We start from the raw sequence: 54,232 nt of genomic DNA, 5'->3' as shown, positions 1-54,232 counted from the left end.
TCGTGCTCCACGCGGCCCCGCTGCCGGGCGCCTTGGCGTAGACGCACGGGAGGGGTGCCGGAGAGGTGCCGGAGCGGAATCCGGCACCCCCGCGCGGTCATCGGCAGGGCGCGGGGCCGCGCCGGTTCACAAGATCACGGTGAAGCAAAATCCTCGCTCGCGGATGCCTTCATATGCCGACAACTTCCCCCATCGTCGGCTTACTGGATCACCAAGTCCCCTTAATGATCAGCCTGTTCGCGGCCGGGGGGCTGCCCTGATCCGCAATGTCACCGGACGAAATATCACTGGACACCAGGGAAGGCGATTCACATGCGCACTCTTCGCAAGGCGGGCGTTTTAGCCGCAGCCGCCACAGCCTGTGCCACCTCACTCGTGGCCGCACCGCACGCCTTCGCGGGCGATGAGCCGGCCACGCCGCGGGTGACCACCGTGAAGCTGTCCCCGAACGCCGACGCCGAAACGCGCGCCATCGCCAAGAGCCAGAGCGCGGCCGTGGTGGCCGCGGCCAATATCTGCGGCGCCACGTACGAGCTCGACGACGCGAAGCCGCTGCCCAACACGACGACGCGCCACGGGACTCTGTTCTTCTACAGCAACGCCGGCGCGACGAGTGCCTGCGCCATCCTGGACAACAACACGCCCGGCAGCGCCAATTACATGGACCTGCGAATCTGGGCGGGCAACAACACGGCGGGCGCCGATGTCGACAAGGGCTCCTTCTCCCAGTACGCGGGCCCGGTCTACAGCAGCACCTCCGCCGCCGGAGGCCGGTGCGTCGGCCTGTCCGCGCTGATGAAGAACGAGGCCGGGACGTCGAATCTGATCAACTGGAAGGGCGGCTACATCTTCAGCGCCTCCGCCGGTTCGGAGTGCGTCGCCTGAACAGCCCGAACAGCCCGACCGGGCACTGAGCGACGAAGCCCCTGGTGGGCGGTTCTCGGCGGAGAACCTTCTTCACCAGGGGCTTCTGCCCGTCTCAAGGCCCTTCTCAGCGCCCGCCTCACGGCCCGCCCGGGGGAAGTGAAGGGATGGCCGCGACCGTCACCGCCCCCTCCGGCAGACACTCGATCAGCACGTCGCCACCGAGCGGGTGGAGCCAGAAGTGCGGCTGGGCGTCCTCGATCTCCCGCGCGTGACGCACGAGCAGCCAGGCGGGGAGGACCACGGTCGGTACGGCCAGGTTCCCCCAGAACACGACGACGAGAGCGTCCTGTGCCACCCAGGGAGCGCACAGCTCCGCGGCCAGCGCGGCCCAGGCGTCACTGTCGGGGCACCAGCGCCGCTCCACGTCGGGAACACCGCTCCAGTCGATCTCACAACTGCTGCGCGCCGGGAACCTGTTCAGGCTCCCGGCCGCGAGCTGTCGGTCGTCCGCGTAGTCGAGCAGCAGGATGTGCCGCGCCGCCTCGCCCCGGCGATCGGTCATGAAGGGCGGAAGGTACTCCGGGTGGCTTCCGTAGCCATGGGCGCTCATCACGGACCCCGTTCGCCCGGCCCTCACCCGTCCAGGGCCACGCGCCATTCCCGTACCGCCGCCGCGTCCACCGGTGACGACCAGCCGCCGGGGCGGGCCGCTCCGCCGATGTGGACGGCGTCGATGCCGCCGGCGCGGAGCCGGGGCAGGTGGTCGAGGGTGAGGCCGCCGCCGACCAGGATCTGGGGCTCGTAGCCGGGCGTGCCCGAGCGGGACGCCTCGGCCAGGAGGGTCGGGATGCCGTCGTCGACGCCGCTCGCCGCGCCCGCCGTGAGGTAGGTGTCCAGGCCGGGGAGGTCGGCGAGTGCCTTGCGCAGGGCGTCGCGGTCGGCGGCGCGGTCGATCGCCCGGTGGAAGGTCCACCGGCAGCCGTCCAGCTCGGCGACGAGCCGTTCGACGGCGACCAGATCGGGGTGGCCCTCCTCGTCGAGGAAACCGAGGACGAATTCCTCCGCCCCCTCGGCCCGCATCTCGCGGGCCTTCTCCACCAGTACGTCGACGTCGCCGGCGGCGAATCCGTCCGCGACCCTGAGCATGACGCGCAGGGGAATGTCCACGGCGGACCGGATCTCCGCGAAGGTCTCGCGGGACGGTGTCAGGCCGTCCGCGGCCATGTCGGCGACCAGTTCGAGGCGGTCCGCACCACCCGCCCGGGCAGCGACCGCGTCCTCTGCGTCGAGAGCGATCACCTCCAGGACTGCACGGTTGCTCATGGGTCCCCATTCCTCCAGATAACAGCTATAGGTCTAGTCCAATGCCAGCCTACGGGTCGCACGACGGAAGGTGCGGCTCCCCATGTAAACGTGCGGCGAAGGAGATACGCGAGGCCGCACCGCCGCCGAGTGGATCACTCCTTGCGTTTCATAGGGGTGGGGGGTATACATATGAAGAGCGGATACCCTAGGGGGGTATCTAGCCCGGGTATCAAATACAGGTACCAGACGCCAGGGAGGAACCCCGTGTCCGCGCACACCGCCACACCCGACGCCACCGCAGCCGGCACAGCCGCCGAGGTGGAGCTCGCCATCGGCGGCATGACCTGCGCCTCGTGCGCGGCCCGGATCGAGAAGAAGCTGAACCGGATGGACGGGGTCGAGGCCACCGTCAACTACGCCACCGAGAAGGCCAAGGTCAGCTACCGGGGCGCGGACGTCTCCGTACAGGACCTGATCGCCACCGTCGAAGCCACCGGCTACACCGCGCAGGAGCCCGCTCCCCCGGTACGCCCCGGGGACGGGACCCCGCAGGAGCCGGAGGCCGACGAACTGCGCCCGCTGCGGCAGCGGCTGCTGACCGCCGTCACGCTCGCCGTGCCCGTCATCGCGATGGCGATGATCCCGGCGCTCCAGTTCGACTACTGGCAGTGGCTCTCCCTCACCCTCACCGCCCCCGTCGTCACCTACGCGGCCTGGCCCTTCCACCGCACCGCCTGGACCAACGCCAAGCACGGCGCGGCGACGATGGACACGCTGATCTCGGTCGGCACCTCGGCCGCGTTCCTCTGGTCGGTGTGGGCCCTCTTCTTCGGCACCGCGGGCATGGCCGGGATGACCCACCCCTTCGAGCTGACCATCGGCCGCAGCGACGGCGCGGGGAACATCTACCTCGAAGCCGCTGCCGGAGTCACCGCGTTCATCCTGGCCGGGCGCTACTTCGAGGCCCGCTCCAAGCGCAAGGCGGGCGCCGCGCTCAAGGCACTCCTGGAGCTCGGCGCGAAGGAGGTCACCGTCCTGCGCGACGGTGGCGAAGTGACCGTCGCGACCGCCGACCTCCAGGTCGGGGACCGCTTCCTGGTCCGCCCCGGCGAGAAGATCGCCACCGACGGCACGGTCGTCGAGGGCTCGTCGGCGGTCGACGCCTCGATGCTCACCGGCGAGTCCGTCCCCGTCGAGGCCGGCGCGGGTGACTCCGTCACCGGGGCCACCCTCAACGCGGGCGGCCGGCTCGTCGTCGAAGCCACCCGGGTCGGCGCCGACACCCAGCTCGCCCGGATGGCCAAGCTCGTCGAGGACGCCCAGAACGGCAAGGCCGCGGCCCAGCGCCTCGCCGACCGCATCTCGGCGGTCTTCGTGCCCATCGTGATCGCCCTCGCGCTCGGCACGCTCGGCTTCTGGCTCGGCAACGGCGCCGGTCTCACGGCCGCGTTCACCGCCGCCGTCGCCGTACTGATCATCGCCTGCCCCTGCGCCCTCGGCCTCGCCACACCGACCGCCCTCATGGTCGGCACGGGACGCGGCGCCCAGCTCGGCATCCTCATCAAGGGACCCGAGGTCCTGGAGACCACCCGACGCGTCGACACGATCGTCCTCGACAAGACCGGCACCGTCACCACCGGCCGCATGACCCTCCTCAACGTCCACACCGCCGAGGGCACCACCGAAACCGACGTCCTGCGCATCGCCGGAGCCCTGGAACACTCCTCCGAACACCCCATCGCCCAGGCCGTCGCCGCAGGCGCCGCCGAACACACCGGCACCGCACTCCCCACCCCCGAGGACTTCGCCAACATCGCGGGTCTCGGTGTCCAGGGCATCGTCGAGGGCCACGCCGTCCTCGTCGGCCGTGAGCAGCTGCTCGCCGAGTGGGAGATCCACCTGCCGGTGGAGCTGGCCCGCAGCAAGGCCGCGGCGGAGGCCGCCGGACGGACCGCGATCGCCGTCGCCTGGGACGGGGAGGCGCGGGCGGTCCTCGAAGTCGCCGACGCGGTGAAGGACACCAGCGCCGAGGCGATCCGCCGGCTGCGGGACCTGGGGCTGGCCCCGATCCTGCTCACCGGCGACAACAGGGCCGTCGCGGAAGCGGTCGCGGCCGAGGTCGGGATCGACGAGGTGTACGCGCAGGTCATGCCGGAGGACAAGGTCGACGTCGTCAAGCGCCTCCAGGCGCAGGGCCGTTCGGTCGCCATGGTCGGGGACGGCGTCAACGACGCCGCCGCGCTCGCCCAGGCCGACCTGGGTCTGGCGATGGGCACGGGAACGGACGCCGCGATCGAGGCCGGTGACCTGACCCTGGTACGCGGAGACCTGCGGGCCGCCGCGGACGCCATCCGGCTGTCGCGCCGGACGCTCGGCACGATCCGTACGAACCTGTTCTGGGCCTTCGCCTACAACGTCGGCGCCCTGCCGCTCGCCGCCGCCGGCCTGCTCAACCCGATGATCGCGGGGGCCGCGATGGCCTTCTCCTCCGTCTTCGTGGTCGGCAACTCGCTGCGACTGCGGGGCTTCAAGGCCGCGGCGTAGGGGACTCCGCCCCCGGCCCCGCAAAACGGCTGCCCGTAAGCGATCCGAACGAGGTTCAGGCAGTGCTGTCCGAGGGTGCCTCGGGTTTCGTGTGCAGGATCTCGCGTGCCTGGTTCGCGGCGCGGGCGATGCTCTCGCTGACGAAGTCGAGGAAGCGGGCGGCGTTTTCGAGCCGAACGGCTGCCGGGGTGCCGGGGCCGAGGATGCTGACGCCCTGCCGCGCGGTCTCGCCGAGCTGGATGGTGGAACGGGCGCTGGCCATCATCGACTGGTACCAGACGTCGTCGTCGACGACATAGCGCTCGCGGCGGCGTTCGTCGCGTTCCCGGCGGACGAGACCCTGGCTCTCCGCGAACGTGATCGCTTTGGAGACGGACGCCGGGCTGACCTGAAGACGCTGGACGAGTTCGGACGCGGTGAGGCTGCCCGCGTCGCTGGTGAAGAGGCAGGCCAGCACCCGGGACATCATCTTGGGCGCGCCCGAAGCCATGAAGACGGTGGTGAGCATCTCCTCGTACTCGCGTACCGCCTCGGCGTCGGGTCCGTCGGCCTGCGGGGGCGCCTTCGGGTCCCGGGGTGCGGCCTGCCTGCGGCGGTGGGACCGGTGCTCGGTGGCGCGGTGCGCGAGGTCGGCGCGGTAGGCGGTGGGGCCGCCGTTGCGCATCACCTCGCGCGTGATCGTCGAGGTCGGACGGTCGAGGCCCCTGGCGATCTCCGCGTAGGCGAGGCCGTCGGCCAGTCCCAGCGCGATCTGCTGGCGTTCCTGCTGAGTGAGCCTGCCTCCCGGCATCGCGGTCTCCTTCGTGTCCTGTGGAGTCTCCAGCATAGCGTTCACCTCCACTTCATTGCAACGCATGAGGAAGTGTCGTTGCGTTAGATTCGAAACCATTGCAACGAAATCCTGCATGCGACCTGCAATGCTGGGGTCGTTGCGCAACGAAGTCGTTGCTAGATCTGTAAACGCAACGTAGCTTTTCCCTCATCGGAAACAGCGGGCGGAAAGAGTCCGCGCCGCGGAAGAGGAGAGCACGATGCAGAAGTTCGACACCCCCACCCCGGTCTCCGCCGTCCTCGACATCCCCGCAGGACGCATCAGGTTCATCGCCGCCGACCGGGCGGACACCACGGTCGAGATCCTGCCCGCGGACGCCTCGAATGGCAGCGACGTGAAGGCGGCGGAGCGGACCACGGTCGAATACGGCGACGGCGTCCTGCGGATCGCGGCCTCACCGGCGAAGAACCGGATCCTCGGCACGTCCGGATCCGTCGAGGTGACCATCCAGCTGCCCGCCGGTTCCCGCGTCGAGGCGAAGGCGGCCAGCGCCGAGTTCCGGGGCGTCGGACGGCTCGGCGACGTCGCCTTCGAGGGTGCGCAGGGCACGGTGAAGCTCGACGAGACCGCGAGCGCCCGCCTCACCCTCCTCGCCGGTGACGTCTCGGTCGGCCGCCTGGGCGGCCCCGCGGAGATCAGCACCCAGAAGGGCGACATCCGCATCGCCGAGGCCGTGCGCGGCACGGTCGTGTTGCGCACCGAGTCCGGCGAGGTGTCGGTCGGTGCCGCCCGCGGAGTCTCCGCCTCCCTGGACGCCGGCACCGCCTACGGCCGCATCCACAACGCGCTCAAGAACACCGACGGCGCCGACGCCGGCCTGACCATCCACGCGAGCACCTCCTACGGCGACATCACCGCCCGCAGCCTCTGATTCCCCCTCAGCCTCTAGAAGGAGCACCTCTCATGACCAGCTTGGCCATCGCGGCGAACGGGCTGCGCAAGTCCTACGGTGACAAGGTCGTGCTCGACGGCGTCGACCTGGCCGTCCCCGAAGGAACGGTCTTCGCACTGCTCGGTCCGAACGGCGCCGGCAAGACCACCGCCGTCAAGATCCTCTCCACACTCATCACCGCCGACGCCGGGGACCTGCACGTCGGCGGCCACGACCTGGCCACCGACCCGCAGGCGGTTCGCGCGGCGATCGGTGTCACGGGTCAGTTCTCCGCCGTGGACGGTCTGATCACCGGCGAGGAGAACATGCTCCTCATGGCGGACCTGCACCACCTCTCCAAGAGCGAGGGACGGCGGGTCGCCGCCGAACTCCTGGAGCGCTTCGACCTGGTGGACGCGGCGAAGAAGCCCGCCTCCACCTACTCCGGCGGCATGAAACGCCGCCTCGACCTGGCCATGACCCTGGTCGGCAACCCGCGGATCATCTTCCTCGACGAACCCACCACCGGCCTCGACCCCCGCTCCCGTCACAGCATGTGGCAGATCATCCGCGAACTCGTCAGGGGCGGCGTCACCGTCTTCCTCACCACCCAGTACCTGGAAGAGGCCGACGAACTCGCCGACCGCATCGCGGTACTCAACGACGGCACAATCGCCGCACAGGGCACCGCGGAAGAACTCAAGCGCCTCATCCCCGGCGGCCACGTGCGACTCCGCTTCGCCGACCCGGCCGCGTACCAGTCCGCCACCGCCGCGCTGCGCGACGTCACCCGCGACGACGAAGCGCTGGCCCTGTCCATCCCCAGCGACGGCACCCAGCGCGAGCTGCGCACCATCCTCGACCGGCTGGACTCCGCCGGGATCGAGGCCGACGAACTGACCGTGCACACCCCCGACCTCGACGACGTGTTCTTCGCCCTCACCAGCCAGACCCAGGTCCCCAACCAGCCCAAGGAGAACGTCCGATGAGCTCTCTCTCCCTCGCCGTGCGCGACTCCAGCACGATGCTGCGCCGCAACCTGCTGCACGCCCGCCGCTACCCCTCCCTCACCCTGAACCTGCTGCTCACACCGATCATGCTGCTGCTGCTCTTCGTCTACATCTTCGGCGACGCGATGAGCTCCGTCGTCGGCGGCGGCGGCCCGGACCGCTCCGCCTACATCGCCTACGTCGTCCCCGGCCTGCTCCTCATGACCATCGGCAGCACCACCATCGGCACCGCCGTCTCCGTCTCCAACGACATGACAGAGGGCATCATCGCCCGCTTCCGCACCATGGCCATCCACCGCCCCTCCGTCCTCATCGGCCACGTCGTCGGCAGCGTCATGCAATCCGTCATCAGCGTCATCCTCGTCGCCGCCGTCGGCCTCGCCATCGGCTTCCGCTCCACCGACGCCACCGCCCTGGAATGGCTCGCCGCCTTCGGACTCCTGGTCCTCTTCGCCACCGCGCTCACCTGGATCGCCGTCGGCATGGGCCTCATCAGCCCGACCGCCGAAGCCGCCAGCAACAACGCCCTGCCCCTGATCCTGCTGCCGCTCCTCTCCAGCGCCTTCACCCCGCTCGACTCGATGCCCGGCTGGTTCCAGCCCATCGCCGAATACCAGCCCTTCACCCCCGCCATCGAAACCCTCCGCGGCCTGCTCCTCGGCACCGAGATCGGCCACAACGGATGGCTCGCCATCGCCTGGTGCGTCGGCCTCACCCTGCTCGGCTACTACTGGTCCACCTCCAAGTTCAACAGCGACCCCAAGTAACCGCCATGACGCCGCGGGCCACCACCCGCACCACCTACCGCCCAGGGCGGCGTACCCGACACCACGTCGACGTACGCCGCCCATCCGCGTTCTCCACCCGGCACGAGCTTCCCCCCCCTCACGCCAGAACGAACCGCACCCCCACCCCCGGCCCCACCCGCGCCGCCCCCGCGAGCGCCCGCTCCGGGACGACGCCGATCACCGGGTAACCGCCCGTCGTCGGATGGTCGTTGAGGAACACCACCGGCCGCCCGTCCGGCGGCACCTGGATCGCGCCGAGCACCATGCCCTCGCTGGGCAGTTCACCGTCCCGGGCGCGTTGCAGGGCAGGACCCTCCGTGCGCAGCCCGATGCGGTTGCTGCGCACCGACACCCGGTACGCGGCCGTGGTGAGCGTGCGCAGCGCGGTGTCCGTGAACCAGGTGTGGCGGGGACCGAGATGCACGGGGAGTACGAGTTCGGCGGGCGCCCCCGGCCAGGGCACCGCGTCGGGGGCCGGCGGACAGGGCCCCGGCCGCCCCAGCGGCACCACGTCCCCGTCCCGCAGAGGCGCAGGTCCCAGCCCCGAGAGCAGATCCGCGGAACGGCTGCCGAGCACCGCGTCCGGCTCCAGTCCGCCCGCGAACGCCAGGTAACTGCGCAGCCCGCTCACCGCGGGCCCCGCCTCCAGGACCGCCCCTTCCGGTACGCGGACCGGCGCGCCCCACGCCACCGGCCGGCCGTCCACCGTCACCCGGCACACCGCACCGCCGACGACGGCGACCACGGACCGGCCCGTCCGGACCGCGCGGACCGCGCAGCCGGTGACCGTGGTCTCCAGCACCGCGGCGGACACCGGATTGCCGACGAGCCGGTTGGCGAGACGATGGGAGGGGGCGTCCAGAGCCCCGGCCCGCCCCACGCCCAGGTGCGCCCACCCGGTGCGGCCCTGGTCCTGCACGGTGGTCAGCGCCCCGGCCCGCACCACTTCCAGCCCTCCGGTCACCCCCGCACCCCCTCAGCCGACCACGACAACGCTGACGACGCCGCCACGAAACGCACACGCGTGCCCGGGGCCAGCAGCGCGGCCGGTTCGCGCGCCGGGTTCCACAGCTCGCCCGGCTCCGGCATCCGCCCGATCAGCTGCCAGCCACCGGGCGAGTCACGCGGATACACACCGGTGTACGGCCCCGCGAGGGCGACCGCGCCCGCCCCGACGCTGGTACGAGGCGTCGCGCGCCGGGGCACGTGCAGGTGTCCGGGCAGCCCGGTGAGGTAGCCGAAACCGGGGGCGAAGCCGCAGAAGGCCACCCGGAACTCGGTCTCCGCGTGCATGCGCGGCACCTCGGCGACGCCCACGCCCCACGCCTCGGCGACGTCCGCGAGATCCGGGCCGTCGTAGACGACGGGGATCTCGACCGCCTCACCGGTCGCGCGGCGCAGCCCCGGTATGCGCCAGGAGGCGAGTTCCGCCGCGAACTGTTCCCGGCCCCGCACTCCGCCGTCCCTCCCGGTGTACGTGATGCCGTCGAGCAGGACGGTCCGCGCCCCGGGTACGAGGTCGCGCACGGCGGGCAGCTCCCCGCGTGCGCGCCGCCGCAGCAGCTCGGCGTGCAGGGCTTCCGCCTCGTCCCCGGACGCGCACTCGATCAGCAGGGCATCGGGCCCGACGGACAGCACCCGCACCCCGGAGGCAGCCGGCGTACTCATGCGAAGGGCCGCACGCCGACGCCCGCGTCCTCCAGCGCCGTTCTGACCCGGCGGGCGAGCGCCGCGGCGCCCGGGGTGTCGCCGTGGACGCACAGGGAGCGGGCGGCGACCGGTACGCGCGTGCCGTCGGAGGCCGTGACGCTCCGCGCGACGGCCATCCCGAGGCTGCGGGCCACCACCTCGTCCGGGTCGTGCACGACCGCCCCGGGCTCGCCGCGCGGGACGAGCGTGCCCTGCGGGGTGTACGCCCGGTCGGCGAAGGCTTCCTCGACCGGGGTGAGCCCGGCGGCCCCGGCGTGGGCGAGCAGCCGGGAGCCGGGCAGGCCGAGGACCGCGAGGCGGCCGCCCGCCAGCACGACGCCCGCGACGACGGCGGCCGCCTGCTCGTCGTCCCGGACGGTCCGGTTGTAGAGGGCGCCGTGCGGCTTCACGTACGAGACCGTCGATCCGGCGGCTTCCGCGAAGACCCGCAGGGCCCCGATCTGGTAGGCGACCTCGGCGGTCAGTTCGGCGGCCGGCACGTCCATCGAGCGGCGCCCGAACCCGGCCAGGTCGCGGTACGAGACCTGCGCCCCGATCCGTACGCCCCGGGCCGCGGCGGAATCGCAGACGCGCCGCATGACGGACGCGTCGCCCGCGTGGAAGCCGCAGGCCACGTTGGCGCTGGTGACGGTCGCGAGCAACGCGTCGTCATCGGTGAGCGTCCACTGCCCGAAGCCCTCGCCGAGATCCGCGTTGAGATCGATGACGGAGGCCGCGCCGACGGCACCCGTGCCGAGTCGCGCGCCCGTGTCCGTGGCTGTGTCCGTGGCTGTATCCGTGTCCGTGCCGAGGTCTGTCACAGCCGCAAGCTAGCGAGTGTTCAACCGCCCGACAAGGACGGCCCCCCAGCCCCCGCCCACACCCCGCCCTAGAGTCGCCCCATGACCGACAGCGCCCAGAGCCCCCTCCGTATCCGCTGGCAGGAATCCCTCGTCGCCGTCCGGGGCGGCGCCGGGGGCCCCGACCCGCTGCCGTACGCCGACAACCTCCTGGCACGCTGGGCCGAACCCCAGCGGCGCTACCACACCACCGCCCACCTGGCCGCGGTCCTGGACCGGATCGACACGCTCGCCGGCCACGCGTCGGACCCGGACGTGGTGCGGCTCGCCGCCTGGTTCCACGACGCGGTCTACCGTCCCGACCGCTCCGAGAACGAGGAGCGCAGCGCCGTACTCGCCGAGCGCGCCCTGGCCGAGGCCGGTGTTCCCGAGGACGCCACCGCGGAGGTGGTCCGGCTGGTGCGCCTCACCGTCACCCACGATCCGGCGGACGGCGACACCAACGGCGAGGTGCTGTGCGACGCGGATCTGGCGGTCCTGGCGTCGGGCCCGAAGGAGTACGCGGAGTACGCGGCGCAGGTGCGCGAGGAGTACGCGTTCGTCCCGGACGAGGCGTTCCGGGAGGGCCGGGCGGCGGTGCTGCGGCAGCTCCTGGGGCTGCCCAGACTGTTTCGTACCCCGCTCGGCATCGCGGAGTGGGAGCCGAGGGCGCGGCAGAACCTGATGACCGAACTGGAGCTGCTGTCGGGAATGTGAGCGTCGGAATGGGTGTTGCCGAGTGTCATGCCCGATTCTGTCTCCAGCCGCTCCCGTCGCGCCCGTATGCCCCTGGCCGTATACATCCTGGGTCTCTCGGTCTTCGCCCTCGGTACCAGCGAGTTCATGCTGTCCGGGCTGCTGCCACCGATCGCCGAGGACATGGACGTGTCCATTCCGCAGGCCGGACTCCTCATATCGGCCTTCGCGATCGGCATGGTGATCGGCGCCCCGCTCCTGGCCGTGGCCACGCTGAGACTGCCGCGCCGCACCACCCTGATCGCGCTGATCTCGGTCTTCGGGCTCGGCCAGATCGCGGGTGCGCTGGCTCCGACGTACGAGGTGCTCTTCGTCTCGCGCGTGGTCAGCGCCTTCGCCTGTGCGGGTTTCTGGGCCGTCGGTGCGGCCGTCGCCATCGCGATGGTGCCGGTGAACGCGCGGGCTCGGGCCATGGCCGTGATGATCGGCGGGCTCTCGATCGCCAACGTGCTGGGTGTGCCGCTGGGTGCCTTCCTCGGTGAGCACCTGGGCTGGCGTTCGGCGTTCTGGGCGGTGGGCGCGGCGTCCGCCGTGGCGCTGGTCGGGGTGGCGACGCTCATCCCCCGTATCCCGCTCCCGGACAGGAAGCCGCAGCTCAAGCAGGAGATGTCGATCTACCGGGACCGGCAGGTCTGGCTCTCCGTCGTGATCACGGCGCTCGCGGCCGGTGGTGTCTTCTGTGCGTTCAGCTATCTCTCGCCACTGCTCACGGACGTGGCGGGGCTGGGCTCGGGCTGGGTGCCGTGGGTACTCGGGCTGTTCGGCGTCGGTGCGCTGATCGGTACGACGATCGGCGGCCGGGTCGCGGACGCGCACCTGTTCGGGGTGCTCCTGAGCGGGATCACGGCGTCCACGGTCTTCCTGGTGGCGCTGGCCGTGTTCGCCTCAAGCCAGGTCGCCGTGGTCGCGCTCGCCTTCCTGCTGGGCCTCTCGGCGTTCTTCACGGCCCCCGCGCTCAACGCCCGCATGTTCAACGTGGCGGGCGCTGCCCCGACCCTGGCCGGTGCGACGACGACGGCCGCGTTCAACCTGGGCAACACGAGTGGCCCGTGGCTCGGCGGCACGGTGATCGACGCGGACTTCGGTTTCGCGGCGACGGCGTGGGCGGGGGCCGCGATGACGGTGCTGGCGCTGGTGGCGGTGTTCTTCTCGCTCCGGCTGCACCGGGGGTCGGGCGCCCCCTCCCGCCTGGTCGCCTCGGCGAAGTCCACGAGGGACGCGACGGACGCAGCAGGTGCGGCCCCCCTCGGCCCCGCCGCCCTGGCCTCCCCCGACAGGATCTGACCCCTCCCCCAACGCGCGCACCCCCGCGGCCCGCCCCCGCTAACCCGGCGCGGGCCGCCCCTTCGGCCTGCGCAGGCCCGCCGCCGTGAGGCGCCGCACCAGTTCCTTCGACCCGATCTCCCGCGCCCCGGCACGCACGGCCTGCGCGTACCGCGACGCGGGTACGTCGTAGTGGTCGCGCTCGAAGGCGCGCGGCGGGCAGCCGATCGAGGCCGCGAAGGTGTGCAGTTCGTCGAACGACACATCGCTGACCAGGTGCGACCAGAGCAGCCCGTGCCCCGGCCAGTCCGGCGGGTCGATGTAGAGCGTCAACGTCGCAGCACCCCGCCCAGCCCGCCCACCGGGGCCACCTGCACGGTCACCTTCGTGCAGACCCAGTGCGGGTCGGAGCCGAGCTCGGGCTCGACGTCGAGCGCGTGCGGGCCGTCCTCGACGCAGACCGGGCACAGGGGCCAGCGGCCGTACTTCTCCAGCAGGGCGTCCTGTACGTCCTGGGCGATCAGACCGACGACGAAGTCCGCGCCCTCTGGCCACTGCTCGACCCACCAGCGCCGGTGCGTCACAGCGTCCTCGACCAGCGAGACGATCTCGGCCTCGGCGACGTCGCCCGCGACAAGATCGGCCATGACGAGTGCCCTGGCCGTGTGCAGCGCCTGTTCCAAGGGGTTCATCTCCATGCAGCCATTGTCCCTCGAAGGAATGGGACCAAAGAGGGGTTGACGACCCATCCCTTTGAAAATATCTTTCAAATGTGACCAATGAAGTGAAGGAAAGTTTCAAGGGTGATTCGCCGCCCGCCCCTGCCGCTCTGGCGGCCAAGGTCCGGACCCTCGCACCGTCCATGACCCGCTCCATGCAGCGGGTCGCCGAAGCCGTCGCGGGGGACCCTGCCGGGTGCGCCGCCCTCACCGTCACCGGTCTCGCCGAGCTCACCGGCACCAGCGAGGCCACCGTGGTCCGCACCGCCCGTCTCCTCGGCTACCCCGGCTACCGCGACCTGCGCCTCGCGCTCGCCGGTCTCGCCGCCCACCAGCTGTCCGGCCGCGCACCGGCCGTCACCGCCGACATCACGGTCGACGACCCGATCGCCGACGTGGTCGCCAAGCTCGCCTACGACGAGCAGCAGACCCTCGCCGACACCGCGTCCGGCCTCGACACCGTGCAGCTCGGCGCAGCCGTCGCCGCCGCGTCGACCGCCCGCCGCATCGACATCTACGGCGCCGGTGCCTCCTCCCTCGTCGGCCAGGACCTGGCGCAGAAGCTGCTCCGCATCGGCCTGATCGCCCACGCCCACGCCGACCCGCACCTCGCCGTCACCAACGCCGTGCAGCTCCGCTCCGGTGACCTGGCCATCGCGATCACCCACTCCGGCTCCACCAGCGATGTCATCGAACCGCTGCGGGTCGCCTTCGACCACGGCGCGACGACCGTCGCCATCACCGGCCGCCCCGACGGCCCGGTCTCGCAGTACGCCGACCACGTACTGACCACGTCCACGGCCCGCGAGAGCGAGCTGCGGCCCGCCGCGATGTCGAGCCGCACGAGTCAGCTCCTCGTTGTTGACTGCCTGTTCATAGGCATCGCGCAGCGCACGTACGAGACGGCCGCCCCGGCACTCGCCGCGTCGTACGAAGCGCTCGCCCACCGCCACAACCCGCGCACCCGCTGACCACCGGACCGCGCACCCCCGCCCGGCCGCTGAGCCGCCCGGCCGCTGAACCGCCGAACCGCTGAACGTACGAGATCGAGAAAGCAGAGCCGCTCTCCATGACCTCACCCACTGACACCGACACCAACTCCGGCGCCGGAGCCACCACCCCCGCCGGATACGGGGAACTGCGCGCCGAGCTCGCCACGCTCACCACCGAGGCGTTCCGCCCGGAGCTCGCCGACATCGACCGGCTGCCCACGCGGGAGATCGCGCAGATCATGAACGGCGAGGACAGCACCGTCCCCGCCGCTGTCGCCGACAAGCTGCCGCAGATCTCCGCCGCGATCGACGCCACCGCCGAGCGCATGGCGCGCGGCGGCCGGCTGATCTACGCGGGCGCGGGCACGGCGGGCCGCCTCGGCGTCCTCGATGCCAGCGAGTGCCCGCCCACCTTCAACACCGACCCGTCCGAGGTCGTCGGCCTCATCGCGGGCGGCCCGACCGCCATGGTCAAGGCGGTGGAGGGCGCCGAGGACAGCAAGGAGCTGGCCGCCGCCGACCTCGACGCACTCGCCCTCACGGAGAACGACACCGTCGTCGGCATCTCCGCTTCCGGCCGCACGCCCTACGCGATCGGCGCCGTCGAGCACGCCCGCGCCCGGGGGGCGCTGACCATCGGCCTGTCCTGCAACGCGGACTCGGCGCTCGGCGCCGCCGCCGAGCACGGCCTCGAAGTCGTCGTGGGCCCGGAGCTGCTCACCGGCTCCACCCGCCTCAAGGCCGGTACGGCGCAGAAGCTCGTGCTCAACATGATCTCGACGATCACGATGATCCGGCTCGGCAAGACGTACGGGAACCTGATGGTCGACGTCCGCGCCTCCAACGAGAAGCTGCGGGCCCGCTCCCGCCGCATCGTCTCGCTGGCCACCGGCGCGTCCGACCAGGAGATCGAGACGGCGCTCACCGCCACCGACGGCGAGGTGAAGAACGCGATCCTGACCATCCTCGGCCAGGTCGACGGTCCCACCGCCGCCACGCTCCTCACTGAGTCGGACGGCCACCTCCGCACCGCCCTCGCGGCCGTACGCACCACCTGACCCACCCGCTCCACGCCCGTACCCCCCCGCACAGCAAGGCACCACGCCCATGGCTACTGAAGACAAGAACCGCGCCACCGCCGCCGCGATCCTTCCGCTCGTCGGTGGCGCCGCGAACGTCAGCTCCATCGCCCACTGCATGACCCGGCTCCGCCTCGGCCTGGTCGACCGTTCGCTGGTCGACGACGAAGCGCTCAAGGCGATCCCCGCCGTCATGGGCGTGGTCGAGGACGACACGTACCAGATCGTCCTCGGCCCCGGCACGGTCGCCCGGGTCACCCCGGAGTTCGAGCGCCTGGTCGACGAGGAACGGACAGCCGCCCCCGTCGTCCACACCTCCGAGGAGCTGGCCGCCCATGGCGCGGCGATCAGGGCACAGCAGAAGGCGAAGAACGCCACCCCGTTCAAGCTGTTCCTGCGCAAGATCGCCAATATCTTCGTCCCACTGATCCCGGCCCTCATCGGCTGCGGCATCATCGCCGGTCTCAACGGCCTGCTGGTCAACCTGGAGTGGCTGCCCGCCGTCACCCCCGCCCTCGCCGCGATGGCCTCCGGCTTCATGGCGCTGATCGCGGTCTTCGTCGGCTACAACACGGCGAAGGAGTTCGGCGGTACGCCGATCCTGGGCGGTGCGGTCGCCGCGATCATCGTCTTCCCGGGCGTCGCCAACATCGAGGCGTTCGGCCAGCAGCTCTCCCCCGGCCAGGGCGGTGTGCTCGGCGCGCTGGGCGCCGCCGTGCTCGCGGTGTACGTGGAGAAGTGGTGCCGCCGCTGGGTGCCCGAGGCCCTGGACGTGCTGGTCACCCCGACGCTCACGGTCCTGGTCTCCGGCCTGGTGACGATCTTCGGGCTGATGTACGTGGCGGGGGAGATCTCCTCCGCGATCGGTACGTTCGCCGACTGGCTGCTGTCCAACGGCGGCGCGGGCGCGGGCTTCGTCCTGGGCGGCTTCTTCCTCCCGCTGGTGATGCTGGGCCTGCACCAGGCGCTCATCCCCATCCACACGACGCTCATCGAGCAGCAGGGCTACACCGTCCTGCTCCCGATCCTCGCCATGGCCGGCGCGGGCCAGGTCGGTGCCGCCGTGGCCGTCTACCTGCGCCTCCCCCGCAACGAGTCGATCCGCCGCACCATCAAGTCCGCCCTCCCGGCAGGTCTGCTGGGGGTCGGCGAGCCCCTGATCTACGGCGTCTCGCTGCCCCTGGGCCGCCCGTTCATCACGGCGTGCGTCGGTGGCGCTTTCGGCGGCGGCTTCGTCGGACTCTTCAACCAGCTCGGCGACACGGTCGGCTCCACGGCCATCGGCCCGTCCGGCTGGGCGCTGTTCCCCCTCCTGGACGGCAACCACGGGCTGGGCTCGACGATCGCGATCTACGCGGGCGGCCTGGTGGCCGGCTACGTCGCGGGCTTCGTCGCCACGTACTTCTTCGGCTTCAGCAAGGATCTCCTGACGGAGTTCAACGTCTCCCAGGAACCGGCACCGTCGAAGATCGCGGCCTCCGGCCCGACGGACCCGACCGACCCCACCCCGGACTCCCCCACGAAGGAACCGGCAGCGGTCTGACCCGGGTAACTCGATCCTTTCGCGACGGAGTTGCCGCATAAAATGATGATCGCCGGGGCAGTCGGCGCGCCATCATCCATGCCTGCGCTTCCCCCCGATGTACGTACACACCGGGGGGAAGCGCATGGCCGGAGACACGAGGCAGACGCCGGACACGGCTCACGCCCCACCACCACCGCAGCCCCCGGCCCCTGAGCCGGCACCAGCCCCCGCGCCCACGCCGGCTCCCACTCCGGCTCCCACTCCGGCGCCACCCGGCCGTCTGCGCCGCGCCCTCCGGCGCGTGGCCGCGCTCGGTGTCGAGCGGAAGATGACGCTCGTCGGCCTGGTCATCGCCGCCGTCGGCATAGCTCCCGTCCTCGCCGGGCCGGTGTCCGCGGCCTGGAAGGCGGCCTTTCCGGATGACGCGGTCGTCCTGGACACGGCCCAGGAGAACGATCCCTGTTTCAGCGACTGGATCCTGCGCCGGGGCAACGCCGCTCTGGAAAGCAAGCTGGAGAGCGGCGACGAGCGCCAGTTCACCCGCTGGGAACGGGAAGGCCGCATCGTGCACTGGCAGAGCGTCGCCGCCCAGGTCACGGTCCACGGCAATACGAGCAAGGCCGTGCAGATCCGCGACGTGACCATCACCGTGACCGACCGCAAGGGCCCGGCGGCCGGGAAAAAGGCCGTACGGCAACGCGGCTGCGGAGGCGGGAACTTCATGGTTCCCGAAGCCATCGCCGTCAACCTCGACGCCATCGCCGTGGGCCGTTCGGTCTCCGTACTCCGTCTCCAGAACAGCCCCCGGCAGGAGGAGGCCGCCAGGACGGGCCCGCTGTACGGAGTGCCCATCCGGCTCCCCAAGACCGTCACCGAGGACGACTTCTACTCCTTCTTCCTCATCGGCACGACCGAGCGTGCCGACTGCTCCTGGAGGGCCGAGATCACCTGGTGGGACGGCAAGGAGACCCGGACCGCACGCGTCGACAACAACGGCACCCCGTTCCGCGTCTCGTCCGGACCCGCATGAGACTTCGCCGATCCCCCCTCGTCCCGGTCTGCGCAGCCGTCGCGCTGGTGCAGGTCTGCGGCATCCTGCCCGCCCAGATCGACTGGGCCGACAACCTGCCGCTGCCGCCCGCCTACCCGGGCGAGGGACCACCGGGCGCCGAGCTCGGCGCACTCGACGCCCTGCGGCTGCTGACCGTCTCCCCCACCTGGCTGTACGGGGAGTACACGGCAACACAGGGCGTGTTGCACGAAGCCGGCTGGCTCGCGCTCTTCCTCCTCGTCCTGTGCGTGGCGGCCTCCGCCGCGGCCCGTCGTATGAGCTCCGTTCCACGCGACCGCCTGCACCTGCCGGTGGCCCTGTTCGTCCTCGCGGCACCGGCCTCGCTCGCCACGCTCCTGATCCTCCGGCTTCCGCGGCTGACCGGCTCCGGCAGCGGCGAGCTGCTGGCCCAGACCCTCCAGGACACGCGCGTCGGCGCCCCGCACACACTCCTCCTCGCACTGGTCGCGGCGCAGACGGCCGCCGTGCACCGCATCGCCACGGCTCCCGGCCCCGGTTCCGTCCATCCGCGCCGGGTCGCCCTCTTCCACCTGGCGTCCTGGCGCGGCCCCAAGGGCTCGCTCCCGCGCCGTATCGGTATCTCCGCCGCCACGGGGCTGGCCTGCTGCGTCGTCTTCACCGTCCTCGACTCGCAGGCGGCCCTCGGTGCCGCGCAGAACATCGCCGGACTCTGGTGCCTGGACACACCCGACCGCTCGTACTGCACCTACAGGCTCGGCCGGGCGGCACAGCACACCCTCCCCCAGCACGACGACGCGATGTACGCGACGGGCCGCGCCGTCTTCCCGTACGCGCGCCTCTACGGCTACCAGGCGTGCTTCCTGCTGTCCTCGGCCGCCTGTTACGCCCTCCTGACGAAGCGCGGTCTGCGCGAGCGCGCGGCGACTCCGGTCGCCCTGCTGATCCGCACGACGGCCTGCTACACCGCCGGAACGGTGATGTACGGAGCGATCCTGACGTACGGACTCCTGCTGACCGAAGAAGGTGGCGGCGATCTCGCGACACGGATGAACATGGCTCTCCCCCTCCTGCTCCACCCGGCCGGTCTGCACCACGCGCTGCTCGGCGCCCCCGTAACAGCGGTCCTGCTCACCACCACGGTGATCCTGACCCGCCGCCTGAGAACCCGTCGGGCCGCGCCGGCCCCGGCCCCGGTGCCCGCACCGGAAAGAAATTCGACCCAATAGCGAGCAGGTGGTGTAGGGAATTCGTTCGGGGGCAACAGAAGCCCTGGAGGTTGATATCAATGGTTCCCCTGCTTCTCGTTCTTCTGCTCGCCCTGCTCCTTTTCGGTGCAGGATTCGCACTCAAGGCACTCTGGTGGATCGCGGTAATCGTGCTGGTGGTGTGGCTGATAGGTTTCGTCGTTCGCCCGGCCGCGAGCGGCGGCAAGCGTGGCCGCTGGTACCGCTGGTAGACGCCATCCACCAGAACTGATGCGGGCGGTCCCGGACATCACTGTCCGGGCCCGCCCGCATTTTCTGCGCCAGCCGGCGGAAACACATCAGAACGAACAGGTGTGAGGCCCCGACATCCGGGCACGCGATAGATGTGAGCGGCTCTCACCACCCTTTCGGTGGGGGTCCACACGCCGAATTACGTCTTCTGGAAAGGAGCCAAGAAATGAGCGACAACCTGTGGGGTTACCAGCCTACGAGCGGTCACACCGAGGGAGCCGATCTGACCGGATATGCGGTCGAGGCAACTGACGGAAGCATCGGCAAGGTCGACAAGCACTCCGACGAGGTCGGCTCGGCCTACCTCGTCGTCGACACCGGAGTCTGGATCTTCGGCAAGGACGTCTTGCTGCCTGCGGGCACGGTCCGGGGCATCGACACGGAGACCCGGAAGGTCTTCGTCGACCTGACGAAGGACCAGATCAAGGACTCCCCGGAGTTCGACAAGCACAAGCACACGGATGACCCGGCCTATCACGAGCAGATCGCCGGCCATTACGGCAGCTACCGCCTGATGTGACCTGGCGCGCGCCCCGAGATGCGGCGGGCCCGACCCTGAAGAGGGGTCGGCCCCGCCGTCCGGCTGTGCGCGCCCGGCCGCCCGAGCCGGATCGCGCCCTCGGTGAACTGCGGCTGCCGCACCCTCCGTCTCACTCTCTGCCCGGCCACGGGAAGCCGAGCTCCTTCGCCTGCCCGGGGCTGCCGGCGCACACCCTCGCGTACGCCTTGGGGTCCTCCTCGGTCAGCCGTCGCAGCGCGGCGGCGGCCTGTACCTCGGCCGGTCTGCCGTCGTCCGGCAGGACCCAGCGGAACTGGAGGGCATCCCTGAGCGTGTCCGCTGCGGCGAGCCCCGGTGCGTACCAGAAGGTCACCACGGTGGTGTCCGGCTCCTCGTAGCCGCTGCTGATCCAGCCCCGGCGGGCGTCCCACCGATGCAGGATCTCCGGCCGTTCCGTCAGCCCCGCACCGATCAGCCGCGCGATGGTGCGGGCCGGCCAGGACCACGAATCGTCGGCCTCCGCGCGAGCAACCTCGGCGTCGTAGGCGACGGCGTCGAAGCGGTACGCGGGCAGCGCGGGCGCTTCCCGCGTCGCACCCGGCACGTACGGTGGCCGCCGCCAGCCCTCCCACACCACCTCGTCACCCTCGCGCCTGACGGTGACGCGGAGCGCGCCGCAGCACCCTTCGGCGCAGTACGCCTCCGCGAGCATCACCTCGCGCGACCCGGAGCCCGCCCGCAACTCACCTCCGTCCAGCAGGACTTCAGGGTTACGGACGCCACCCCGGGAGAAGACCGCCGGAACCAGTGGCCGCCCGTCGACGAGAATGCGGGTCTCGACAGGCTCCCGGTCGACCGGGTCGCCGGCCACCACCTCGATGCGCAACCGCCCCGCGACGGCCGGAAGCCCGAAGGGCTTTCGCCCGGTGCGCCGTATCCATCCGGCCCGCAGCCGCTGATCCGCATCACCCCCGGCGGCATCCACCACCGCGACCCAGCGGGGTTCGGCCAACAGCCGCCCCAGCGAGGCCAGCAAAGCCTCCCTGCGCCCCGGAGACCAGTCGAGCAACACGGCGACCCCGCTGCTCAGCCCGATGGCGAGCGCGAGCAGGGTGGCATGGTGGTCGAGCGTCGGCGGCAGCGCACCGGCCCGCCCGACGACACGCTCGTACACGCCGACCGCGTCCTTGTACGCGAGGAGTTCGGTCGGCGCGTCGTTCGCGCAACCCATCCGGACGAGCAGCCTGGCGGCCCGCGCCGTGAGCGCCGTATCGCCGGGATACCGGTCCAGGAGATCAGCCAGCTGGGCGGCCTCCGCGATCCGGCGGGCCGGCGCGTTGGAAAGGAAGCGGGGCCCGGTGGGGAAGCCGACGAGCTGCGTACGAATGACCTCACGCTCCCCCGACCACAAGGCCCCGACGAGCGGCAGCAGTTCCTCGTACGCGGTGCCGTGAACGAGCCACGTGGCCGCTGCGGACCGGCGATCGAGCCGGTACAGCGCCTGGACCGCCGGACCCGTCAGCTCCCGGAACAGCCCGAGGACGGAGAGATACGGGATGTCCTCGGGTTCACCGAGGCGGACGAGCAGATAGAGGCCGACGGTGACAGCGGGCGCGGTCGTTCCGCTCCGGGTCAGCTCCCGCGCCAGCGCACGGGCCGCCTCACGCTCCCCGTCCGGCAGCGGCAGCGTGGCAACAGCCAACCTGATCACGTTCGCGCTCCGGAGCCGCACACCGAGCTGGTCGAGACGGCGGTGCACGGTGGCGGAGTCGCAGGGCAGGGGATTCAGCGCCTCCCGAACGGCGGCGGCCAGCTCCTTCCTCGGAAGCTGGTCCTTGTCCGGCCGGGACGGCTGCGACAGTACGAACCCCCGCCGCGCCGGAACCCCGTGCGGGGCCTCGCGCAACAGCAGCAGGGCACGGTCATGAAGAGCGAGCGGGAGGGCGAGCGCGTCGCGCTCCTCCTGGGCGCTCAACGGGCGGGGTGGGACTCGATTCCATAGGTCATACCCGCAGCCTGCCAGGCCGGCCGGTGTCCGTCGAGCGAGTTCGAGCGCGTCGAGCAGCGGCCGGTCGAGCAGTGGTCAGAAGCTGAAGCGGGGGGTACGCCGCCGGCGGCGGCTCGTATCCGGCACAATCCCGGCTCATGGTGACCCACCCTGATCCCACCGTTCTCTATCCCGACGTCGCAGCCCGAGGCAGCCTGGGCGCGGCGCTCCGAGCCGAGGCGGAAGAGGGAGGCTTCGTCCTGCCCCTCACGGCTCTGGAGTCCGGTTCCCTGACCCACGCCATCGTCAGGAGCACGCTGCCGCACCGCCGCCCCCTGCACGTCAACGGAGGATCGTTCGAGCGACAGTGGTCGATCTGGGGTACGGATTCCCACCAGGACGTGGCACTCGTCAAAGGCGACACCGACGATCTCGCGCAGGTCGCCGGGGCGGCGCTGGCCTGGCACGAAGGGGAGCCGTTGAGCGACATCCCCCTGGCCGCCCCGTTCGCACAGCTGACGGGCCGCTTCGAGGTTCCTGACAGCGACCCCGTGCGCATGGTCGCTTCCGAGTGGCAGCTCATGCGCACAGAGGCGACCGAACCGGAACGGCCCTGGCATGCCAGTCCGGCACTGGTCGAGGCGGCACATGCCGAACCGGCGCTGCGGGGCCTCTACCCCTACACCAGCCACCGGGTGCTGCGCTTCTCGACGGCCACCCGCCCAGGTCTGTCCGACGTCGGGCTGTGCCTGATCGAGCATGACGTCGATCAGTTCGTGGTCAGCACCGACTTCCTGGGCAGGAACGTCCTCGCCCGAGCAGCCACCGCACAGGAGGCGGTGGCGGCTGCCGTGCGTCACCTGCCGCCCGGCCTCGGTCCCGTCACGCTCGGTTCCTGAGCGCTTCTCAGCCGTCGGCCCACGCCCTCACCGCGGCAACTGTCCCTCCCGGTTGATCTCCGTCACCCGGGCCCGCAGCACCACCCCCGGTGGCGCCGGCCGGACGAGGTCCGGCGGACAGTCCCACTCGGCGCCACCACCCGGGGGACGCAGTTGTACGTACGGTCCGACGCGCCCCATCACACGTCCCACCCGCCCGTCGCGCGCGTCCACGGCGAACGACCCGGGCTCCGGCGTACACGGCTCAAGCGCCTCACCTGTCACGGGCGGCAGCCTTCTCCTCCAGGACCTCGCTCAGCCGCTGCGCCGTATCGAGGTTGCAGCAGCCGAGGTCGACCAGCGGCGACGGCTCGTTCCCGGCACACGACACGGGGTCGATCCGGAGCGACGGCAGTTTCACGCCCACCGCCGCGAGACCTTCCCTCAGCCGGTCCACGGCATCCTCCGCCATCCGCACCCTGCCCGCCGCCGCCCGGCGCCGCTCCGTCGCTGTCATGCCGTTCCACCTTCCACGCTGAGTAATGGGAATACCTACCCAGAGTGTCCAACGCATGGCTAGCCTGGAAGAGGCGCTGTTCCAACAACCGCACGTGTGTCACAGGGAGTTGCCATGCCAGGTCCCCGGAAGCTCGACCCCTCCTCCTCGCCCCGCGCACTCCTCGGTGCGGAACTCCGTCACCGACGGGAGCGAGCGGGCCTCTCGCAGGACGAGCTCGGTGCCCCGCTCTTCGTCAGCGGCTCGTTCATCGGGCAGTTGGAGATAGGGGTACGGCGGATGCAGTTGGACCAGGCGGAGAAGCTGGATGAAGTCCTGGGCGCGGACGGCTTCTTCGTCCGGAACTGTGCGGCGCTGAGGAAGTCCAAGTACCCGGACCACTTCGCCGAGGCGGCGGAGGCGGAAGCACGAGCCGAGGCCATCAAGGAGTACGCGCCGCTGCTGATCCCGGGGCTCTTGCAGACAGAGGCATACGCGCGGGCGGTGTTCCGGGCGTATCAGCCAACTGCCGTCGAGGACGTGATCGACGAACTGGTGGCAGCGCGGCTGGAGCGTGCTCAGCTGCTGCGCGATCCAACAAAGCCCATGTTGTGGGTGGTTCTGGATGAGGCGGTGTTGCGCCGCATGACCGGTGGACCAGCCGTGATGACGGAGGCTCTCCGCCACCTAGCCGCACTGATCCTGCAACATCGCATCATCGTGCAGATCTTGCCGTTCTCGGAAGGCGGACATGCGGCCATGGGCGGTGGCCTCAAACTGATGACCTTCCCAGACGCGCCTTCCCTCTCCTATCTGGACGGACTCGGGTCGGGCCAACTTCTGGACGATCCACTCGCGGTCAAGAAATACGAGTTGACCTACGATCTCCTCGTGTCCAGCGCCATCTCACGGGTGGCGTCCCTGGCCTTGATCGAGTCCGTGGCGGAGGATTACGCCCATGAAGCTCAGCAGCTCTGACTACAACCTGTCCACAGCGATTTGGCGCAAGTCCTCGTACAGCGACGGGAGCGGCGGCAACTGCCTCGAAGTCCTCGACGGCGTCCCCGACGCCGTCCCCGTCCGGGACTCCAAGGTGACCGACGGCCCGGCGCTCGTGTTCCGGACCGACGCCTGGACCACGTTCGTGAGCGGCCTCAAGCGCGGCTGACCCTCGCGGAGGACTGGGGATACAGGGCGGCGTCCCCCGCCCTGTATCCCTCGTCGGCCTCGGGTGCCTGCATACACTGCCGGACATGGCATGCCGCATCAGTGAGTTGGTCATCGACGCCGCAGACGCCGACCTGCTCGCCGCGTTCTGGAGCGAGGTTCTCGGATACGTCGAGCTCGGCCGGGAAGACGACGGAAGCATCGAGATCGGGCCGCCCGACACCGGCTTCGGCGGCCCGCAGCCCACCCTCGTCCTCAGTCCCAGCAGCGACCCGCGGCCCGAGAAGCTCCGACTGCACATCGACGTCAGCCCCACCGACCGCGATCAGGGCGCAGAGCTGGAGCGGCTGCTCGCTCTCGGCGCCAGACCCGCCGACGTCGGCCAGACCGGCACCGAGAACTGGCACGTCCTGGCCGACCCGGAAGGCAACGAATTCTGCCTCCTGCACGCCCCGGTCCAGCCCCTCTGACCTCTGCGTCCTGGCCGCCCCCACGGGCCTGTCCGGCGGAACATGCCGGACAGGCCCGAGGTCCCGAGGAGGAGCTCAGCGCTTGAGCGTGAAGGTGAAATCACCGGAGAGCTTGCCGCTCAGCCGGACGGCCGAAACGAGTTTCCCCTCCGTGATCAGCCTTTCGGCCTCGGCCCGCGAAAGACCGCAACCTTCGGCGATCAGCCGCACCGGCCGGACAGGTATCCGCGCCGCGAAGCGGACCGAGACGTCGATCACCTCGAGGTCCAGGTGATCCGATCCGCCGGTGTCGAGGCGCCAGGCGTTGTCCCAGTCGAGAGCGATGCGATTACGCCGCTGCACGACCGGGTCCTGGAGCAACTCGGCTGTCAGACCGAGATCGTTGTCGTGCAGCCGGTCCAACAGCTCAGGTCGTACGGAGCGCACGTTGATCCGCTCCAGGACCGTGATCTTTGCCGTTTCCCCGCAAGCGGTACAGAGCGCGAGGAGCCAGGCGTCGATGAGTTTGTGGTTGGCGTTGACGCGAAATTTACCGCTTGCCCGGAAGCGCTCGGACGCGCACGCGTGGCAACGGCGGAGAACGAGAGGTAGGCAGGTGGGAGCACAGAAGATGCCACAGCTCCGCCCGCGCGCTGTCCGACCGGTGATCAGCATGCCCGGCGCCGCTTCAGGTTCCGCTCCAGAATCGCCCGGAGCCGGTCCACGACCGCAGGGTCCTGGGCCCCGCGCTTGGAGGGTCAGGGGCTTGTGAGGATGACGAGTTGCTGGGTCGCACGGGTCATCGCGACATAGCGGTCGACCGCGCCCTCGATGCCCTCGCCGAACGACTCCGGGTCGATGAGGACGACCAGATCGAATTCCAGCCCCTTCGACAACGACGGGGTGAGCGACCGGACGCGGGACGTCGGCCGGAAGGCGGGGTCGCCGATGACGCAGGCGATCCCGTCGGCATGGCCGTCGAGCCACGTGTCGAGGATCGAGTGCAGATCCGCGGCGGACCCGTGGATGACGGGGAGGTCGCCGTTGCGGATGGAGGCCGGCACGTTGGCGTCCGGGAGCACGGCACGGATGACGGGCTCCGCCTCCGCCATGATCTCCGCGGGAGTCCGGTAGTTGATGCTCAGGGAGGCCAGGTTGATCCGGTCGAGCCCGACTCGCTCAAGCCGCTCCTGCCACGACTCCGTGAAGCCGTGGCGGGCCTGGGCGCGGTCCCCGACGATGGTGAAGCTGCGGGACGGGCAGCGGACCAGCAGCATCTGCCATTCCGCGTCGGTCAGTTCCTGGGCCTCGTCAACGACGACGTGCGCGAACGGACCGGCGAGCAGGTCCCGTTCGGTGTCGGGCGATGCGCTTCCGTCGACCAGGGTGTCCTTGAGGTCCTGGCCGCGCAGCATCGTCAGCGCGCCTTCGCCGTCCGTGTCGGTTTCGATCAGGACGTCGATGACCTTGGCCATCTGCTCGCGTTCGGCGGCGACCGCGGCGTTGTGCCGACGTCTGCGGCGCGAGGTGTCCGGGTCGCCGAGCCGCTGCCGTGCCGCGTCCAGGAGTGGCAGGTCGGACACCGTCCACGCCTGGGCGTCCGCCCGCTGGAGCCGCGACACGTCGTCCCGGTCGAGCCAGGGGGCGCACTTCCTCAGGTAGGCGGGGACCGTCCACAGGTCCCCGACGAGGTCGGCCGCTTCGAGCAGCGGCCACGCGCTGTCGAAGACCGCGAGCAGCTCCCTGTTCTGGTGGAGCGACTTGCGGAGCTGCTCGGCGGTGTCCTCGTCGTCGTGCTTGTCCACCAGGATCGTGAGCAGTTCCTCCCAGATCTGGTCGCGTGCCTCGTTGTGCGGGACCCCTGGTGCCGCGTCGAACGCCACGGCCCAGTCGGCGGCGCTCAGTCGGATGTCATTCCAGTGGGTCGTGACCGTCATGCCCTTGGTGGGCGGCTCCTCGTAGAACCTGACGGCCGTCTCGACCGCCTTCACCAGGTCTGCGGACGACTTCAGGCGGGCCACCTCCGGGTCGGGCTCCACCCTCGCCGCCGCTCCCTCGGTGACGAGGTCCCGCAGGGTGCAGGTCTGCACGCCCTCCTCTCCGAGGCTCGGGAGGACGTCGGCGACGTAACCCAGGTAGGGCTGGTGCGGGCCGACGAACAGCACACCGCCGCGGCGGTGACCGAGGCGCGGGTCGGAGTAGAGGAGGTAGGCGGAGCGGTGCAGGGCGACGACGGTCTTCCCCGTACCCGGACCGCCGTCGACGACGAGCGCGCCGCGCGACCCCGCGCGGATGATGGCGTCCTGGTCGGCCTGGATGGTGCCGAGCACGTCCCGCATCCGCGCCGACCGGTTGCTGCCCAGGCTGGCGATGAAGGCGGACTGGTCGTCCAGCGCGGCGCGCCCGACGATGCCGTCCGAGGCGAACACCTCGTCCCAGTAGTCGCTGATCCGGCCGCGGGTCCAGCGGTACCTGCGGCGGCTCGCCAGGCCCATGGGGTTGGCGTGGGTGGCTCCGAAGAACGGCTCGGCGGCCGGAGAGCGCCAGTCGAGCAGCAGCCGCCGGCCCGTGCTGTCCGTCAGGCCGAGCCGTCCGACGTACACGGGCTCGGAGTCCTCCGCGCCGACCATGTGCCCGAGGCACAGGTCGAGACCGAAGCGGCGCAGTGCGCGCAGGCGAGCGGTCAGCCGGTGGATCTCCACGTCCCGGTCCATCGCCTGCTGGCCCACGCCGCCCGGCGCCTTGCGCGCGGCGGCGAGGCGGTCGGACAGCTCGGCGATCGACTGGTCCAGGCACTCCGCGATGGCCGCGAAGTGCTGCTCGTCGCCGGAGATGAGCGTCGGGTCGGCCTTGGGGACAAGGCGGTCGGGAAGGTCGAACGCGCTGATGGTCGAAGAACGCACTGAGTGAATCTCCCGTTTCCGCAGGTTCTGGGCTCAGCGAGCGATTCTGGGGCATGACCGGGGCCTTGCCGCAAGCCCCCCTGTGCGCTATAAGTTGAAAGTGGAAAGAGGTGGGTACTCCCTCTTCCTCCTCGCCCTACTCGGAATCCAGGGCCTCTCGTACCGCCTTCGCGGTGACCCTCGCGTCGTACCCCTCGGGCACACCCTCGACGAGGATGATGTCACCCTTGATGTGCCGCGAGCGCAGCGGTGCGATCTCCTGGTAGGCGGGAGAGTCCCACCAGGCCCGCGCCTCCGCGATGCCGGGGAAGCCGATCATCACGACATGTCCGGGCCAGCTGCCCTCCATCACCTCGTGCGGCGTCATGTGCACGAGGAAGCGCCCGCCGTACGGCTCGAAGGTGGCGGGGATGCGCTCCATGTACTCGGCGATCTCCGGGTGCGGAGCGGCTTCCTGCAGGTGGGCGATGGCGTAGGCGGTCATGGTGTCCTCCGGGCGGTCGGGCGGTCGGTCTCGGTACGACGAGCCTGGCATTCGAGGACACCGGGGTCGATTACCTGTCGGGTAATGACCGGCTCCCCGACCGCCCCGACGTCATCCCCAGTCGGGTGGCGGCAGACGCCGGAAGGGCTCGCCGAGCTCAGGCGCGCCGGCCGCGATCCGGCGTGCGCGGGGCCAGTGAGGTGGCGCTGGGTGTACGGGCGGCTACGGTGCGGAACGCTGCCGGGTACGGGGCGGTGCGCCGCCCCGCGTACGTCCCCGACGGAACAGGAAGTACCCGTGCCCGTACCCAAGTTCAGCACCGCTCTCGCCTCCGCCGCACTGCTGGTGACCGCGGCCCACGCCCCGGCCTTGGCCTCGCCCGCCCAGGAGGACCCCCGCTTCGCGCTCCGGAGCAACCAGAGCCACCTCTGTCTCGGCACCGACGGTTCGGCACTCGCCATGCGCGCATGCGACGGATCAGCCCACCAGCTGTGGATGGCGAACGACGACGGCCAGTTCGAGAACGTCGGTACGGGGGCCTGCCTGCACAGCGACGAGGCCGGGAGGATCTCCGTCGGGGAGTGCCTGGACCTCCCGCTCCTGACGTGGAAGCCGCACACGCACGACCGGGTCGCCAACGCCGGTACGGGCTTCTGCCTCGCCGCCCAGGATCAGGACATCTCCTCCTCGGCGTGCGGCTCCGACCCGTCCCAGACCTGGACGCTCGTCCACCGCACGGTCTGACGAATCAGCCAAGGTGCGTGTCCCCCAGTGACACCAGCAGCCGCCGCAGCGCTCCGTCCAGCGCTCGGCGGTCCTCGGCCGTCAGCCCCTCCAGCATCCGTTCCTCGTTCGCCACGTGGTCGACCACGGCGCGGTCGACCAGGTCCAGGCCCGCCTCGGTCAGGCGGACGCGGATGGCCCTGCGGTCGGCAGGGTCGGGGTGGCGCTCGATCAGGCCCTTGCGTTCCAGCTTGTCGAGTCGGTTGGTGATCGCGCCGGAGGTCACCATCGCGGACTTCAGTAGGCCGCCGGCGGTGAGTTCGTGCGGGGCGCCGACGCGGCGCAGCGTGGCGAGGACGTCGAACTCCGCGAACTCCAGGCCGTGTTCGGCGAAGATCGGCTTCATGCCTCTGCTCAACAGGTGATCGGCCCGCTTGATGCGGCCCACCAGGGCCATCGCGTCCAGCCCCGTGAGGCTCATGTCCGGCCGCTCGCGGCGCCACTGGGCGCGCAGTTCGTCGATGGCGTCGGTCTCCGTGCCCGGCTGCCGTTCCGCTTCACGCTCGCTCATTCCCGCGCCCCTCCCTCACCCGAGCCAGATCTCTCAACGTTCAGATACTTGACGTTCGCAGACCTTGGGCTCACACTTATCTCAACGTTGAGAATAACAGCGTTGAGGAGAAGTTGAGGGGGAGCGCCATGTCCATCACCAGCACCACACCCAGCACCGGCGGCGACACCGGCACCGGCACCACGTCAGTCGTCTCCACCCCATCCATCGCCGGCCGCGTCCGGCGCCCGGCCGCCCCCCGAGGCCCCCGCACCTCCACCAAGGCGGCCGTGGGGATCGCCGCGCTCGCCGCCATCGGGCCCGCCACCTGGGGCACCACCTACGTCACGACCACCGAGCTCCTGCCCCCCGACCGCCCCCTGCTCGCCGCGGCCCTGCGCGCGCTGCCCGCCGGACTCATCCTGCTCGCCCTCACCCGGCGCCTGCCGCGCGGCGACTGGTGGTGGAAGGCGACGGTGCTCGGGATGCTCAACTTCGGGGCGTTCTTCCCGCTGCTGTTCTTCGGCGCCTACCACCTGCCCGGCGGCGTCGCCTCGACGGTCAGCGCGGTCACGCCGCTGCTGGTGGCCGGCTTCGGGGCCGGAGTACTCAAGATCCGGCCCACCCGCCGTACGTTGATCGCCGGGCTCGTCGGGGTCGCGGGCGTCGGGCTGCTCGTCCTGCGCGGGAACGCCGAGGTCGACCCCGCGGGGATCGTGGCGATGCTGGCGGCCACCGTGCTCATGGCTCTCGCGGTCGTCCTGAGCAAGCGGTGGGGTCGCCCCGAAGGCGTCTCGCTGCTCGCCCTCACCGGATGGCAACTGACCGTCGGTGGCCTGGTGCTGGCACCCCTGGCCCTCACCACGGAGGGCCTGCCCGACCACCTGACCGGCACGAACATCGCCGGGTACGCCTACCTCGGCGTGATCGGCACCGCGGTCGCGTACGCCCTGTGGTTCCGCGGTATCGAACGCCTCCCGGCCTCCTCCGTGTCCTTCCTCGGCCTGACCAACCCGGTCGTCGCCACCCTCGCCGGACTGCTGTTCCTGGGACAGACCCTGACCGCCTGGCAGGTCGGCGGCCTGGCCCTGGTGATCGGCAGCGTCGCGCTCGGCCAGAACCTCCGCCCGGCCGGCCGACGGCGCGCGACACCGACGGCCTGACCCGAGAAGCCACCGCCCCACCCACCGAACCACGCACACACCCAGGGAGCAGATCCCATGCGCATCACCGTCTTCGGAGCAGCCGGAAACGTAGGCAGCCGCGTCGTCACCGAGGCCCTCACCCGTGGCCACGAGGTCACCGCCGTCGTCCGCGACGCCGCCCGCTTCGCCACCCTGCACCCCGCCGCCACCCACCGCACCGGCGACGCCGGAGTCCCGGACCAGGTGGCGGAGCTGAGCGCCGGACAGGACCTCGTGGTCAACGCCACCAGACCGGCACCCGGCCACGAGGCCGAACACGCCGCGATCAGCCGGGCGTTACTGTCCGGCCTCGCCGGCACCGGCGTCCGGCTGGTCGTCGTCGGCGGCGCCGGCAGCCTGTCGGTGCCCGGCACCCGGGGCGTCCTCGCGAGCGACGACCCGGCCTACGTCCCCGCCGCCTGGCGGCACATCGCCCTGGCCTCCAACGCCCAGTACGACGCCGTCCGCACCGCGGCGACCGACGTCGACTGGACGTACCTGAGCCCGTCCGCCCTCCTTGAGCCGGGCCGCCGCACCGGCACCTTCAGGCTCGGCACCGACGAGCTCCTGGTCGACGCCGACGGCAACTCGGCCATCTCCATGGAGGACTTGGCGGTGGCGCTCCTGGACGAGGCCGAAGACCCCAGGCACCACCGCACCCGCTTCACCGCCGGATACTGACGGGCGGCGTCAGTGGGCCGCCGAGTTCCTGATCACCTCGAACAGGCTGGTGAAGCTGTCGTCGCCCCGACCGGCCGCCATGCCGCGCTCGAAGTGCTTCAGGACCGCGGCGGGCAGCGCCGTGTCGACGCCCGAGTCCTTCGCCGTGTGCACGATGTGGTCCACGCTCGCCACCCCCATGGCCAGTCGGTCCACTTCGCCCCGGTGGTCCCCCGTGTCGATCCTCGGTGTGTAGTACGCCAGGAAGTCCGGCATCGTGGCCATCGTCGACGACGCGTACGGCAGGATCTCCGCGGCGGTGATGCCGTTGGCCTCCGCCAGCGCCAGGGCGTGCAGCCAGCTCAGCGCGGACGTCCAGAACATGTCCATCTGGATCTGGTAGAACAGCGCCGCGAGCCCCGGGTCCTCACCGCGGTAGTCGGTGCCGGTGAGGACCTCCAGCGTTTCCCGGTGCGCCTCGAACACCTCTTTCGGGCCGCTGTAGAAGGTGGAGGAGTCGCTCTGCCCGATACCCGCGGGTGACGCCTGCACCCCACCGGTCAGGTACTGCGCACCGTGCCCCGCGGCCCACTTCGCCGCCTCCCGGGCCTTCTCCGGCGTGTCCGAGCTGAGGTTGACCAGGACGCGGCCGGACAGCGCGTCGGTGGCCGGTTCGAGAATCGCGTACATCGCGTCGTAGTCCGTCAGACTCAGGATCACCAGCTCACTGGCGGCCACCGCCTCACCGGCCGTGCCGGCCAGGATCACGCCCTTCACCACCAGGTCGTCGGCCTTGCTCGCGGTCCTGTTCCACACCGTCACCCGATGCCCGCGCTCCAGGAACGCCTCCCCCATCGCCCTGCCCATCGGGCCGAGTCCGATCACGGTCACTGCTGCGTGCTTGCCCACGAGAACCTCCTAGAACGAACGCTCTATCTAGTCAGGAACGTAGCACAGCTAAAACGAACGCTCCATCCGGTAGATTTGTGGAGTGAAGACCAAGCCGACAGACGCAGCGACCCCCCTCGGCACCCGGGAGCGGATCGTCCGGACGACCTCGACGCTGATGCAGCGCCAGGGGTTCGACGGCACCGGGATCAAGCAGATCTCCCTGGAGGCCGGGGCCACCCTCGGCTCCGTCTACCACTTCTTCCCGGGCGGGAAGCAGGAGCTGGCTGTCGCGGCCGTGCACCACGGGGACCACGAATTCGCCGGCCTCCTGCGCGAGATCCTCGACAGCGAGGAAGACCCGGCCCGGGCGGTCATCGCCTGCACCCGGAGTCTCGCCGAAGGGCTGCGCGCCTCGGACTGGATCGACGGCTGCCCGGTCACCGCCACCGCACTCGGGACGGCGGGCCGCTTTCCCGACATCCAGCGGGCCGCCGCCGAGGCGTTCGCCCGCTGGCAGTCCATCGTCTCCGAGAAGCTGCGCGGCGCGGGCATTCCCGACGACGACGCGAACGACCTCGCCGCGACGGTGATCAGCACGCTGGAAGGAGCCGAACTCGCCGCGCAGGTCTCGCGGGACGCCCGGCCACTGGAGGTCGCGGGCCGTCACCTGGCCCAGCTGATCACACTTCACCGGAATCCGCCCGGGGCTCAAGGGGCGAGCTCCGAGCGCTCTTAACAAGGATGGGGTGGACGGGTCAGTTGTCCCACCCACCCACCCTGCCCGGCGAGTTGACTTTTCGTGACCGACTTGCCACGGATGGTCATCACGCTCTAGCGTGCGTCCGAGACGACAAAAAATCGACCCCCGCCGGGTGCTGGCACACCTGACAGGGGTCTGACCACAAGGATCGGAATCAGCGACCCCATGGCTGACGCCCAGCTTAGTGCCGCCCCCTGCGCCCCGCACGTATCCCCGCCCGCAGCCCCGCACCCGATGGCCAATCCGGGCTACGGCAAGCGCTCGGCGCCGTACGAACGCCCCCGCACGGAACGCGACTTCGCGCACCTGCTCCCCCGCGACGCCGCCATCGCCGCCTACGTCGACCGCCTTCCGGACGGCTCGGACATCTCCGTGAAGGCGCTGGCCAAGGTGCTTCCGTACGGGCAGTGCGCCGTACGGACCACGCTCAACCGCCTCCAGGAGGCCGGACATCTGCGCCGGGGCAGCGAGTGCGTCGCCACCGAGAGCGCCCTGCTCTGGGTGACCCGGACGTTCTTCTCGCGGACCGCACGCGACGATGCCTGGTGGGCCGCGTTCGCCCAGGGCGACGTACCGAAGGAGCAGCAACGGCCCACCCGCTCCAGGGCGTTCATCCTGCTGGCCTCGCTGGGCCGGGCCGCACCCACCCTGACACTCTCCTCGGCCGACTGCGCGGACCTGGAACCGCAGGTCAGCGAGTGGTTCGAGCGCGGCGCCACGGAAGCGGAACTCCTCCACGCCCTGACCGCCGGCCTGCCCACCCCGGTCCACCACGCCGCGTCACTCCTCCGCAGGCGCCTGCGGGACAAGATGCCACCCGAACGAGTCACTCCGGCGCACCGGACGGTCCTGCGCACCCTGGAATGCAGCGAATGCCGCGCCCCCGGCACCCCGGAAGCCCTCATCGGCGGCCGCTGCGCCCCCTGCCGAGGCACCGAACCTGACGCACACTTCGGACCACCCGGCGCCGTGCAGGCCCCCCAGGTGCGAGAGCGCATGAGCAGCGTCCGGGCAGCAGTGGTCCCCAGGTCGGAGCGGACATACCGATGACCGTGCAGCTCATCCGGAGCGAAATCCGGGCACGATGGAAGGGAGGAGGCGAAGCCATGACCCCCAGCACCGCCGACCGCCCTGACATGTCCGTCGAGGACTTCGAGGAGCTCGCCCGCCGCGCCCCGGAAACGGTGACGCTCGAATTCATCAACGGAAAGCTAAGGGTCAAGCCCGTGCCGGACGGCGACCACGGAGCAATCTTCATGTTGCTCCTGCGGCAGTGCATGCGGCACCGCCCCGATCTCGATCTTCACCCTGAGCAGGGCCTGCTGATGGACGCCTACCGCAAGGGTCGCGTGCGCCCGGACGGGACCCTGGCACCGATCGGGCACTTCGCGGGCCAGCCCGAGTGGGCCGACAGCACAGGCGTCCTCATGCTCGTCGAGGTCACGTCCTACGACTCCGGCACCCACCGCCGCGACCGCGTCGACAAGGGCCGCGCCTACGCCTGCGGCGACATCCCGGTCTATCTCCTCGTCGACCGCGACGACGACACCCTCACCGTCTTCAGCGAGCCGAAGGACGGCGTGTACCAGCGACACCCTTCGTACCCCTTCGGCGCCACCGTCCCGCTCCCGGCCCCGGTCGGCATCACCCTGGACACCGACAGGCTCAAGGACTTCGCCCACTGATCAGGACCTGCCGCTCCCGGCACCGCCTCGCACGTGGCGCACGAGCAACGGCCCCGGGCGCACTTCAGAGGACGCCCATGCGCCGACGCATCACCAGGTCCCGCGCCGGAATCCTCTGCGCGGTGCTCGTCATGGCCACCTTCGTCGGGTTCCAGCTGACGTCACTGACCGGACGGGATTCCCCCGATTCCAAGAACTACCTCTCCTACGCCCTCCGGCTGAGCGGGGAGAGCCGCGCCTCGGCCACCGCCCAGGCGATCGACTACACGTGCATCGACGAGGGCGACAGGCCCTTGGTACGGGAATGTGTGCGGAAGCTGACGGCCTCGACCGCGTACTGGACGCGGCACGGCAACACCTCCGGCATGACCGGGCCGTTCCTCAACTCCCGCTTCATGGCGATCTACGAGGCGCGCCCCGGATACCCCCTGCTGCTCGTGCCGTTCATCGCCGTGTTCGGGCTCGTCCTGGGCGTCTGGCTGGCCGGTGTGACCGTCGCTCTGGCGGGCAGCCTCTTCGTCCTGGCCACCCTGCGCGCCGCCGGTGCCAACTGGGCGGCCGCGCTGTGCGGACAGATCCTCTACCTGACGCTGCCAACCGGCGCGATCGCGATGCTCCCCATGGCCGACGGGCTCACCCTGGCCTGCACGGCGGCGGTGGCACTCGGCTGCACGCTGACCTTGAACGGGGAGCGCCGGACAGCCGGGACCGCCCTCGTCACCGGCGGCCTCCTCGTGGCCTTCCTGGCGCGCTACTCCCAGGCGCTCCTGCTGGCCGGCGCCCTCGCGGCGGCCTTTGCCGGGCTCGCCCGGTATCGCAAGCGCCGCAACCGCCCGCCCCGGCCCGCGCTGGACCTCTTCGTCCTGTGCGGCGGCCTGGCGGTCGCCATGCAGCTGACCACGTACGTACTGGGCTGGCCGTCGGGATACGACAGCGCCCAGGACCTCCTGACCCACCATTACCAGCGCCCGGACGTGCCCGACCCCTGGCCCCGGTTCCTCACGGCGGAAGGGACCTTCTGGTCGGCCTGGACGGACCACCAGCTGAAGGAACCGTTACTCCTGATCACCCTGGCCCTGGCCGCCTGTTCCACGCTCCGGCGCCCCACGTACCTCGGCCTGCTCGCCGCCGCGACGGCCGCGGGCGGCGTGCTCAACCAGGCCGGACACCCCAACCTCGACATGCTGGCCGGTCAGCGCCTCATCGTGCTGGTCTGGTTCCTGCCGGTCCTCACGATCCCCCTGCTCCTCACGGCACGCCCCGGAAGGAACTGAGACGGCCCCGGCCCCCGGGACGAATCCCAGGGGCCGGGGCCGGCACCGTACGACTACGGCTGCGACTGCACTACTGATCCGGGAAGGATCAGAAGTCCATGTCACCGCCCGGCATGCCGCCCGGGGCGGCCGCGCCGGCCTTCTCGGGCTTGTCGGCGATGACGGCCTCGGTGGTGAGGAAGAGCGCGGCGATGGACGCGGCGTTCTGCAGAGCGGAGCGCGTGACCTTCGCCGGGTCGATGATGCCCTCGGCGATCATGTCGACGTACTCACCGGTCGCGGCGTTGAGGCCGTGACCGATCGGCAGGTTGCGCACCTTCTCGACGACGACGCCACCCTCAAGACCACCGTTGACGGCGATCTGCTTGAGCGGGGCCTCCAGCGCGAGCTTCACGGCGTTGGCGCCCGTGGCCTCGTCACCGGTCAGGTCGAGCTTCTCGAAGACGGCCGTGGCCTGGAGCAGAGCCACGCCACCACCGGCGACGATGCCCTCCTCGACAGCGGCCTTGGCGTTGCGCACCGCGTCCTCGATGCGGTGCTTGCGCTCCTTGAGCTCGACCTCGGTCGCGGCGCCGGCCTTGATGACGGCCACGCCGCCGGCCAGCTTCGCGAGGCGCTCCTGGAGCTTCTCGCGGTCGTAGTCCGAGTCGGAGTTCTCGATCTCGGCACGGATCTGCTTGACGCGACCCTGAACCTGGTCGCTCTCGCCCGCACCGTCGACGATCGTGGTCTCGTCCTTGGTGATGACGACCTTGCGGGCGCTGCCGAGCAGGTCCAGGCCGGCGTTCTCCAGCTTGAGACCGACCTCCTCGGAGATGACGGTGCCACCGGTGAGGATGGCGATGTCGCCGAGCATGGCCTTGCGGCGGTCACCGAAGCCCGGAGCCTTGACGGCGACGGACTTGAAGGTGCCACGGATCTTGTTGACGACCAGGGTCGACAGGGCCTCGCCCTCGACGTCCTCCGCGATGATCAGCAGCGGCTTACCCGACTGCATGACCTTCTCGAGCAGCGGAAGGAGGTCCTTCACGTTGCTGATCTTGGAGTTGACGATCAGGATGTACGGGTCGTCGAAGGACGTCTCCATACGCTCCATGTCGGTGGCGAAGTACGCCGAGATGTAGCCCTTGTCGAAGCGCATACCCTCGGTGAGCTCCAGCTCCAGACCGAAGGTCTGGGACTCCTCGACGGTGATGACGCCTTCCTTGCCGACCTTGTCCATAGCCTCGGCGATCTTGGCGCCGATCTCGGTGTCAGCAGCGGAGATGGAGGCGGTCGAAGCGATCTGCTCCTTGGTCTCCACGTCCTTCGCCTGCTCCAGCAGAGCGGCGGAGACGGCCTCGACGGCCTTCTCGATGCCACGCTTCAGAGCCATCGGGTTGGCACCCGCGGCGACATTGCGCAGACCCTCGCGGACGAGAGCCTGAGCGAGAACGGTGGCGGTGGTCGTACCGTCGCCGGCGACGTCGTCCGTCTTCTTGGCGACCTCCTTGACCAGCTCCGCACCGATCTTCTCGTACGGGTCCTCGAGCTCGATCTCCTTGGCGATGGAAACACCATCGTTGGTGATCGTGGGCGCGCCCCACTTCTTCTCGAGGACGACGTTACGGCCCTTGGGGCCGAGGGTGACCTTGACGGCGTCGGCGAGCTGGTTCATCCCGCGCTCGAGACCGCGCCGTGCCTCCTCGTCGAACGCGATGATCTTGGCCATGTGAAGTGGTCCTCCCGGACAGGGGTGGATTCTCCGGACCGAGAGGCGCCCGCGACGGACGGCCAGCGTGCTGTGTGGTTCCTTGCCCCACGCAGCCTGCGGGCCTCACCGGCCCGGTCCAAGTTTCTGTCACTCTCACCTGGAGAGTGCTAACGCCAATGATTAGCACTCGACCCCTGCGAGTGCAAGCGTCCCCCTCGGGATGTGGACAACCGGGCGTGCCCGGACGGGGTGCCGGCCGGAGGATGCGCACAGGCGCACGGAGGGCACACGGACGCACGGGGGACGCCCGGACGCATGGACACCCGGACGCGTGGACACCCGGACGCACGTAGGGCCCGTACCCCTGGGGGTACGGGCCCTACGTGCGTGAGTAGTGTCGTTGGCCGACCGCGCCGAGCTCAGCCGACGGCGAGCTTGACCATGTCCGCCTGCGGCCCCTTCTGGCCCTGCGAGATTTCGAATTCAACTCGCTGACCCTCTTCGAGGGTGCGGTACCCGTCCATCTGGATCGCGCTGTAGTGGACGAAAACATCCGCACCACCGTCGACCGCGATGAAGCCGTACCCCTTCTCCGCGTTGAACCACTTGACGGTGCCCTGAGCCATGCCTAACTCCCCTATTACTGGCCCTTGCACAGGACCGCACTTCGCGGGCCCGGGTCAGAACTCACCCTCCGACCGGAGAGGGTGCGTGCGCCGGAACGCGTCGACCGCGGCCGAATGTATCTGCCCAACTGCCCTCTGCAACAGGTCAATCGGACGAGAATTCTGGGCACAACCGATCGCCCCTATATGGGGAATTCATGAGATTCCTGGGCAAGTCGGGCCTGACAAAGGCCACTTATGGCTCAAGGGGGTCGCACACTTTGGCTGCTTCTTATCGCGACCGGGCGCATTCTCATATGCGGGCGGCACAGGCAGCGGAGGGGACTTCCCAACTCTACCGCGCTTAACCATGCAGAATTACCCCCTCCGCTTCTCTCGCGGAGGGGGTAACAGGGATAACGCTGTGAAGCCGGCGGCCGTGCGCGCGCCGGCCCGGCGGTCAGCCTCCGGCGACGGCCGGGATGATCGAGACGCCGGCACCGTCCGGCGTGGCCGCGTCCAGGCCGCCCTCGAAGCGCACGTCGTCGTCGTTGACGTACACGTTCACGAAGCGGCGGAGCTTGCCCTGGTCGTCCAGGACGCGGGCGGCGATGCCCGGGTGGTTCTTCTCCAGGGACGCGATGACCTCGGAGAGGATCGCGCCCTCCGCCGGAACCTCGGCCTGGCCGCCCGTGTAGGTGCGGAGGATGGTGGGGATGCGGACCTTGACGCTCATGGTGGGTGCCTTCCTTCGGTCTCGGGTGATCAGCTGGTGGCGAGGCCGGCGGCGCGGAACGCGTCCAGGCTCGGCCGGATCGTCGCGGTCGCCTGCGAGGTCGCGGCCACCGCGTCGAGCGTCTTGAGACCGTCACCGGTGTTCAGGACGACGGTGGTCAGCGTCGGGTCGAGGAGACCCGCCTCGATCAGCTTCTTCGTCACGCCGACCGTCACCCCGCCCGCGGTCTCCGCGAAGATGCCCTCGGTACGGGCCAGCAGCTTGATCGCGTCGACGATCTGCTCGTCGTTCACGTCCTCCACGGCCCCACCGGTACGGCGGGCGATGTCCAGGACGTACGGACCGTCGGCCGGGTTCCCGATCGCCAGGGACTTGGCGATCGTGTTCGGCTTCTGGGGACGCACGACGTCGTGACCGGCCTTGAAGGCCACCGACACCGGGGAGCAGCCCTCGGCCTGGGCGCCGAAGATCTTGTACGGCTTGTCCTCGACCAGACCCAGCTTGATGAGCTCCTGGAGCCCCTTGTCGATCTTCGTGAGCTGCGAACCCGAGGCGATCGGGATCACGAGCTGGTCGGGCAGCTGCCAGCCGAGCTGCTCGCAGATCTCGTACGCGAGGGTCTTGGAGCCCTCGCCGTAGTACGGACGCAGGTTGACGTTGACGAAGCCCCAGCCCTCGCCGAGCGGGTCGCCGATGAGCTCGGAACAGAAGCGGTTGACGTCGTCGTAGTTGCCCTCGATGCCGACCAGCTCACCGCCGTACACCGCGGCCATGACGACCTTGCCCTGTTCCAGGTCGTGCGGGATGAACACGCAGGAGCGGAAGCCGGCGCGGGCGGCGGCGGCGCCCACCGCACCGGCGAGGTTGCCGGTGGAGGAGCAGGAGAGGGTGGTGAAGCCGAAGGCGCGGGCGGCCTCGACGGCGATCGCGACGACACGGTCCTTGAAGGAGTGCGTCGGGTTCCCGGAGTCGTCCTTGACGAACAGGCCACCGGTGACGCCCAGTTCACGGGCGAGGTTGTCGGCCTTGACCAGCTTGGTGAAGCCGGGGTTGATGTTGGGCTTGTCCGCGACATCGGAGGGGACCGGCAGCAGCGGCGCGTAGCGCCAGATGTTGTTGGGTCCGGCCTCGATGCGCTTCTTCAGCTCGTCGGGAGAGCCGCTCGGCAGGTCGTACGCCACTTCGAGCGGCCCGAAACAGGACGCACAGGCGAAGAGGGGACCGAGCTCGAAGCGCTCGCCGCACTCACGGCAGGAAAGCGCCGCGGCGGGACCGAGGTCCACAGTGGAAGGGGTGTTCGTCAGTTCAGTCTGCACAGCCATGCTGGCGGAGGCCCTTTCTCCTCATCTTCCTCATGGCGAATTTCGCCACAAGACGGATTTGGCACCTTCCCCACCGTGACCTCGCGGTCGATGGGGGGGTTGCCGGGACTTCAACGGGCCGTTCCCTCAGTCCCTCTGGATGAGCGCTGTGGCGCTGGATCACCGATCCAGGCGTTTGTCGGCGGGCGACCCCGAGATGCGAGGGCCGTCCGCGTTGTTCAAGACTGTAACCGAAGCCTCGGACGGTTGAGAGAGTCGTCCGAACCGCGAGATGGATCACACGCAGGGAGATTCGACCGTGATCGAAGAGGTGGAACGTTGGCTGACCAGGCGTTCCTGGTCGGCCGCCGATCGTCCGCTGGATCGTCTCGCGGCCGCCAGGACCCGGGACCCACGCCGCGGCAGCATCAGCGTCGTCCTGCCCGCCCTCAACGAGGAGGCGACGGTCGGCGACATCGTGACGACGATCCGGCGCGAGCTGATGGAGCGCGTGCCGCTGATCGACGAGCTGGTGGTCATCGATTCCGGATCGACGGACGCGACCGCGCGGGTCGCCACGGAGGCGGGCGCCCGGGTGGTGCACCGGGACGCGATCCTCCCCCGAATACCCGCCATCCCCGGCAAGGGCGAGGTCCTGTGGCGGTCACTGCTGGTCACGAGCGGTGAGATCGTCTGCTTCGTCGACGCGGACCTGAAGGACTTCTCCGCGGACTTCGTCTCCGGGACCGTCGGGCCGCTGCTCACCGATCCCTCGGTGCAGTTCGTGAAGGCGATGTACGACCGGCCGCTGGGCAACACCGCCGGTCAGGGCGGTCGTGTCACTGAACTGGTCGCACGGCCCCTGCTCAATCTGCACTGGCCGCAGCTGGCCGGTTTCGTCCAGCCGCTCGGCGGCGAGTACGCGGTGCGGCGCTCCCTGCTCGAACAGCTGCCCTTCCCCGTCGGTTACGGAGTGGAGCTGGGACTGCTCATCGACTCGCTGCACCTGGTGGGCCTGGACGCACTGGCCCAGGTCGACGTCGGCGTACGCAAACACCGTCACCAGGACGGCCAGGCGCTGGGCAGGATGGCCGCGACGATCTACCGCACCGCACAGACGCGGCTCTCCCGGGGGCACCTGGTGCGACCGGTGCTGACCCAGTTCGAGCGGGGCGAGAACGGCTTCGTGCCGTGCACCCATGCGGTCGATACGGAGGAGCGGCCTCCGATGCGGGACATCGAGGAGTATCTGTCCCATCGCGCGGCGTAACCGGTTCAGTCATAAAAGTTCCCTACATTTCCCTTCTATGGCTTCTTCTCGACCGAGGGCCGCTCTGCGCCGGTGGCGCCGACTGCCCGCATACGCCGCTCCCCTGGCCGTGCTCGGCTCCCTCGTGGCCGGGCCGGCCACCCCGGCACCGGCCGCCGCCGCCCCGGCCACGGAGGTGCCGCGCCCCGCGCACGGCTCCCTGGCCGAGACCGGCGGCAACAGCGAGCGGCTGTGGCTGCTCGGCGGCCTCGGGTTCGCCCTGACCGGGGCCGGGGCGGTCGCCCGCGCGGCGGCGCGCGGCCGGGGACGCGAACGCGACCACGGCTGACCGGCGGGGCGCCAGCCCGCCCAGCCGGGGGCCGTACTCACGTTTGGGGGGTTACGGAAGCGGCTAGGTTCCGGTACATGGTTTCCGAGCACGCTGCCCAGGTTCTCGTCGCGTCCAACCGCGGCCCGGTGTCGTACACCCGGGGCGAGGACGGCTCGCTCACATCGAAACGGGGCGGAGGCGGCCTGGTCTCCGGCCTCAGCGCGGTCGACGACAAGCTGTGGGTGTGCGCGGCCCTGAGCGACGGCGACCGCGAGGCGGTCAGGCAGGGGGTCGCCGAACCGGGCGTACGGATGCTCGACATCGACGCCGCTCTGCACGCCGACGCGTACAACGGCATCGCGAACTCGGTGCTCTGGTTCGTCCACCACATGCTGTACCAGACCCCGTTGGAGCCCGCGTTCGACGCGGAGTTCAGGCGGCAGTGGGCCTCGTACGAGGCGTACAACCGGGCCTTCGCCGAAGCGCTCGCCGAGGAGGCGGGCGAGGGGGCGGCGGTCCTCGTGCAGGACTACCACCTCGCACTGGTGCCGGGCATGCTCCGCGAGCTCCGTGCCGATCTGCGGATCGGGCACTTCTCGCACACCCCGTGGGCACCCGTCGACTACTTCCGCCTGCTGCCCGACGACATCGGGGAGCAGTTGCTGCGGGGCATTCTCGGCGCCGACCGGGCGGCGTTCCTCACCCGGCGGTGGGCCGACGCCTTCATCGGCTGCTGCACGGAGATCCTGGGCGGCACCGGCCGCACCCGGATCGGGGTGCACGGGCTGGGGGCGGACGCGGAGTTCCTGCGCCGCCGCGCGCACGAGGCCGACGTGGACGAGCGGATGGAAGCCCTGCGGGAGCAGGTGGGTCCCGGCCGGCGGACGATCGTGCGGGTGGACCGGACGGAGCTCTCCAAGAACATCGTGCGCGGGCTGCTCGCGTACCGGGCGCTGCTGGCGGAGCACCCGGAGTGGCGCGAGCGGGTCGCCCACATCGCGTTCGCCTATCCCTCGCGGCAGGACCTCGTGGTGTACCGGGAGTACACGGCGGCGGTGCAGACGCTGGCCGACGAGATCAACGCGGAGTACGGGACGCCTGGCTGGACGCCCGTGATCCTGCACGTCAAGGACGACTTCGCGCGCTCACTCGCGGCGTACCGGCTGGCCGACGTGGCGCTGGTGAACCCGATCCGTGACGGTATGAACCTGGTCGCCAAGGAGGTCCCCGTGGTCTCCGACGACGGCTGCGTACTGGTGCTGTCGCGGGAGGCGGGGGCGTACGAGGAGCTGGGCGACGCCTCCATCGTGGTGAACCCGTACGACGTGTCGGCCACGGCCGAGGCGCTGCACCAGGCGCTGTCGATGCCGCACGACGAGCGGGCCGACCGCACGAAGGCACTGGCCGCGGCGGCGACGGCGCTGCCGCCGCAGCAGTGGTTCCTGGACCAGCTAGAGGCGCTGCGCGAGGGCTGACAGGAAACCGACGACGTCGGCCGGGCCGGGCACCAACAGGTCGGCCCGCTCGGCGAGTTCGGGCACTTCGGCGTTGCCGCTGCAGATCAGCAGGCCGGGGATGCCGTCCGGGCCCTCGGTGCGGAGCTTCTCCACGGCGGCGTAGGCGGCGAGGTCGCCGAGGTCGTCACCGGCGTACAGGACGGACTCGGCGTCCGTCTCCCGTACGTACTCGGCGAGAGCGACGCCCTTGTCCATGCCGGGTGGGCGCAACTCCAGGACCAGGCGGCCCGGTTCGACGATCAGCCCGTGCGCGGCCGCGAGCCGGCCCAGGGGCCCCCGGAGCGACTCGAAGGCGGCCTGCGGGTCCTCGGCCCTGCGGGTGTGTACGGCGACGGCCTGTCCCTTCTCCTCCACCCAGCTGCCGTGCCAGGCGCCCGCCTCATGGAGCACACCGGGGAGTTCGGCGCGTACGGCGGCGATGCCGGGGTGGGGGGCGGGGGCATGCACGGTGCCGGAGACGGCGTCCCAGCGTTCGGCGCCGTAATGGCCGAGGACGACGAGGTGATCGAGACCGGGCACCCCCGCGAAGCCGCCGTACCGCACGGCGACGCCGGCCGGGCGGCCGGTGATCACGGCGACGGACGCGACGCGTGGGGCGAGTGCGGCGAGGGCCGGGACGGCGCCGGGGTGGGCGCGGGCCTGCTCCGGGTCGGGGACGATGTCGGCGAGCGTGCCGTCGAAATCGAGGGCGACCACGGCTCGGTCGGGCCGGGCGAGGATCGCGGCGAGACCTTCGCGGCCGGCCGCGGTGGTCGGGGCCGGCAGGTGAACGGGATGACTGCCCATGCGTCGACCCTATAGCGGCAACGGTCTTCCCGGGGCTCAGCCCCGAACCCCTGTGCCCTCTATCGCCCGGCGATTGAGGACCGGGGTGTGGGGCGGAGCCCCGCGACGGAGGCGCACGGTCAGCGGCGGTCGCGGCGGGCAGCCCGTACCGCTCGGAGGCGGTTCACCGTCACCGGGTCCTCCTCCAGCGCCCGCACATCGTCGATCAGCGCGTTCAGCAGCTGGTAGTAGCGAACCGGCGACATCCCGAGCTCCTCACGGATCGCCCGTTCCTTCGCCCCCGGCCCCGCCCAGGAGCGCCGCTCCAGGGCGAGCAGCGCTCGGTCCCGGTCGGAGAGTGGGGGGTCTTCGGTCATATGAACAACCTAATCGGCCACTCGGACACCCGCGCCACCCCACCCGCTCCGCATACCGACGGCTACTCCGCCTGCTCGGCGTCCGTCGCCTTCTTCGCTATCTCCGCGAGCACGCTCTCCGGGTTGCCGTTCGGCTCCACCGCGGTGCCGATGCTCTCCTTGATGGCCTCGCTCGCCTGCGCCCAGGACGTCTTGGCGAACGGGTAGAACTGCGAGTTCGGCAGCGCCGCCAGGAACTCCCGCAGCGGCTTGTGCCGGGCGTCCGTCTCCATCTCCGCGGAGGCGCTGTCCGTGACGGGCAGCATGTCGTACTCGTCCGCGAACGCGAGCACGTTCTCGTCGTTGTACGCGAAGTCGAAGAACTTGCCGATCTCCTCGCGGTGCTCGTTCTGCTTGAAGCCCATCATCCAGTCGGCCACGCCCATCGAGCCCGTGGTGGGCCCGTCGACGCCGGGCAGCGGCACCATTCCGACCTCGACGCCCTCCTTCTCGGCGTCCTCCATCAGCGTCGGGTGCCCGTTGAGCATGCCCACCTGGCCCCGGGTGAACGCGTCGAACGCCTTGGCCCGGTCCAGCTTGCCCGGGGCGACGGGCCCGGTGAGCCCCTTGCCGACGAGGTTGTCCCTCAGCCAGGTGAGCGTGGCGATGTTCTCCGCGGAGTCGATGTTGTACCCACCGACATCGTCCGTGTAGCCACCGCCGCCGCTGAGCAGCCACATCAGGGTCTCGGCCTGGGACTCCTCCGGCCCGAGGGGCAGCGCGAAGGGGTACCGGACGCCGCGCTCCTTGAGCCGGGTGGCATCGCGCTGGATGTCCGCCCAGGTCTTCGGCGCGTCGAGCCCGGCGTCGCTGAAGAGCTTCTTGTTGAAGAAGAGCAGCCGGGTGCTCGCGATGAACGGCAGACCGTACTGCTCGCCGTTGACCTTGCCCGCGTCACTCAGCGAGGGAAGGAAGTTGGCCTGCGTACGGATGGCGAGCATCTGGTCGGCCGTGTAGAGCTTGTCCTTCTTCGCGTAGTCGGCGTACGCGCCGATCTGGGCGATGTCCGGGGCCTTGTTCTGGGCGACCATCTCGGCGACCTCGCGGTCGACGTCCTTCCACGCGTACACGTGGACGTCGACCTTGATGCCGGGGTGAGCGGCCTCGAAGTTCCGGGCGAGGTTGTTCCAGTAGGTCTCGGACGTGTTCGCCGCGCTGGTGCCGTAGTCGGCCGCCACGAACTTCAGGGTGACGTCACCCGAGCCGCTGCCGCTCGCGCAGCCCGACAGTGTTGCCGTCATGCCAAGTGCGGCCACCGCCGCGGTCAGACCCAAAAAGCGCCGCTGCACGGCCTCGCCCATCCTCATTCGAATACATCACTTACACGGCCCCCACCGAAGGGCGATTTTCCCCCACGTTCACCGAGAGGTCTACGCCACAGGAGTCTCGCTTAGGCAACGTATCGGCACCGCCCGATTTTGTATGGAGCCGCAACAAACCGCGATAGTGGACTAGACCTTTTGCTGCCGACGGGCGAAACTGTCTCCCGTGAGACATGTCATCGCCCTCGATGTGGGCGGCACAGGAATGAAGGCCGCACTGGTCGGGGCCGACGGCACCCTCCTCCACGAGGCGCGGCGGGCCACCGGCAGGGAGCGCGGTCCCGACGCCGTCGTGGAGACGATCCTCGCGTTCGCCGCCGAGCTGCACGCGTACGGCGAGGAGCACTTCGGCACCGGTGCGGTCGCCGCGGGCGTCGCCGTGCCCGGCATCGTCGACGCCGAGAACGGCATCGCGGTCTACGCCTCGAACCTCGGCTGGCGCGACGTACCCATGCGCGCCCTGCTCGCCGAGCGGCTCGGCGGCGTACCCGTCGCGCTCGGCCACGACGTCAGGACCGGCGGCCTCGCCGAGGGCCGGATCGGCGCGGGCAGGGGCGCCGACCGCTTCCTCTTCGTACCGCTGGGCACCGGGATCGCCGGCGCCATCGGCATCGCGGGCTCCATCGAGGCGGGCGCCCACGGTTACGCGGGCGAGATCGGCCACATCGTCGTCCGGCCGGACGGCCCGGACTGCGGCTGCGGCCAGCGCGGCTGCCTGGAGACCCTGGCCTCCGCCTCCGCGGTGACCCGGGCCTGGGCCGCCGCGTCCGGAGACCCCGACGCGGACGCGGCGGACTGCGCGAAGGCCGTCGAATCCGGCGACCCGGCCGCCGCACGGGTATGGCAGGACGCGGTCGACGCGCTCGCCGCCGGACTGGTCACCGCGCTCACGCTGCTGGACCCCCGCACGCTCATCATCGGTGGCGGTCTGGCCGAGGCGGGGGAAACCTTGTTCACACCACTGCGTGCGGCTGTCGAGGAACGCGTCACGTTCCAGAAGCTGCCTCACATCGTTCCGGCGGCCCTCGGGGACACCGCCGGATGCCTGGGCGCAGGGCTGCTCGCCTGGGATCTTCTCTCCACGGAGGTATCCGCCTGATGGCCGGACGCGCAGACAGCACAGTTCTCGCAGGTGCCCGGGTGGTGCTGCCGACCGGGACGGTCGAGAACGGCCGGGTGATCGTCGAGGGCGGCAGGATCGCCGGCAGTGCGACCGAGGGCGCCCGTACCGTCGACCTGAACGGCCACTGGGTCGTGCCCGGCTTCGTCGACATGCACAACCACGGCGGCGGCGGCGCGTCCTTCACCTCCGGCACCGTGGACGAGGTCCTGACCGGCGTCCGTACGCATCGCGAGCACGGCACCACCACCCTGGTTGCCTCCACCGTCACCGGGGAGATGGACTTCCTCGTCCAGCGGGCCGGCATCCTCTCCGAGCTGGTCCAGCAGGGCGACCTCGCCGGGATCCACTTCGAGGGCCCGTTCATCTCCCCGTGCCGCAAGGGCGCCCACAGCGAGGGCCTGCTGCGCGACCCGGACCCGGCCGAGGTCCGCAAGCTGATGGACGCGGCGCACGGCACGGCGAAGATGTTCACCCTCGCCACCGAACTGCCCGGCGGCATCGACTCCGTACGCCTGCTCGCCGAGCACGGCGTGATCGCGGCCATCGGGCACACCGACGCGACGTACGAGCAGACCGTCGAGGCGATCGACGCGGGCGCCACCGTCGCCACGCACCTCTACAACGCGATGCCGGGCCTCGGCCACCGCGCACCGGGCCCGATCGCCGCCCTCCTGGAGGACGAGCGGATCACCGTCGAGCTGATCAACGACGGCACGCATCTGCACCCCGCCGCCCTGGAACTGGCCTACCACCGCGCGGGCGCCGCCCGCGTCGCGCTGATCACGGACGCGATGGACGCGGCCGGCTTCGGCGACGGCCAGTACCAGCTGGGCCCGCTCGCGGTCGAGGTGAAGGACGGCGTCGCCCGCCTGGTGGAGGGCGGCTCGATCGCCGGCTCCACGCTCACCCTGGACACCGCGTTCCGCCGGGCCGTGACCATCGACCGGATTCCCGTCGGCGACGTCGTCCAGTCCATCTCCGCCAACCCGGCGCGGCTCCTCGGCGTGTACGACAGGGTCGGCTCGCTGGAACCCGGCAAGGACGCGGACCTCGTGGTCCTGGACGAGGACTTCGTCCTCAAGGGCGTCATGCGCAAGGGTGAATGGATCATCGAGCCCGGCGCGTAGCGAAGAGCACGTAACGAAGAGACGGCGGTTGACCCGGAGACCTGGGCCGACCGCCGTCTCTTTGGCATGATCGTCAGGGCCGGAACCGGCAGCGGGAAAGCGCGTACTGGACGGCGCTACAAGGGATCGGAGACCGGCGCAGGTGATCCTGACCGTCACACTCAACACCGCGCTCGATCTGACGTACGCCGTCCCGGCCCTCGTCCCGCACACCAGCCACCGGGTCACCGAAGTCACCGAACGCCCCGGCGGCAAGGGCCTCAACGTGGCCCGGGTGCTCGCCGCACTCGGCCATGACACGGTGGTCACCGGCTTCGCGGGCGGCCCCACCGGAGCCGTCCTGCGCGAGCTGCTGGCCCCGCTCCCGCCGCGCGACGCACTCGTCACCGTCGCCGGGAACACCCGCCGCACCCTCGCCGTCGCCGACGCCGCCACCGGCGACACCACCCAGCTGAACGAACCGGGCCCCCAGATATCCGCCGAGGAATGGGCCGGCTTCCTGCGTACGTACGAGGGTCTGCTCGCCGGAGCCGACGCGGTCGCCCTCTGCGGCAGCCTCCCGCCCGGCATCCACGTGGGCGCCTACGCCGAACTGGTCCGCCTCGCCCGTACCGCCCGGGTCCCCGTCCTCCTGGACACCAGCGGCGAACCCCTGCGCCGGGGCATCGCCGCCCGCCCCGACCTGGTCAAGCCCAACGCCGACGAGCTCGCCCAGCTCACCGGCGCCCGCGAACCCCTGCGCGCCGCCCACGACGCCCGCCGGCGCGGCGCGCACAGCGTGGTCGCGTCCCTGGGCGCCGACGGCATGCTCGCCGCCACCCCGGACGGGGTCTGGCGGGCCTCCCCGCCCGCCGCCGTGCGGGGCAATCCGACGGGCGCGGGCGACTCCGCGGTGGCCGGGCTGCTCTCCGGCATCGCCGAGGGCCTGAGCTGGCCGGACCGGCTGACCCGGGCGGTGGCCCTGTCGACGGCGACGGTGCTGGCCCCGGCCGCGGGTGAGTTCGACAGCACGGCCTACGCGGACCTGCTGACGCGGGTCGGCATCGAGCAGCACGCGGCCTGAGCCGGCTTCCCTGCCCCGAAAACGCCTCGTCCCGGCTCTCGCGGGGCGAGGACCGGGACGGGGGGCGGCTCCTGGAAGGACCGGCGGGGCTACTTGATGTGGCCCGCCTTCAGCGAGAGCTGGTCGAGATTGGCGTCGCACTGGTCGCCCGTCTCGCACGAGAGCTTCAGCGTGTTCGAGCCCTTGGTGAGGTTGACGTACGCGTACGTGTTCGTCCACCCCTTCTCCAGGTCACCCTCCGCGGCGTGCGCGAAGTTCGTCATGTTGATGGAGCGGGGCGCCTCGGCGTTGACCGTGAGGGTCGTCTTGGCGTCCTTGCCCGGCACTCCGTACGTCACGTACAGCGTGTACGGACCGGCCTCCGGCACGTCGACCGTCCAGGTCGCCGAGCGGCCGACCTCGTTGAGGCTGATGTACTGACCGTTCGCGCTCTTGGCGCCCTTGACCGTGTTCTCCAGGGCCGCCGTGCCACCGAGCGACAGCGTCGCCGCGTCCTGCTTCGGGAGCTCGGCCGGCTCGTCCGGCTTCTTGGACTCCTCCGTCTTCGGGGACTCCTCGACCTCACCGGCGGGCCCCGCCGACGTGCCGGCCTCGTTCTTCTTCTTGTCGGCGTCGCCCTCGTCCGAGAGGAGAGCGGCACCGATCCCGATGAGCACGACCGCGACCACGGCGACCGCCGCGATCAGCAGCGCCTTGTTGTTGGGGCCGCCCCGGCCCGAGCCGGCGCCCCGGCCGCCCTGCTGCGGACCCTGCGTGCCGCCACCCGGATACGTCTCGGGGGCCGCGTACTGCGGGTGCGGCTGGCCGTACGGTGCCTGGGGCGGCTGGCCGTACGCCTGCTGATGCGGAACCTGTCCGTACTGGCGCTCGCCGACGGTCCGCACCTGGTTGTACGAGGTTCTGGGCACGCCGGGCTGAGCGGCCGGACCGGGGTAGCCGTAGCCTCCCTGGCCGGGCGCCTGGGCGCCTGCCGCCTGTCCGTCCGCGTACAGATAGCCGAACGGATCGTCGTCCTCGGGCTTGCTCGCGCCGTTGTTTCCGGCCGTCATCCCTGGGTCACTCCTCACCATGTCGCCAGCCGTCGCCGACCGGCCGAGCCTACCCCGAACGGAGCAGGGCTCTCATTGCCGCTGCCACTCAGGGACGGCATCGGAAACCGGGGCGGGGTAAGGGGATGGCCTTGCCGTAAACCTCAGCCGGCTCTGCGGTGAACCTTCGACCGGGAGCGTTTTTCGACGTACATCCGCTGGTCGGCGGAGCGCAGGACCTCTTCAGCGGTCATACCGCACTCGGCCCAGCCGACGCCGAAACTCGCACCTACCCTGACCGCCCTGCCATCCACCCGGATGGGCGGAATGATGGCATTACGCAAGCGTACGGCCAGATCTGCGGCATCTGCGGCCCCGAGACCGTCCGCGAGGACGACGAATTCGTCACCTCCGAGCCGCGCGACCGTGTCTCCGTCCCGCACGCAGGTGCTGAGCCGCCTGGCCACCTCGATCAGGACGGCGTCCCCGGTGTGATGTCCGAAACGGTCGTTGATCGACTTGAAGCCGTCGAGGTCGCAGAAGAGGACCGCGAGGCCCTTCGAGCCGTCGTCGCGCTCGGTGTCCGGCGCCGCCGTGTGCACATGGTGGTCGTACGGACCGCCGCCCGGCACCGGGTCAGCGTCGTATCCGTCGGCCTGGTAGCCGTGCACCCGGGAAGCCTCGGCGTCGCCGTACGCCGCGTCCAGCGCCTCGATCGCGGTGGAGGCCACCGAGTGGGGCCTCTCGCAGAGGCGGGCGCCGAGCCTGGCCCGCAGCTCGGCACTGTTGGGCAGGCCGGTGAGCGCGTCGTGCGAGGCGCGGTGCGCGAGATGCAGCTCGTGCCGCTTGCGCTCCTCTATGTCCTCGACGTGGGTGAGGAGGAATCGGGGGCCGTCGGCGGTGTCCGCGACGACGGAGTTGCGCAGCGAGACCCAGAGGTACGTGCCGTCGCGGCGCCCGAGCCGCAGCTCGGCACGGCCGCCCTCGGCCGACGTACGCAGCAGGGTGCCGATGTCCTCCGGGTGGACGAGGTCGGCGAAGGAGTAGCGGCGCAGCACGGAGGCGGGGCGGCCCAGGAGGCGGCACAGGGCGTCGTTGGTGCGCAGGAGCCTGCCGTGCTGGTCGCCGCCCATCTCGGCGATGGCCATACCGCTGGGTGCGTACTCGAACGCCTGGCGGAAGGACTCCTCGCTGGCCCGCAGCGCCTGCTGTTCGCGTTCGAGCCTGACGAGAGCCCGCTGCATGTTTGCTCGGAGGCGGGCGTTACTGATCGCAATCGCCGCCTGTGACGCGTACATCTGGAGCGCTTCGCGCCCCCACGCGCCGGGCCGGCGCATGTTGCGCGGCCGGTCGACGGATATCACGCCGAGGAGGTCCTGGCCGCCACCTGATGCGTACATCGGGGCGTAGAGCCGGTCCAGGGGGTGCCACTCGTCCTCGAAGCGGGGCTCGGGGCCCTCGGTGTGCCACTGGGGTACGTCGTCTTCGAGGAGTACCCAGCCCTGGGTGTGGGGTATGAAACGGAGCTCGTCCCAGACCTCGCCCATGGCCAGCCTGCGCTCCCAGGACTCACGCGAACCGACGCGTCCGGTGATCAGCGCTTCGGCCGCGGAGTTGCCCGCGAACGCGGCGACGACAAGGTCGCCGTCGGGCCGCACGAGGTTCACGCAGCCCAGTTCGTAACCGAGGCCGGAGACGATTCCGTCGGCCACGGTCTGCAGGGTGTCCGCCAGACTCCGCGCCGTGTTGAGATCAGCGACGGCCTGGTGCAGCTGCCGCATGGTCGCAAGGCGGACGTAGGGCTCCGACTCGGCCTCCATTGCTCGCACTCCCCGAGACCTCGACAGCAACTCCAGGTTTCATATCGACGTACTTCTTGCAGTGTCACGGCCACTGAATCACAGTGAGCTGTGCACTCGGTACACAGGGTCAACAAATATTGCTCTCTGTGAGCCAAGTCACAACAGGTGGTGAAGGGGGTGCGGACGGCCTCCGGCGCCTTCCGTCGTTTTCTTGAACGCAAATCTGTACGTTGCAGTCCGTTGCGGTGCGCGGCGGCCCCGCCGCCTGCTCCCGTGGTCCTAGGACCTGGCTGGTCCCCTGGTCCGATGCGGCCGGGCGCGGCGCGGGACTAGCGTGCCCGGTGTGTTGCAGACGGAGCCCCCCACCCCACGCCCCGAGCCCATCCCCCATGCTGAGGGGGTGAGCAACGACGAGTTCCGCGCCGCCCTCGCCCGGCTGGCCGCGGGTGTGGTGCTGGTCACCGCCCAGGAGCCGCCGCTCGACGAACACGGCCGCGGCGAGGACGTCGGGATGACGGCGACCGCCTTCATGTCGGTCTCCCTGGACCCGCCCCTGGTCATGGTCAGCCTGCGCAACGACTCCCGGATGGACGACCTGCTGGCCGAACAGCCCCTGTGGGCGGTCTCGGTCCTCGCGGGGAGCCAGCGCCAGATCGCCGGCCGGTTCGCCATGAAGGGCCGGATCAGCGACCGGCTGCTGTTCGAGGACATCCCCTGCCTACGGGGTGAGGTGACCCGGGCCCCCCTGGTCGGCGGAGCGCTCGCGACGCTGGAGTGCCGGACGGAGCAGCGGGTCCTGGCAGGTGATCACACCCTGGTGATCGGGCGGGTGCTGACGGCGGACCTGCCGAGCGCGGACGGCGAGCCGCTGACGTACTTCAAGGGCCGCTACCGCCAACTGGGCTGAGGGGCCGTCGGGCCGCGTCGACGCTCAGCCGTCCTCACCAGTCACGGCCGGAACGGCCGCGTTTCGTGTCGCCGCGCTGCTTCTTCTCCCGCAGCCGGCGCTCGTTGATCCCGCGTGGAATCCGGCGCTTGACGCGCGCCTTGGGGGGTGGCGCCGTGGCCTCCGCGAGCAGTGCGGCGAGCCGGACGGCGGCCGTTTCGCGGTTGCGCCACTGGGAACGGTGCTCGGACGCCCGTACCACCACCACACCGTTGACCAGCTTGCTCGCCAGCCGTTCCAGGGCGCGCGCCTTCCACACCTCGGGGAGCGACTCGGTCGCCGCGAGGTCGAAGCGGAGTTCCGCCTGCGAGTCGCTGGTGTTGACGTGCTGCCCGCCGGGCCCGGAGGACCGCGAGAAACGCCACATGAGCTCGGCCTCCGGCAGGGAGACCGCACCGCGGATGACATAGGGCCCGGACATGACACCCATGTTCCCCGTCCCACAGCCTGTTCGTCACCTTCTTTTGCCGTACTCGCTGTCCCGATTGGGCCAGAAGTTCGGCAAAGAAAGTAAAGGGAACAGGAACCTCGTGGTCTGTTGCCTGCGTTATGACGGGTGACGGTAGCTTTCGTGATGGCACGAAGCCCGTATACGACGAGGAAAGGGACTTCCCATGGCAGTAAGCCTGTCCAAGGGCGGCAACGTCTCGCTCACCAAGGAGGCACCGGGCCTTACCGCCGTCACGGTCGGCCTCGGCTGGGACGTCCGCACCACCACCGGTACCGACTTCGACCTCGACGCCTCGGCGATCGCGGTCAACACGGCCGGCAAGGTCTTCTCCGACGGCCACTTCGTCTTCTTCAACAACAAGGCGACGCCGGACCAGACCATCGTCCACACCGGTGACAACGTCACCGGCCAGGGCGAGGGCGACGACGAGCAGATCAACGTCAACCTGGCGGGTCTGCCGGCCGACATCGACAAGATCGTCTTCCCGGTCTCGATCTACGACGCCGAGACCCGCAGCCAGAACTTCGGCCAGGTCCGCAACGCGTTCATCCGCATCATC

60 protein-coding genes and 1 riboswitch (2 of these 61 cut by a window edge) are annotated in these 54,232 nt (G+C 70.5%); of the genes, 34 read left to right on the top strand and 26 right to left on the bottom strand.

Features of this window, described 5'->3' with window-relative positions; translation table 11 throughout:
* Both ACFWSK_RS03190 and ACFWSK_RS03185 read left to right on the top strand, forming a co-directional pair.
* Positions 1–41: the 3' portion of a HelD family protein gene (locus tag ACFWSK_RS03190; RefSeq protein WP_383781210.1), read on the top strand. The gene continues 2,050 nt to the left of window position 1, outside the view; only the last 41 of its 2,091 coding nucleotides appear in the window; the start codon falls outside the window, past its left edge; it ends in the stop codon at positions 39–41.
* A gap of 271 nt (positions 42–312) precedes the next feature.
* Complete coding sequence (locus ACFWSK_RS03185) at positions 313–885, top strand: hypothetical protein (protein ID WP_383781207.1); 573 nt, start codon at positions 313–315, stop codon at positions 883–885.
* A gap of 118 nt (positions 886–1,003) precedes the next feature.
* Here the strand turns inward: ACFWSK_RS03185 and ACFWSK_RS03180 are convergent, their stop codons facing one another.
* The gene (locus ACFWSK_RS03180; protein ID WP_383781204.1) at positions 1,004–1,429 is read right to left on the bottom strand and encodes a hypothetical protein; all 426 of its coding nucleotides are present in this window, start codon (positions 1,427–1,429) and stop codon (positions 1,004–1,006) included.
* Positions 1,430–1,500: 71 nt separating this feature from the next.
* A complete protein-coding gene (locus ACFWSK_RS03175) occupies positions 1,501–2,190 on the bottom strand; it encodes a copper homeostasis protein CutC (protein ID WP_383781202.1) in 690 nt (229 codons plus the stop codon).
* Positions 2,191–2,436: 246 nt separating this feature from the next.
* Here ACFWSK_RS03175 and ACFWSK_RS03170 point away from each other — a divergent pair, with 246 nt between their 5' ends.
* Positions 2,437–4,716: a heavy metal translocating P-type ATPase gene (locus tag ACFWSK_RS03170; protein WP_383781199.1), complete on the top strand. Its 2,280-nt coding sequence runs from the start codon at positions 2,437–2,439 to the stop codon at positions 4,714–4,716.
* A 55-nt stretch (positions 4,717–4,771) separates the two neighbouring features.
* Here the strand turns inward: ACFWSK_RS03170 and ACFWSK_RS03165 are convergent, their stop codons facing one another.
* Entirely contained in the window at positions 4,772–5,506 is a 735-nt protein-coding gene (locus tag ACFWSK_RS03165; RefSeq protein WP_383781899.1) for a helix-turn-helix domain-containing protein, read from the bottom strand.
* Between the two features lie 241 nt (positions 5,507–5,747).
* Between ACFWSK_RS03165 and ACFWSK_RS03160 the strand changes: the two genes are divergently transcribed.
* The 3 genes from ACFWSK_RS03160 to ACFWSK_RS03150 are packed head-to-tail and all read left to right on the top strand — an operon-like array spanning position 5,748 to position 8,196.
* The gene (locus ACFWSK_RS03160) at positions 5,748–6,419 is read left to right on the top strand and encodes a DUF4097 family beta strand repeat-containing protein (protein WP_383781196.1); all 672 of its coding nucleotides are present in this window, start codon (positions 5,748–5,750) and stop codon (positions 6,417–6,419) included.
* 32 nt (positions 6,420–6,451) lie between these two features.
* The gene (locus tag ACFWSK_RS03155; protein WP_383781194.1) at positions 6,452–7,408 is read left to right on the top strand and encodes an ATP-binding cassette domain-containing protein; all 957 of its coding nucleotides are present in this window, start codon (positions 6,452–6,454) and stop codon (positions 7,406–7,408) included.
* Entirely contained in the window at positions 7,405–8,196 is a 792-nt protein-coding gene (locus ACFWSK_RS03150; RefSeq protein ID WP_383781191.1) for an ABC transporter permease, read from the top strand. Before ACFWSK_RS03155 ends, ACFWSK_RS03150 begins: the two co-directional genes overlap by 4 nt.
* Before the next feature lie 118 nt (positions 8,197–8,314).
* Here ACFWSK_RS03150 and ACFWSK_RS03145 read toward each other — a convergent pair whose 3' ends face one another.
* From ACFWSK_RS03145 to ACFWSK_RS03135, 3 genes are read right to left on the bottom strand one after another with little or no spacing between them, the layout of a single operon-like run.
* Positions 8,315–9,181, bottom strand: a complete 867-nt coding sequence (locus tag ACFWSK_RS03145; protein ID WP_383781188.1) for a biotin-dependent carboxyltransferase family protein — start codon at positions 9,179–9,181, stop codon at positions 8,315–8,317.
* Positions 9,178–9,885 (bottom strand): allophanate hydrolase subunit 1, encoded by a 708-nt coding sequence (locus ACFWSK_RS03140; protein ID WP_383781185.1) that lies wholly within the window; start codon positions 9,883–9,885, stop codon positions 9,178–9,180. The genes ACFWSK_RS03145 and ACFWSK_RS03140 overlap by 4 nt, the downstream gene beginning before the upstream one ends.
* A complete protein-coding gene (locus ACFWSK_RS03135; protein WP_383781896.1) occupies positions 9,882–10,631 on the bottom strand; it encodes a LamB/YcsF family protein in 750 nt (249 codons plus the stop codon). The genes ACFWSK_RS03140 and ACFWSK_RS03135 overlap by 4 nt, the downstream gene beginning before the upstream one ends.
* 177 nt (positions 10,632–10,808) lie before the next feature.
* Between ACFWSK_RS03135 and ACFWSK_RS03130 the strand changes: the two genes are divergently transcribed.
* Entirely contained in the window at positions 10,809–11,462 is a 654-nt protein-coding gene (locus tag ACFWSK_RS03130; protein WP_383781183.1) for a hypothetical protein, read from the top strand.
* Positions 11,463–11,528: 66 nt separating this feature from the next.
* On the top strand, positions 11,529–12,785 hold the full coding sequence (locus ACFWSK_RS03125) for a Cmx/CmrA family chloramphenicol efflux MFS transporter (protein ID WP_383781893.1): 1,257 nt from the start codon (positions 11,529–11,531) through the stop codon (positions 12,783–12,785).
* Between the two features lie 39 nt (positions 12,786–12,824).
* On the opposite strand, the gene ACFWSK_RS03120 is transcribed toward ACFWSK_RS03125, so the two are convergent.
* Positions 12,825–13,097 (bottom strand): DUF4031 domain-containing protein, encoded by a 273-nt coding sequence (locus tag ACFWSK_RS03120; protein WP_383781181.1) that lies wholly within the window; start codon positions 13,095–13,097, stop codon positions 12,825–12,827.
* Entirely contained in the window at positions 13,094–13,462 is a 369-nt protein-coding gene (locus ACFWSK_RS03115) for a hypothetical protein (protein ID WP_383781177.1), read from the bottom strand. Before ACFWSK_RS03115 ends, ACFWSK_RS03120 begins: the two co-directional genes overlap by 4 nt.
* 74 nt (positions 13,463–13,536) lie before the next feature.
* Between ACFWSK_RS03115 and ACFWSK_RS03110 the strand changes: the two genes are divergently transcribed.
* The 7 genes from ACFWSK_RS03110 to ACFWSK_RS03080 all read left to right on the top strand — a co-directional run bounded on the left by ACFWSK_RS03110 (position 13,537) and on the right by ACFWSK_RS03080 (position 20,128).
* Positions 13,537–14,454, top strand: coding sequence for a MurR/RpiR family transcriptional regulator (locus ACFWSK_RS03110; protein ID WP_383781174.1), 918 nt, complete (start codon positions 13,537–13,539; stop codon positions 14,452–14,454).
* A gap of 98 nt (positions 14,455–14,552) precedes the next feature.
* On the top strand, positions 14,553–15,533 hold the full coding sequence (murQ, locus tag ACFWSK_RS03105; RefSeq protein ID WP_383781171.1) for an N-acetylmuramic acid 6-phosphate etherase: 981 nt from the start codon (positions 14,553–14,555) through the stop codon (positions 15,531–15,533).
* Positions 15,534–15,582: 49 nt separating this feature from the next.
* The gene (locus ACFWSK_RS03100) at positions 15,583–17,097 is read left to right on the top strand and encodes a PTS transporter subunit EIIC (RefSeq protein WP_383781168.1); all 1,515 of its coding nucleotides are present in this window, start codon (positions 15,583–15,585) and stop codon (positions 17,095–17,097) included.
* 283 nt (positions 17,098–17,380) lie between these two features.
* Positions 17,381–18,109: a hypothetical protein gene (locus ACFWSK_RS03095; protein ID WP_383781166.1), complete on the top strand. Its 729-nt coding sequence runs from the start codon at positions 17,381–17,383 to the stop codon at positions 18,107–18,109.
* Positions 18,106–19,338, top strand: coding sequence for a hypothetical protein (locus tag ACFWSK_RS03090; protein WP_383781164.1), 1,233 nt, complete (start codon positions 18,106–18,108; stop codon positions 19,336–19,338). Before ACFWSK_RS03095 ends, ACFWSK_RS03090 begins: the two co-directional genes overlap by 4 nt.
* Before the next feature lie 59 nt (positions 19,339–19,397).
* Complete coding sequence (locus tag ACFWSK_RS03085; RefSeq protein WP_383781161.1) at positions 19,398–19,568, top strand: hydrophobic protein; 171 nt, start codon at positions 19,398–19,400, stop codon at positions 19,566–19,568.
* Positions 19,569–19,774: 206 nt separating this feature from the next.
* Positions 19,775–20,128, top strand: coding sequence for a PRC-barrel domain-containing protein (locus ACFWSK_RS03080; RefSeq protein WP_383781157.1), 354 nt, complete (start codon positions 19,775–19,777; stop codon positions 20,126–20,128).
* A gap of 130 nt (positions 20,129–20,258) precedes the next feature.
* Here the strand turns inward: ACFWSK_RS03080 and ACFWSK_RS03075 are convergent, their stop codons facing one another.
* Positions 20,259–22,082, bottom strand: coding sequence for a hypothetical protein (locus tag ACFWSK_RS03075; RefSeq protein WP_383781155.1), 1,824 nt, complete (start codon positions 22,080–22,082; stop codon positions 20,259–20,261).
* Between the two features lie 170 nt (positions 22,083–22,252).
* Here ACFWSK_RS03075 and ACFWSK_RS03070 point away from each other — a divergent pair, with 170 nt between their 5' ends.
* Positions 22,253–22,993, top strand: a complete 741-nt coding sequence (locus tag ACFWSK_RS03070; protein WP_383781152.1) for a DUF6193 family natural product biosynthesis protein — start codon at positions 22,253–22,255, stop codon at positions 22,991–22,993.
* A gap of 27 nt (positions 22,994–23,020) precedes the next feature.
* On the opposite strand, the gene ACFWSK_RS03065 is transcribed toward ACFWSK_RS03070, so the two are convergent.
* Entirely contained in the window at positions 23,021–23,257 is a 237-nt protein-coding gene (locus ACFWSK_RS03065) for a hypothetical protein (RefSeq protein WP_383781149.1), read from the bottom strand.
* Complete coding sequence (locus ACFWSK_RS03060; RefSeq protein ID WP_383781146.1) at positions 23,247–23,489, bottom strand: hypothetical protein; 243 nt, start codon at positions 23,487–23,489, stop codon at positions 23,247–23,249. Before ACFWSK_RS03060 ends, ACFWSK_RS03065 begins: the two co-directional genes overlap by 11 nt.
* Positions 23,490–23,603: 114 nt before the next feature.
* Between ACFWSK_RS03060 and ACFWSK_RS03055 the strand changes: the two genes are divergently transcribed.
* From ACFWSK_RS03055 to ACFWSK_RS03045, 3 genes are all read left to right on the top strand, one after another.
* A complete protein-coding gene (locus tag ACFWSK_RS03055) occupies positions 23,604–24,446 on the top strand; it encodes a Scr1 family TA system antitoxin-like transcriptional regulator (RefSeq protein ID WP_383781144.1) in 843 nt (280 codons plus the stop codon).
* Positions 24,427–24,636, top strand: a complete 210-nt coding sequence (locus ACFWSK_RS03050) for a DUF397 domain-containing protein (RefSeq protein ID WP_383781142.1) — start codon at positions 24,427–24,429, stop codon at positions 24,634–24,636. Before ACFWSK_RS03055 ends, ACFWSK_RS03050 begins: the two co-directional genes overlap by 20 nt.
* An 85-nt stretch (positions 24,637–24,721) precedes the next feature.
* The gene (locus ACFWSK_RS03045) at positions 24,722–25,105 is read left to right on the top strand and encodes a VOC family protein (RefSeq protein WP_383781139.1); all 384 of its coding nucleotides are present in this window, start codon (positions 24,722–24,724) and stop codon (positions 25,103–25,105) included.
* A gap of 75 nt (positions 25,106–25,180) precedes the next feature.
* Here the strand turns inward: ACFWSK_RS03045 and ACFWSK_RS03040 are convergent, their stop codons facing one another.
* The 3 genes from ACFWSK_RS03040 to ACFWSK_RS03030 form a co-directional block, all read right to left on the bottom strand.
* Positions 25,181–25,759, bottom strand: a complete 579-nt coding sequence (locus tag ACFWSK_RS03040; protein ID WP_383781136.1) for a DUF1062 domain-containing protein — start codon at positions 25,757–25,759, stop codon at positions 25,181–25,183.
* An 83-nt stretch (positions 25,760–25,842) separates the two neighbouring features.
* Positions 25,843–27,987 (bottom strand): RNA polymerase recycling motor ATPase HelR, encoded by a 2,145-nt coding sequence (gene helR / locus ACFWSK_RS03035; protein ID WP_383781133.1) that lies wholly within the window; start codon positions 27,985–27,987, stop codon positions 25,843–25,845.
* 136 nt (positions 27,988–28,123) lie between these two features.
* The gene (locus ACFWSK_RS03030) at positions 28,124–28,471 is read right to left on the bottom strand and encodes a DUF1330 domain-containing protein (protein ID WP_383781130.1); all 348 of its coding nucleotides are present in this window, start codon (positions 28,469–28,471) and stop codon (positions 28,124–28,126) included.
* A 297-nt stretch (positions 28,472–28,768) separates the two neighbouring features.
* Here ACFWSK_RS03030 and ACFWSK_RS03025 point away from each other — a divergent pair, with 297 nt between their 5' ends.
* Positions 28,769–29,215: a ricin-type beta-trefoil lectin domain protein gene (locus ACFWSK_RS03025; RefSeq protein ID WP_383781128.1), complete on the top strand. Its 447-nt coding sequence runs from the start codon at positions 28,769–28,771 to the stop codon at positions 29,213–29,215.
* Positions 29,216–29,219: 4 nt separating this feature from the next.
* Here ACFWSK_RS03025 and ACFWSK_RS03020 read toward each other — a convergent pair whose 3' ends face one another.
* Positions 29,220–29,765 (bottom strand): MarR family winged helix-turn-helix transcriptional regulator, encoded by a 546-nt coding sequence (locus ACFWSK_RS03020; protein WP_383781126.1) that lies wholly within the window; start codon positions 29,763–29,765, stop codon positions 29,220–29,222.
* Between the two features lie 128 nt (positions 29,766–29,893).
* Between ACFWSK_RS03020 and ACFWSK_RS03015 the strand changes: the two genes are divergently transcribed.
* Complete coding sequence (locus tag ACFWSK_RS03015; protein WP_383781123.1) at positions 29,894–30,907, top strand: EamA family transporter; 1,014 nt, start codon at positions 29,894–29,896, stop codon at positions 30,905–30,907.
* 57 nt (positions 30,908–30,964) lie between these two features.
* Positions 30,965–31,609 carry an NAD(P)-dependent oxidoreductase gene (locus tag ACFWSK_RS03010; RefSeq protein ID WP_383781121.1) on the top strand — a complete coding sequence of 215 codons (645 nt, stop codon included), beginning with the start codon at positions 30,965–30,967 and terminating at the stop codon, positions 31,607–31,609.
* 9 nt (positions 31,610–31,618) lie between these two features.
* Here the strand turns inward: ACFWSK_RS03010 and ACFWSK_RS03005 are convergent, their stop codons facing one another.
* Positions 31,619–32,497: an NAD(P)-dependent oxidoreductase gene (locus ACFWSK_RS03005; protein ID WP_383781118.1), complete on the bottom strand. Its 879-nt coding sequence runs from the start codon at positions 32,495–32,497 to the stop codon at positions 31,619–31,621.
* 82 nt (positions 32,498–32,579) lie between these two features.
* Here ACFWSK_RS03005 and ACFWSK_RS03000 point away from each other — a divergent pair, with 82 nt between their 5' ends.
* From ACFWSK_RS03000 to ACFWSK_RS02985, 4 genes are all read left to right on the top strand, one after another.
* Positions 32,580–33,215: a TetR/AcrR family transcriptional regulator gene (locus tag ACFWSK_RS03000; RefSeq protein ID WP_383781116.1), complete on the top strand. Its 636-nt coding sequence runs from the start codon at positions 32,580–32,582 to the stop codon at positions 33,213–33,215.
* 258 nt (positions 33,216–33,473) lie between these two features.
* Positions 33,474–34,289, top strand: a complete 816-nt coding sequence (locus ACFWSK_RS02995; RefSeq protein WP_383781891.1) for a hypothetical protein — start codon at positions 33,474–33,476, stop codon at positions 34,287–34,289.
* A gap of 56 nt (positions 34,290–34,345) precedes the next feature.
* A complete protein-coding gene (locus tag ACFWSK_RS02990) occupies positions 34,346–34,924 on the top strand; it encodes a Uma2 family endonuclease (protein ID WP_383781114.1) in 579 nt (192 codons plus the stop codon).
* 77 nt (positions 34,925–35,001) lie between these two features.
* A complete protein-coding gene (locus ACFWSK_RS02985) occupies positions 35,002–36,198 on the top strand; it encodes a hypothetical protein (protein ID WP_383781111.1) in 1,197 nt (398 codons plus the stop codon).
* An 88-nt stretch (positions 36,199–36,286) separates the two neighbouring features.
* Here the strand turns inward: ACFWSK_RS02985 and groL are convergent, their stop codons facing one another.
* From groL to thrC, 4 genes are all read right to left on the bottom strand, one after another.
* On the bottom strand, positions 36,287–37,909 hold the full coding sequence (gene groL, locus ACFWSK_RS02980; protein ID WP_328905074.1) for a chaperonin GroEL: 1,623 nt from the start codon (positions 37,907–37,909) through the stop codon (positions 36,287–36,289).
* A gap of 401 nt (positions 37,910–38,310) precedes the next feature.
* The gene (locus ACFWSK_RS02975) at positions 38,311–38,517 is read right to left on the bottom strand and encodes a cold-shock protein (protein ID WP_003967346.1); all 207 of its coding nucleotides are present in this window, start codon (positions 38,515–38,517) and stop codon (positions 38,311–38,313) included.
* A gap of 439 nt (positions 38,518–38,956) precedes the next feature.
* Entirely contained in the window at positions 38,957–39,232 is a 276-nt protein-coding gene (locus ACFWSK_RS02970) for a MoaD/ThiS family protein (protein ID WP_383781108.1), read from the bottom strand.
* 29 nt (positions 39,233–39,261) lie between these two features.
* A complete protein-coding gene (thrC, locus tag ACFWSK_RS02965; RefSeq protein WP_383781105.1) occupies positions 39,262–40,554 on the bottom strand; it encodes a threonine synthase in 1,293 nt (430 codons plus the stop codon).
* A gap of 18 nt (positions 40,555–40,572) precedes the next feature.
* Positions 40,573–40,700: riboswitch (SAM riboswitch) on the bottom strand.
* Positions 40,701–40,852: 152 nt separating this feature from the next.
* Here thrC and ACFWSK_RS02960 point away from each other — a divergent pair.
* From ACFWSK_RS02960 to ACFWSK_RS02950, 3 genes are all read left to right on the top strand, one after another.
* Entirely contained in the window at positions 40,853–41,803 is a 951-nt protein-coding gene (locus ACFWSK_RS02960; protein ID WP_383781103.1) for a glucosyl-3-phosphoglycerate synthase, read from the top strand.
* Positions 41,804–41,840: 37 nt separating this feature from the next.
* The gene (locus ACFWSK_RS02955; protein ID WP_383781100.1) at positions 41,841–42,131 is read left to right on the top strand and encodes a hypothetical protein; all 291 of its coding nucleotides are present in this window, start codon (positions 41,841–41,843) and stop codon (positions 42,129–42,131) included.
* A gap of 77 nt (positions 42,132–42,208) precedes the next feature.
* A complete protein-coding gene (locus ACFWSK_RS02950) occupies positions 42,209–43,588 on the top strand; it encodes a trehalose-6-phosphate synthase (RefSeq protein WP_383781098.1) in 1,380 nt (459 codons plus the stop codon).
* Here ACFWSK_RS02950 and otsB read toward each other — a convergent pair.
* From otsB to ACFWSK_RS02935, 3 genes are all read right to left on the bottom strand, one after another.
* On the bottom strand, positions 43,565–44,416 hold the full coding sequence (otsB, locus tag ACFWSK_RS02945; protein WP_383781094.1) for a trehalose-phosphatase: 852 nt from the start codon (positions 44,414–44,416) through the stop codon (positions 43,565–43,567). The genes ACFWSK_RS02950 and otsB overlap by 24 nt on opposite strands.
* Before the next feature lie 119 nt (positions 44,417–44,535).
* On the bottom strand, positions 44,536–44,772 hold the full coding sequence (locus ACFWSK_RS02940; protein WP_383781092.1) for a DUF3263 domain-containing protein: 237 nt from the start codon (positions 44,770–44,772) through the stop codon (positions 44,536–44,538).
* A 62-nt stretch (positions 44,773–44,834) separates the two neighbouring features.
* The gene (locus ACFWSK_RS02935) at positions 44,835–46,112 is read right to left on the bottom strand and encodes an ABC transporter substrate-binding protein (RefSeq protein ID WP_383781089.1); all 1,278 of its coding nucleotides are present in this window, start codon (positions 46,110–46,112) and stop codon (positions 44,835–44,837) included.
* Between the two features lie 187 nt (positions 46,113–46,299).
* On the opposite strand from ACFWSK_RS02935, the gene ACFWSK_RS02930 reads away from it, so the two are divergent.
* The 3 genes from ACFWSK_RS02930 (at position 46,300) to ACFWSK_RS02920 (ending at position 49,446) form a co-directional block, all read left to right on the top strand.
* Positions 46,300–47,232: an ROK family protein gene (locus tag ACFWSK_RS02930; protein WP_383781087.1), complete on the top strand. Its 933-nt coding sequence runs from the start codon at positions 46,300–46,302 to the stop codon at positions 47,230–47,232.
* Positions 47,232–48,383 carry an N-acetylglucosamine-6-phosphate deacetylase gene (gene nagA / locus ACFWSK_RS02925; RefSeq protein ID WP_383781085.1) on the top strand — a complete coding sequence of 384 codons (1,152 nt, stop codon included), beginning with the start codon at positions 47,232–47,234 and terminating at the stop codon, positions 48,381–48,383. The genes ACFWSK_RS02930 and nagA overlap by 1 nt, the downstream gene beginning before the upstream one ends.
* A 142-nt stretch (positions 48,384–48,525) precedes the next feature.
* The gene (locus ACFWSK_RS02920) at positions 48,526–49,446 is read left to right on the top strand and encodes a 1-phosphofructokinase family hexose kinase (RefSeq protein WP_383781082.1); all 921 of its coding nucleotides are present in this window, start codon (positions 48,526–48,528) and stop codon (positions 49,444–49,446) included.
* 89 nt (positions 49,447–49,535) lie between these two features.
* Here ACFWSK_RS02920 and ACFWSK_RS02915 read toward each other — a convergent pair whose 3' ends face one another.
* Both ACFWSK_RS02915 and cdgB read right to left on the bottom strand, forming a co-directional pair.
* Complete coding sequence (locus ACFWSK_RS02915; protein WP_383781080.1) at positions 49,536–50,495, bottom strand: carbohydrate-binding protein; 960 nt, start codon at positions 50,493–50,495, stop codon at positions 49,536–49,538.
* A 143-nt stretch (positions 50,496–50,638) separates the two neighbouring features.
* Complete coding sequence (gene cdgB / locus ACFWSK_RS02910) at positions 50,639–52,294, bottom strand: diguanylate cyclase CdgB (protein WP_383781078.1); 1,656 nt, start codon at positions 52,292–52,294, stop codon at positions 50,639–50,641.
* Positions 52,295–52,676: 382 nt separating this feature from the next.
* Between cdgB and ACFWSK_RS02905 the strand changes: the two genes are divergently transcribed.
* Positions 52,677–53,183 (top strand): flavin reductase family protein, encoded by a 507-nt coding sequence (locus ACFWSK_RS02905; RefSeq protein WP_383781075.1) that lies wholly within the window; start codon positions 52,677–52,679, stop codon positions 53,181–53,183.
* Between the two features lie 34 nt (positions 53,184–53,217).
* Here the strand turns inward: ACFWSK_RS02905 and arfB are convergent, their stop codons facing one another.
* Positions 53,218–53,652, bottom strand: coding sequence for an alternative ribosome rescue aminoacyl-tRNA hydrolase ArfB (gene arfB / locus ACFWSK_RS02900; RefSeq protein ID WP_382740799.1), 435 nt, complete (start codon positions 53,650–53,652; stop codon positions 53,218–53,220).
* Positions 53,653–53,836: 184 nt separating this feature from the next.
* Here arfB and ACFWSK_RS02895 point away from each other — a divergent pair, with 184 nt between their 5' ends.
* On the top strand, positions 53,837–54,232 hold the 5' portion of the coding sequence (locus ACFWSK_RS02895) for a TerD family protein (RefSeq protein WP_328905060.1). Its footprint extends 180 nt past the window's final position; only the first 396 of its 576 coding nucleotides appear in the window; its start codon is at positions 53,837–53,839; its stop codon lies off the right edge, out of view.

Source organism: Streptomyces sp. NPDC058620 (genome assembly GCF_042717135.1).
Lineage (GTDB): Bacteria > Actinomycetota > Actinomycetes > Streptomycetales > Streptomycetaceae > Streptomyces.
Note: the sequence above shows the minus strand (reverse complement) of the source record. Positions and strands in the feature narration are given on the sequence as shown.

Excerpts from the sequence above, each read along its gene's own strand:
- ACFWSK_RS03185 (WP_383781207.1), top strand. The coding sequence starts at position 313 with ATGCGCACTCTTCGCAAGGCGGGCGTTTTAGCCGCAGCCGCCACAGCC.
- ACFWSK_RS03180 (WP_383781204.1), bottom strand. The coding sequence starts at position 1,429 with ATGACCGATCGCCGGGGCGAGGCGGCGCGGCACATCCTGCTGCTCGAC.
- ACFWSK_RS03175 (WP_383781202.1), bottom strand. The coding sequence starts at position 2,190 with ATGAGCAACCGTGCAGTCCTGGAGGTGATCGCTCTCGACGCAGAGGAC.
- ACFWSK_RS03165 (WP_383781899.1), bottom strand. The coding sequence starts at position 5,506 with ATGCCGGGAGGCAGGCTCACTCAGCAGGAACGCCAGCAGATCGCGCTG.
- ACFWSK_RS03160 (WP_383781196.1), top strand. The coding sequence starts at position 5,748 with ATGCAGAAGTTCGACACCCCCACCCCGGTCTCCGCCGTCCTCGACATC.
- ACFWSK_RS03155 (WP_383781194.1), top strand. The coding sequence starts at position 6,452 with ATGACCAGCTTGGCCATCGCGGCGAACGGGCTGCGCAAGTCCTACGGT.
- ACFWSK_RS03150 (WP_383781191.1), top strand. The coding sequence starts at position 7,405 with ATGAGCTCTCTCTCCCTCGCCGTGCGCGACTCCAGCACGATGCTGCGC.
- ACFWSK_RS03140 (WP_383781185.1), bottom strand. The coding sequence starts at position 9,885 with ATGAGTACGCCGGCTGCCTCCGGGGTGCGGGTGCTGTCCGTCGGGCCC.
- ACFWSK_RS03130 (WP_383781183.1), top strand. The coding sequence starts at position 10,809 with ATGACCGACAGCGCCCAGAGCCCCCTCCGTATCCGCTGGCAGGAATCC.
- ACFWSK_RS03125 (WP_383781893.1), top strand. The coding sequence starts at position 11,529 with ATGCCCCTGGCCGTATACATCCTGGGTCTCTCGGTCTTCGCCCTCGGT.
- ACFWSK_RS03115 (WP_383781177.1), bottom strand. The coding sequence starts at position 13,462 with ATGGAGATGAACCCCTTGGAACAGGCGCTGCACACGGCCAGGGCACTC.
- murQ (WP_383781171.1), top strand. The coding sequence starts at position 14,553 with ATGACCTCACCCACTGACACCGACACCAACTCCGGCGCCGGAGCCACC.
- ACFWSK_RS03100 (WP_383781168.1), top strand. The coding sequence starts at position 15,583 with ATGGCTACTGAAGACAAGAACCGCGCCACCGCCGCCGCGATCCTTCCG.
- ACFWSK_RS03090 (WP_383781164.1), top strand. The coding sequence starts at position 18,106 with ATGAGACTTCGCCGATCCCCCCTCGTCCCGGTCTGCGCAGCCGTCGCG.
- ACFWSK_RS03085 (WP_383781161.1), top strand. The coding sequence starts at position 19,398 with ATGGTTCCCCTGCTTCTCGTTCTTCTGCTCGCCCTGCTCCTTTTCGGT.
- ACFWSK_RS03080 (WP_383781157.1), top strand. The coding sequence starts at position 19,775 with ATGAGCGACAACCTGTGGGGTTACCAGCCTACGAGCGGTCACACCGAG.
- ACFWSK_RS03070 (WP_383781152.1), top strand. The coding sequence starts at position 22,253 with ATGGTGACCCACCCTGATCCCACCGTTCTCTATCCCGACGTCGCAGCC.
- ACFWSK_RS03060 (WP_383781146.1), bottom strand. The coding sequence starts at position 23,489 with ATGACAGCGACGGAGCGGCGCCGGGCGGCGGCGGGCAGGGTGCGGATG.
- ACFWSK_RS03055 (WP_383781144.1), top strand. The coding sequence starts at position 23,604 with ATGCCAGGTCCCCGGAAGCTCGACCCCTCCTCCTCGCCCCGCGCACTC.
- ACFWSK_RS03050 (WP_383781142.1), top strand. The coding sequence starts at position 24,427 with ATGAAGCTCAGCAGCTCTGACTACAACCTGTCCACAGCGATTTGGCGC.
- ACFWSK_RS03045 (WP_383781139.1), top strand. The coding sequence starts at position 24,722 with ATGGCATGCCGCATCAGTGAGTTGGTCATCGACGCCGCAGACGCCGAC.
- ACFWSK_RS03040 (WP_383781136.1), bottom strand. The coding sequence starts at position 25,759 with ATGCTGATCACCGGTCGGACAGCGCGCGGGCGGAGCTGTGGCATCTTC.
- ACFWSK_RS03030 (WP_383781130.1), bottom strand. The coding sequence starts at position 28,471 with ATGACCGCCTACGCCATCGCCCACCTGCAGGAAGCCGCTCCGCACCCG.
- ACFWSK_RS03020 (WP_383781126.1), bottom strand. The coding sequence starts at position 29,765 with ATGAGCGAGCGTGAAGCGGAACGGCAGCCGGGCACGGAGACCGACGCC.
- ACFWSK_RS03015 (WP_383781123.1), top strand. The coding sequence starts at position 29,894 with ATGTCCATCACCAGCACCACACCCAGCACCGGCGGCGACACCGGCACC.
- ACFWSK_RS03010 (WP_383781121.1), top strand. The coding sequence starts at position 30,965 with ATGCGCATCACCGTCTTCGGAGCAGCCGGAAACGTAGGCAGCCGCGTC.
- ACFWSK_RS02995 (WP_383781891.1), top strand. The coding sequence starts at position 33,474 with ATGGCCAATCCGGGCTACGGCAAGCGCTCGGCGCCGTACGAACGCCCC.
- ACFWSK_RS02990 (WP_383781114.1), top strand. The coding sequence starts at position 34,346 with ATGACCCCCAGCACCGCCGACCGCCCTGACATGTCCGTCGAGGACTTC.
- ACFWSK_RS02985 (WP_383781111.1), top strand. The coding sequence starts at position 35,002 with ATGCGCCGACGCATCACCAGGTCCCGCGCCGGAATCCTCTGCGCGGTG.
- groL (WP_328905074.1), bottom strand. The coding sequence starts at position 37,909 with ATGGCCAAGATCATCGCGTTCGACGAGGAGGCACGGCGCGGTCTCGAG.
- ACFWSK_RS02975 (WP_003967346.1), bottom strand. The coding sequence starts at position 38,517 with ATGGCTCAGGGCACCGTCAAGTGGTTCAACGCGGAGAAGGGGTACGGC.
- ACFWSK_RS02970 (WP_383781108.1), bottom strand. The coding sequence starts at position 39,232 with ATGAGCGTCAAGGTCCGCATCCCCACCATCCTCCGCACCTACACGGGC.
- thrC (WP_383781105.1), bottom strand. The coding sequence starts at position 40,554 with ATGGCTGTGCAGACTGAACTGACGAACACCCCTTCCACTGTGGACCTC.
- ACFWSK_RS02955 (WP_383781100.1), top strand. The coding sequence starts at position 41,841 with ATGGCTTCTTCTCGACCGAGGGCCGCTCTGCGCCGGTGGCGCCGACTG.
- ACFWSK_RS02950 (WP_383781098.1), top strand. The coding sequence starts at position 42,209 with ATGGTTTCCGAGCACGCTGCCCAGGTTCTCGTCGCGTCCAACCGCGGC.
- otsB (WP_383781094.1), bottom strand. The coding sequence starts at position 44,416 with ATGGGCAGTCATCCCGTTCACCTGCCGGCCCCGACCACCGCGGCCGGC.
- ACFWSK_RS02940 (WP_383781092.1), bottom strand. The coding sequence starts at position 44,772 with ATGACCGAAGACCCCCCACTCTCCGACCGGGACCGAGCGCTGCTCGCC.
- ACFWSK_RS02935 (WP_383781089.1), bottom strand. The coding sequence starts at position 46,112 with ATGGGCGAGGCCGTGCAGCGGCGCTTTTTGGGTCTGACCGCGGCGGTG.
- nagA (WP_383781085.1), top strand. The coding sequence starts at position 47,232 with ATGGCCGGACGCGCAGACAGCACAGTTCTCGCAGGTGCCCGGGTGGTG.
- ACFWSK_RS02915 (WP_383781080.1), bottom strand. The coding sequence starts at position 50,495 with ATGACGGCCGGAAACAACGGCGCGAGCAAGCCCGAGGACGACGATCCG.
- cdgB (WP_383781078.1), bottom strand. The coding sequence starts at position 52,294 with ATGGAGGCCGAGTCGGAGCCCTACGTCCGCCTTGCGACCATGCGGCAG.
- arfB (WP_382740799.1), bottom strand. The coding sequence starts at position 53,652 with ATGGGTGTCATGTCCGGGCCCTATGTCATCCGCGGTGCGGTCTCCCTG.